The organism is Ruegeria sp. AG7 (assembly GCF_056541545.1).
The window spans coordinates 501,182-558,735 of sequence record NZ_JBQFYP010000001.1 but is presented as its reverse complement, the minus strand read 5'-3'; the positions used below and the strand labels follow the sequence as shown (position 1 = coordinate 558,735).

Genomic DNA, 57,554 nt, shown 5'->3' with positions numbered 1-57,554 from the left:
CGTTGCACGAGCTGACGATGAACAACACATCGACATTGGCTGCTATCAGTTGTGTTGCGGCACCTGTACCGGCAGCCCTGCGTTGCAGCAGGCTGCGCCGGTCCAGAATGTGACGCACGCGGTTTTCGGCGTCGGCAAGGACCCAATCCCCAACGGCATATGAACCGGTCGGATTATCCGGTGTCAGCAAAGGGATATCACCATCCGGGCTCAGCCCGATCAGACGGTCCCGATGTACCGATGCGATACGAAAGGGCGTGTCAGAAGGAAAAACCGCATGCTGCGCGGCAAAGTAAGAGGACCATCCCAGGTCCGAAAGCGTATAAGACATTTATCTGCCTGTTTTCAGAAACAGCAATGCCAACGGATGGCATGCGCGCATCCGCAGGTCGTGTGTTCAGGCAGTCCGGTGATTCCGGTGAATCAGAACCAGTCTGCCCGAAGGGTTTTCACTACAATCATAAAGCCCTCCTGTGGCTGTGGTTCACGAAGTGAGAGGTTGGACATCGACCCAAGCGGGGCTCGTTGTGGCTGCTTCCTTCCGGACCTGACCAGGTTGGCGAGGCGCTCGCCCGCGCCAACCTCTCGAGTCCGGATATAGGGAAGGCAACGGGAAAAGACAACCCGTCAGAGCGTCAGGCGGATGCGTTCAAATCCCCTGCCATCCGAGCCCAGCAACACGGGATCGAACCTGCGCAACTCATCCAAATATTTCGGGGCGCCCGCACCTGTGCGAAGAATTGTTGTCACGCCCCGCTGCGGTATCAGCGAGAACGGGTAGGGCTGCGTGACGATCGGATCGGGCGGAAGGTGCTGCGCCAGGTAATCCCGCACAAGGTCCTTGATGCTCAGCGGTGGCAGGCTGATGAACTCAGACGTTGTCGCATGCGGGAAATGCCCGCCTCCGCTGGCGCGGTAATTGTTCAGCGCCATAACGAACATCTGCTCCGGTCGTACGGGGCGGCCTGCATATGTCAGATCGCTGATCCGCCTGTGGTCTGGATGGATCATTTTCCCCTGCGCATCGTATCGAGGCGGCTGAGTAGGGTCGATCTGATAAGACAGTCCAAACACGATGTCGAAATTGTACCCGGCCCGTTCAGGGTTGATCAGTTCGGGCTCGGAACCGGGCTTTAACTGGTTGAATACGCTGGCCGACATCTCCAACCAGTCCAGCAGATGCGCACCGCTGATCCGGATTGCGCGCAGCTCGTTGGGAAACACATGCAGATCTGCGACATGGCGCAAACATATTTCTCCGGCGGGTACCTCGGTATAATGGCGGGGGCCTGAGCGCCCGCCGGATTTGGCAGGCGAAACAACCGACAGAATCGGCAGATCCGCCAGGTCTGTTCCCTGCAAAAGCGGGCGCAGTGCGGCGGCTTGCGCCGCAGCTACAAGGTTCAGCCCGCGATCCGGCGCACAGCAACTGAAATAGCTGTGCAATGTATCCGGGATATGTGCCACCGGTGCCGCAACGGATTGACGGGTCATAGGATGCGCCACCTCACACAGACCCGCAATTTCACGGTCTTCCCCGACGGCTGTGCCGTTGCTGATAACCGGGCGCAGTTCGACGCGGCTATCCCGGATTCGCACTTTGCCGTCCGGCCCGGCGGTCACGGCCAAATCGATAACCCCCAGGTAAGAGCCCGCTGATCCCGGCATGACAACGGGCGTTCCATGTACCAGCCCCGTCAGGTGATCGACCATCGGGGTATTGGCGTGGCCCTCTCCTGGAAGTGTCAGGTGGGTGTGCCCGGCCACAATGGCATCGATGCCTTTGATCGCGGCCAAGGGTATCACGGCGTTTTCCATCCCCGCTACCGGCTCGCTGCCCCCAAGGCCGGAATGGGCAAGCGCCACGATGATATCACAACACTCGTTGCGCAATGTCTGCGTCAGGGATTTAGCCGCAAGCAGGATATCCTCGACGACGATACCGCCATCCAGATTATGCGCCTCCCAACAGGCCGTTTGCGGAGGAAGAACCGAGAAGATGCCGATGCGAACGGGAATGTCTTCTCCGTTCAAAAGCACGGTGCGGTCCAGAACGGTGTATCGCTGCCAGGGCAGTGGTCCGCGCGTGCGATGCAGGTTGCTGCAAATAACTGGGCAGGGGGCTTGCGTCAGGATGTTGCCCAATGTCGCCAGCCCGAACCCGAGATCATGGTTGCCCAGCCCGATCGCGTCATAATCCAGGGCTTCGAACGCCGTCATCATCGGATGGGCAGTGCCACTTTTGGCGGCCCAATCGCCCATTGGGGTTCCCTGCAACGAATCCCCGTTGTCAAACATCAGCACCAGCGCGTCCTTGGCCTCTTGTCGGGCTGCGTGGATCAGGCTGGCGGTGCGCGTCAATCCAATCGTCTGGTCTGGCGTGTCGGTGTAATAGTCAAAACCGGTCAGGTTCATATGCAGGTCAGTTGTGGCCAGAATGCGAATTTTCCCACTGTCACCAATGGGCTGTACCTGCGTCGAGAAGGGGATCTTCACTTTGAGTATTCTGCTATTGAATGTGGGTATTGATTAAATCCATCAAAATTCACTCTAGATGATTTTTCCGAGGCCACCATGCGGCTTTTCAGCGGCAGGGTGGTGGATTTTCCGTCCCTGAATAGCCATTGCAACACAGGCCGAGACGTGGCAGCCCTGTGCGCAAGATCAAAAGGAAATCCAATGAAAAACGCAGAGCACGTAACCTTCGGGGGGTCGGGCCTTGATCGGGCGGCGCAGTATCGCGGAGATGCGAACAAGCTGGCCGAGGCGATGCACAACCCGGCCGCCCGCTGTGTCTTGCTGTGGCGTGGAAAGCTGCTGGTACAGGGTGAGGGGCTGGACCAGCTTGCCATGATCCCGATGACGCATCCGCTGATCAGCAGTGGTCCCGGTGGCGTCATTGAATCCCCGGTGTTTTTGGGTCTGAGCGCTGACAGCGCCCCCGTGTTTGCCGTTGATATTTCCGCATGGGCAGCCGAGGGGCTGGATCTAACCAGTCTGGGCGCCTTCGTGGACAAGTCCGAACAACAACACCCGGATTTACCGCAAGGCCACGTGTTTGCCGAACTGCGCCGGATCATGACACGGCTGTCGGCACGCGACGCGGAACTGGCGGCCACGTCTAAGGCAATAATCGGCTGGCATGAAACACATCGCTATTGCGCACGATGCGGTGCCGCCAGCGAGGTGTCGCAAGGGGGATGGCAGCGCAGTTGCCCGTCCTGTGGCGGGCAGCACTTTCCGCGCACCGATCCGGTTGTGATCATGTTGATCACGCATGGTGACAGCGTGCTGATGGGCCGGTCTCCGGGCTGGCCTGACGGGATGTTCTCCTTGCTGGCGGGATTTGTTGAGCCCGGCGAAACGCTTGAGGCAGCAGTGCGCCGCGAAGTGATGGAAGAGGCGGGCGTGCCGGTAGGTGCGGTTTCGTACCTGTCCAGCCAGCCCTGGCCGTTTCCGGCCTCATTGATGTTTGGGTGTGCAGGTGAGGCACTGTCACGCGACATCGTGATCGATCCGGTCGAAATAGAAGAGGCGATGTGGGTCAGCAAATCCGAAATGATGCAGGCCTTTGCAGGCGATCATCCTAGGCTATTGCCAGCGCGCAAGGGGGCAGTCGCTCATTTTCTGCTTCAGAACTGGCTTGCAGATACTCTGGACTGAGGAAACATTGGCTCAGTAATTACGACAGCAAAGGTCAGTATGCAGTTTTCAGCGCGCGAAGATATCGAAGCCCCCATCCAATCGGTATTCGACATGGTGTCGGATTTCGAACGGTTCGAGCGTATGGCAATGCGCCGCGGCATCGATGTGCGCCGTTTGGGCGGTGGCGCAGCGGTGACTGCCGGAACCGAGTGGAATACGGAGTTCAAACTGCGCGGAAAGCCGCGTCAGATGTCAGTGGTTATGACAGATTTCGACAGGCCTTCGCAAATGCGATTTGACGCTGCCAGCAAGGGCATTACCGGGTTCACGACCGTGGATTTTCTGGCCCTGTCCCCGCGCCGGACACGCCTGAGCATCGAGATGTCCCTGGCCGCCAAGTCCCTGCCGGCACGGTTGCTGTTGCAATCCATGAAGCTGGGACAGTCGAGGTTTCGCAAACAGTTCCAGGTGCGTCTCAGTGAATTCGCACGCGAGTTGGAGCAGAGGCACCTGCATGGGGGGTAAGACACAAGATCGCGCAGCAGGTGTGAAGGGATCGGACCACCTGAGTTTCAAACCCGCATCCGAAACCGATGCCGAAGGGGTCGCTGGCGTCCTTCACGATCTGGTCCTGGCTGGCAAACGGCGCAAAGCCCACGATGTCGATTTTGCCCTAAGGCACTATATTCGCCATCCAGATCAATTACGATGTACAATCGCCACGGACCCGAATGGTCACGTGCTCGGGTTCCAATCCCTGAAAGATGCGGTCGAAAACAACCCCTACGGCGTGTCAGTGGGGTGGGGCGTGATTGGAACCCATATCCGACCATCAGCCGCCCTGCTTGGGATCGGGCGCGCACTTTTCGCGCACACTCTGGACGCGGCCCTTGCGCGCGGTCTCCCTGCTATCGATGCAACAATTGGCGCAGGCAATACTGAAGGTCTGGCCTATTACGAAGCCATGGGTTTCCGGACGTACCGCACACAAGATGGGTCTGTGTCAAAGGTCTACCGGATTAACCGCTAGAGAGCGACGATTCCAGGCGCAGCGGCACGAGACATGGGGGGCCACCGGCATTGCAAACAGCTTCGAAAAAATGGGCAACAACGAAACAAGCTCAAAGGAATGCCATGGCGAACCGTGATTATCCGCGCGGATGTGCTGCCGGATAGACGCCCAGAACCTCGACATTGGTCGTGAAATGCTCAAGCTCGTCCATGGCCAGCTGCACGTTGCGGTCTTCGGGATGCCCGACAATATCCGCGTAAAACTGCGTCGCGGTGAAGGAGCCGTCGACCATATAGCTTTCCAGCTTGGTCATGTTGATCCCATTGGTGGCAAACCCGCCCATCGCTTTGTAAAGCGCGGCGGGGATGTTGCGGACCTGAAACACAAAGCTGGTGATCATCCCATGATCGCCCCGGCGGGACAAATCCGTTTCGCGCGACATGACAAGAAAGCGGGTCGTGTTGTCGTCATTATCCTCGATATGGCGGGCCAGAACGTTCAGGTTATAGATCTCAGCGGCCAGCTCGCTGGCCAGCGCGGCTGAATGCGGATTGCCTTCCTCAGCCACTTCGCGGGCGGCGCGGGCGTTATCGGGGCTGACGCGGCCGCGAATGCCGTGTTCCTTCAGAAAGCCCGCGCATTGCGGCAGCAGTACCAGATGCGAATGCGCCTCGGTGATGTCTTCCAGTTTTGCACCCGGTACGGCAAGAAGGTTGATGTGCACACGGACAAAGGCCTCATCGATGATATGCAGCCCGCTGTGAGGTAACAGCCGGTGAATATCGGCCACCCGTCCATAGGTCGTGTTCTCGACCGGAAGCATTGCCAGATCCGCAGCACCCGAGCGGACCGATTCGATCACATCCTCGAAAGTGCGGCAGGGCAGGGCTTCCATATCTGGCCGAGCGTTGCGGCAAGCCTCGTGACTGTAGGCGCCGGGTTCCCCCTGAAAGGCAATGCGATTGGTCATTTGGTCGATTCCATGCAACAAGTTCGCGATTTGGTCGTTTCGTCGCGGTGTCTATACCTTGCCTCTCGCAAGGGGAAGCCTTAGACAGCTGCCCAGACAGCTGAAATGGACTCGCGATCAATGTTCGACACGATGACAGTAACCAAGGCCGCCGCAGGCCTGTTCGGCACATTCCTGGTGCTGCTTCTGGCCAAGTGGGGGGCAGATGTCCTCTATTCTTCCGGTGGCCATGGCTCGGCTGAGGCCGCCTACATTATCGAAACCGAAAGCTCGGGCGAAAGCGCCGACGGTGAAGAAGTGGTCTTCGAAGACCTGCTGGCCGCCGCAGACGTCGAGAGCGGCGCAAAAGTGTTCCGCAAATGCACCGCGTGCCACAAGCTGGAAGACGGCGCAAACGGCACCGGCCCCTACCTGTACGGTGTGGTTAATCGCCCGGTCGCCTCGGCCAACGGTTTCACCGGGTACTCGGCCAGTATGCAGGCGCATGGCGGCAACTGGACACCCGAAGCGCTGGATGCCTTCCTGACCAAGCCGGGCAATTATATCTCGGGCACTTCGATGAGCTTTGCCGGCCTGAAAAAGCCGCAGGATCGCGCCGACGTGATTGCCTATCTGCAGACAATCGGCAACTGATTGCCTGAGCGATCAGAACCATTCAAAGCCGCTGCCGCAACGCAGCGGCTTTTTTGTCTGAAGAAACCTTCACAAAGTGCTCACGCATTCTAAACTTGAATCTGCACGTGCTGGCACTTTAGCTAGCGGTTACGACATTGACGGTGACAATGACCGAGAGGATGAGCCACATGAAATCCCTGATGCCTGCTGCACGTGATCTCGAGGTAAGGCCATGGGTTGGCATTTTGGGGCTCTGTGCCGCGCTGATTGCTCCGCATACAGCCCAGGCGCTGGATGAGGGGGTCACCCGCAGCCACGGGTATTCGTATTTCGGAAATCTGGATTACCCGGCGGACTATGCGCATCTGAATTATGTGAATCCCGACGCCCCCAAAGGCGGCGAGCTTTCGCTGGCAGCTTCGGGAACGTTCGATTCCCTCAACCCCTATTCGCGAAAGGGGCGTGCCGGTGCGCTGACCACATTGCAATATGACCGTCTGTTTGAAAGTGCCGAAGACAGTGTCGGGCAGTATTACGGCGTAGTTGCGGAAAGTCTGGAATATGACGAAGGGCGCAATTACGTCATTTTCCATTTGCGCCCCGAAGCAACTTTTTGGGATGGCACGCCTGTCACGGCGGAAGATGTTGTCTACAGCCACCGTTTGTTCATCGAACAGGGCCTGCCATCTTACGCGCAGGCCGTTGGCCGTATGGTGACAGGAGCCGAGGCGTTGGATGACCATACCGTAAAATTTACATTCAATCCCGAAGTCACTCGCCGCAGCCTGATCGAAACCGTCGGCTCAACTCCTGTTTTCTCAAAAGCATGGTTTGAGGCAGATGAGACACGGCGCCTGGATGAACCACGGCTGGAAGTGGCGGTGGGCTCTGGCCCCTACAAGCTCGACAGCTACGACATCAATCGCCGCATCGTTTACAAACGCCGGGACGATTATTGGGGCAAGGACCTGCCTTTCAATGTCGGACGCAACAACTTCGATACAATTCGGGTCGAGTATTTCGCCGATCAGACAGCAGCGTTCGAAGGTTTCAAGGCGGGTGAATATACATTTCGGATTGAAAGTGATCCCAAGCTTTGGGCGACCGGGTATGATTTCCCGAAGCTGGATGAAGGCACCGTTATTCGGGATGAGATCGCAGATGGCAGCCCGCCGACACCTTCGGGCTTTGTCTTCAACCTTGGAAAACCGCAATTCGCCGACAAGAATGTCCGCAAGGGCCTGGCCTTGGCCTTCAATTTCGAATGGACGAACGAGTCATTGTTGTTCGGCCTGAACACGCCGCGGAATTCTTTCACGCAAGGAACCCCGATCGAGGCGCAAGGCCTGCCCGAAGGGGCTGAGCTGGCGTTCCTGCAGGCGTTGGGCGGCGTCGTTCCCGAAGATGTCCTGACGGAACCCGCTGTAGTGGCGCACGAATCAAACCCTGCACGCCTGAATGACCGACAAAACCTGCGCAAAGCTGCCAGGTTATTGGACGAGGCAGGCTGGTCCGTCGGCGAAGGCAATATTCGCCGCAATACCGAAGGGCAGACTTTGAAGGTGAATATTCCATATCCTTCAAACCTGCCGACCTCGACCGCAACGATGATCGAAACCTATGTCCAAAACCTGCAATCCATCGGTGTGGATGCCTCGACCGAGAAAGTTGACCCGGCGCAATACACGTTGCGCAGCCGCGAGCGGGATTATGACATGGTCTATTCCACGCGCTACGGGTCGTTTTTGTCTACCGGGGGCGGTCTGAGCCAGATGTACGGATCGGAAGAAGCGGCTTTTAGCCTGTTCAATCCGGCAGGTCTGGCCAGCCCCTTGGTCGACGCGATCATCGAGGCGTCCTTTGAAACTGACAATCAGGCCGATCAGGACACGGCGTTAATGGCTTTGGATCGCGCCTTGAGGTACGAGTTTTTCGTAATCCCCGTGGGGTACATCGCAGAATACTGGACAGCATATTACGATATGTACGAATACCCGGAAAACCTGCCGCCCTATTCGCTGGGTTATCTGGATTTGTGGTGGATCAATCCGGAAAAACAGGCTGCGTTGAAAGCGAAAGGCACGCTGCGATAACATGGGCGCCTATATTCTAAGACGCTTATTGCTGATCATTCCGACTCTTCTGGGTATCATGATCGTCAACTTCACGCTGGTCCAGTTCGTACCTGGTGGGCCGGTCGAACAGATCATCGCGCAAATCGAAGGTCAAGGTGACGTATTCGCCGGGTTTGCCGGGGGGGGCGACGCCGGAGCGGGTTCCGAACCGGCGGGCGGTGTCTTCGACGACAAATATGTCGGCGCACGCGGCCTTCCGCCCGAGTTTATTGCCGAGCTGGAAAAAGAATTCGGCTTCGACAAGCCCCCGCTGGAACGGTTCCTGAATATGATGGGCAACTATCTGACGTTTGATTTTGGCGAGAGTTATTTCCGCTCGATCAGCGTGATCGATCTGGTGCTTGAAAAGATGCCGGTCTCGATCTCGCTGGGGCTGTGGTCGACCCTGATTGCCTATCTGGTCTCGATCCCGCTGGGTATTCGAAAGGCGGTCAAGGATGGATCGCAATTCGATACCTGGACAAGCGGGGCGATTATTGTGGCCTATGCCATTCCGGGCTTTTTGTTTGCGATCCTGCTGCTGGTGCTCTTCGCTGGCGGATCATATTGGCAAATCTTCCCGCTGCGCGGTCTGACGTCGGACAATTGGGACAGCCTGAGTTTCTTTGGCAAGATCACGGATTATTTCTGGCACATAGCGCTGCCGACGATTGCGTTGACGATCTCGGCCTTTGCGACGCTGACCTTGCTGACCAAGAACTCGTTTCTGGACGAGATCAAGAAACAGTACGTCATGACTGCCCGCGCCAAAGGGTTGAGCGAGCGCAAGGTGCTCTATAATCATGTCTTCCGAAACGCGATGCTGATCGTGATCGCAGGGTTCCCGGCCGTGTTCATCGGTGTGTTCTTCGGGGGGTCGATCATTATCGAGACGATCTTTTCGCTGGATGGTCTGGGCCGATTAGGGTTCGAGGCTGCCGTTGCGCGCGATTATCCGGTGATCTTCGGCACGCTGTTCATCTTCGGTCTGATGGGGCTGGTCGTCGGCATCATCAGCGACCTGATGTATGTGCTGGTCGACCCGCGCATCGATTTCGAAAAGCGGGAGGGGTAAATGGCTTTGTCCCCGCTGAACCAGCGCCGCTGGAGCAACTTCCGCCGCAACAGACGGGCCTTCTGGTCGCTGATCATCTTCTCGATCCTGTTTGGCCTGTCGCTCTTTGCCGAGTTTATCGCCAACGACAAACCCATCCTTGTGAAATATCGGGGAGAGTACTTTACGCCGATCTTCAACTTCTACGCCGAAACCGAATTTGGCGGCGATTTCCAGACCGAAGCGATCTATCGAGACCCCGAAGTTCAGTGCCTGATCGACAGCGGTGGATTGGAAGACTGTTTCGATGATCCCGAAGGCATCATCGAACAGATCGACGCCGGTACATTCCAGGCCGAGGGTTTTGAACGCGGCTGGTCGCTCTGGCCGTTGATCCCCTATTCCTTCAATACCTCGGTGGACCGGCCCGGCGCGGCGCCCCTGCCGCCCAACGGCCAGAACCTGCTGGGTACCGATGATACCAAGCGCGACGTGCTGGCCCGCGTGATTTACGGCTTTCGTTTGTCGATCCTGTTCACGCTGCTTGTGACGGGCGCGGCAAGCCTGATCGGGATTTTCGCCGGGGCCATACAAGGGTTCTTTGGTGGGTGGCTGGACCTGATCTTTCAGCGGATTATCGAAATCTGGTCCGCAACCCCGTCGCTTTACGTCATCATCATCATGTTTGCGGTGCTGGGGCGAAGTTTCTGGTTGCTGGTCGCGCTGATGATCCTGTTCAGTTGGACCGGGCTGGTCGGAGTGGTCCGCGCCGAGTTCCTGCGGGCGCGGAACCTTGAATATGTGCGCGCCGCGCGGGCGCTGGGCGTGGGCAACATGACGATCATGTTCCGTCATATGCTGCCCAATGCGATGGTGGCCACGCTGACCTTCATGCCGTTCATCGTCACCGGAACCATCGGCGGGCTGGCTTCGCTGGATTATCTGGGCTTTGGCCTGCCATCCTCGGCTCCCTCGCTGGGAGAGCTGACCTTGCAGGCCAAGCAGAACCTTCAGGCCCCGTGGCTGGCCTTCACCGCCTTCTTCACCTTTGCCATTATGCTGTCGCTGCTGGTCTTCATCTTCGAAGGCGTTCGCGATGCGTTTGATCCCAGAAAGACCTTCTCATGAGCTTGCTGGATGTGAAAAACCTCAAGGTCTCGTTCCGTCAGGATGGGCAGGTCAACGCGGCGGTCAAAGGCGTGTCCTTCACTGTGGACCGGGGTGAAACCGTCGCGCTGGTGGGCGAATCCGGATCAGGAAAATCCGTGACGGCGTTATCGACCGTTTCCCTGCTGGGCGACAGCGCGTTGGTCGACGGCTCGGTCACCTATGACGGGCAAGAGATGATTGGCGCCTCGGAACAGCGTCTGATGGATGTGCGGGGCAACGACATCAGCTTTATCTTTCAGGAGCCGATGACCTCGCTGAACCCGTTGCACACGATCCAGAAACAGATGGCTGAATCGCTGGCCCTGCATCAGGGTGTGGCGGGCGATGTGGCGCGGGACAGGATTGTCGAGTTGCTGACCAAGGTCGGTATCCGCGATCCTCAAGACCGGCTGGACAGCTATCCGCATCAGTTGTCGGGCGGTCAGCGGCAACGGGTGATGATCGCAATGGCCCTTGCCAACAAACCGGACATCCTGATCGCGGATGAGCCGACAACGGCTCTGGATGTGACCATTCAGGCGCAGATCCTCGAACTGCTGGCTGAATTGCAGAAATCGGAAAACATGGGGATGCTGTTTATCACCCATGATCTGGGCATCGTGCGCCGCATCGCCGACCGGGTCTGTGTGATGAAAGACGGCGAGATTGTCGAAACCGGCGTGACGGCCGAGATATTCGAAAACCCGCAGCACCCCTATACCCGCAAACTTCTGGCGGCGGAGCCGTCGGGTCGGCCTGAACCCGTTGCCTCAGATGCGGAAGAGGTCGCACGCACCGACCACCTTAAGGTCTGGTTTCCGATCCAGCGCGGGTTTCTGAAGCGAACGGTTGGATATGTGAAAGCGGTGAACGACGCGACCCTTAGCGTGCGCGCGGGTGAGACGTTGGGGATTGTTGGCGAAAGCGGGTCAGGCAAGACCACGCTGGCGCTGGCCATGATGCGGCTGATCGCGTCCGAGGGTGGCATCACCTTTCGCGATCAGGACGTGCGCAAATGGTCCACGCGGGAACTGCGCCGGTTGCGCAAGGACATGCAGATCGTGTTTCAGGACCCGTTTGGCAGCCTCAGCCCGCGGATGACCTGCCAGCAGATCATTGCGGAAGGTCTGGCCATTCACAAAGTCGACCCGGACCGCGCGCCACGCGAACTTGTGGCCGAGGTGATGACCGAAGTGGGGCTTGATCCGGCGACGATGGATCGATACCCACACGAGTTTTCTGGCGGTCAGCGTCAGCGCATCGCCATTGCGCGCGCGATGGTTCTGCGTCCCAAACTGCTGGTTCTGGACGAGCCGACCAGTGCGCTGGATATGACCGTTCAGGTTCAGATCGTCGATCTGCTTCGCAATCTGCAACAGAAATACGGGCTGGCCTATCTGTTCATCAGCCATGACCTGAAAGTGGTCCGTGCCATGTCGCACAACGTGATCGTCATGCGAAACGGCGATGTGGTCGAAATGGGCGCGGCAGAGGATTTGTTCGAAAACGCCCAGACCGACTATACCCGCGAATTGATCGCAGCGGCGGGCTGAGAACAGCCCGCCCGGTGTCGCGAGTCAGGCGCTGGCTTTTTCTCGCGCCGATGACTGGGGCACAGGCCCGCGCAGTTCTTCATAGTGATCAAAGCTCAGCTTGACCCACCCAGTTCCACGTGTGGCACTGGCAAGGGTGCGGTGCAGTTCGTCCTCGGCAACGGCGGGCAACTGGGCGTTGAATATCTCCCAGCCCGTTGCATTCGGGTTGCCCTCAAATCCCAGAACCTGCCCCTGAAGGGTGCTGATCGTTGGTACGAGATCGCCCACAAAGGCCGAGGGTAAGTGTATCTCGGCGCTCAGGATCGGTTGCAGGACCACAGGTTTGGCTTGCGGCAATGCCTCGCGCACGGCGTTCTTGCCTGCGGTCCGGAAGGCATAATCCGAACTGTCCACATTGTGGTGTTTGCCATCGCTCAGGGTCACTTTGACATCAACTACGGGAAAGCCTTCGGGGCCTTGTTCCAATGCGTCCTTGGCTCCGTGTTCCACAGACGGGATGTAGTTCTTGGGAACGGCACCGCCCTTGACCACCTCATCGAACTGGAACCCCGATCCGCGCGGCAATGGCGCGACCGATATTACCACATCCGCGAATTGCCCCGCGCCGCCGGATTGCTTGCGATGGCGATGGCGATGCTCAACCGTTGCGCGGATGGTTTCGCGATAGGCGGTTTCCACCTGTTCCGCCTCGATCTCGATCCCGAAATCCTCGGCCAGCTTGGCGGTCACGCGGCGCATATGTTGCGGTCCCTGCGAGCCGAGAATCGAATGGCCGCTCATCTCATCCTGTTGCAGGTGCAGGCCCGGATCGATTTCGGCCAGACGGCTCAGGGCGTTTGACAGGCGCACATCGTCCCGCTCATGCGCGGGCGAGACGACTTGACGATGCGCAACCGGATGAGAAGACGCCCATTCCGGCAACTCTGTCGCGGAGGAACTGTCATAAATGTATCCGGGGTTGAGGTGATCGGATTTGACCGCCAGTCCGATCTGCCCGGCCTCCAGCGCGGCGATCTGGGTCTTGGCGTCCAGTGTTGTCAGGTTGCCGACCGTTTCACCGCCCAACGCCTCATGGGCTTTTACCCCGTCCCCAAGGCCGCGCAGAACGATGATCTTTCCGATATGCTTTTTGACATCCGCAAAGCCCGCGATGGCACGGGCGTTTTCGGCGGCCTCGTCTCGTCCGGCGGCGATATCAAACTCGGGGGCCTCATGACGCAGTGCTTTCATCAGGCGCGTCAGCCCGTTGCCGTGGCTTGCGGCGCCCAGACAGGCTGGGATCAACTGATGATTCTGCAAAACCTGCGCGGCCAGCTCATAAACCTCATCGCTTGGGGGCTGTTTGTCTTCAATCAACTGTTCCAGCAGGTGGTCATCGAAATCGGAAAGTGTCTCAAGCAACTCGGTCCGGGCTTCCTGCTCGCGATCCTCGACAGATTTGGGCAGCTCTATCAGGGCCGACGGCTGGCCCTCCTGATATTTCCACGCCCGTTCCGAGATCAGATCGACCGCGCCGATGATCGTGTCGCCCTCGCGGATCGGAACCTGACGCAGGGCGATGTGGTGCGTGCAGTAGGTTTGCAGCGCCGCGATGATGTCGCGGATGCGGCCATTGGGGTTGTCCATGCGGTTGATGAAAAGAAAACAGGGAATGCCTGCCTCTTCCACCAGCCGAAGATACGGCGCACACAGCACGGCGGCATTTGGATCGGGCGGTACCACGATAACGGCAGCATCCGAGATCGCCATGGCTGGGCCGACATACGCGAGGGAATCGCCACCCCCATCCACGTCGATCGCGCACCAGGGCTCGTCCAGGTAAGAAAAACCGTGCAAGTGCACGGTTCCGGAAACATCGAATGTGGTCGGGCGCCCGTCGAGGCGGCTGATGGCCTCGACCAGGGTAGATTTGCCCGACTGGCTGGGCCCGAGGACGGTGAATACGCGCATGAGTGTTGTCCCTCTTTCAGGTTGCAGAATGGCTGCACGAAAAGGGCCGTCCGACGCAGTCGCGTCAGCTAGGACTGTCTGTAATTTGCCCGCCTCAGGCCGCAGGGCGAAACATCACCCCACAGCTTGAGTGTGGGAAAAACCGCAGGCGTGCGTCAAGCCCCCGATGTGTTTTGTACTCAACGGGCTGAATGTTGCCCGAAAAAAAGGTCAGATCGCCGAGCTGTGCCCGGCTTTGCTGAGGTCGTATGCGTCAAAGCTGCGGGCAACCATCCGGGTCAGCGCCCTCGCCTCGGGGGGGATGAACAGCCCTTCCTCGCTGATTTGCAGCAGCCCGTCGAATGAGGCGTTGGCGGCACGATACATCTCAATCAGCGCTGCGGCCGAGATATCGTGATCGCGCAGGATTTCAGCCGAATCGATCCGGAAATCGCACATCAGCGCTTCGATCAGACGGGCGCGCAGAATATCCTGACCTTTGAACAGGTGCCCGCGGGACGTCGAAAACTGCCCGTTGCGGATGGCTTTTGTATGGGCGGATGTGGCCGGGGCATTCTGCGCATAGCCTTGTGGAAAGCGCGAGATCGAGCTGGCCCCGACACCGATCAACACATCGGCCTGATCGTCGGTATAACCCTGGAAGTTCCGCTTCAGACGACCCGCGCGCAGGGCCTGGGTCAGCCCGTCATCCTGCGTGGCAAAATGATCGATGCCGATCTCGGCGTAGTTGTCCCACAGGAACAGGCGGCGGGCGGTGTCGAACAGTTCCAGCCGTTGTTCGGGCGTTGGCAGTGCGTCCGACGGGATCAGTTGTTGCCGTTTGGCCATCCAAGGCACATGGGCATACCCATAAAGCGCCACGCGATCCGGGCTGAGCGACAAAAGCTTCTGCACGCTTTCCGTCATCCGGGCCTTGGTCTGATGGGGCAGCCCGTAAAGGATATCCGCGTTCAGGCTGGCAATGCCACGTGCGCGGATCATGTCAATCGCGTCGCGCGTGGTATCGTAGCTTTGAATGCGGCCAATGGTTTTCTGGATTTCATCGTCGAAATCCTGCACCCCGATCGAGGCGCGGTTCATGCCTGCCTCTGCCAGCGCATCCAGACGCGCCTCGTCAATCTCGTTCGGATCGATTTCAACCGAAAACTCGGCGTCCGGCCCCATGGGGACGATCCCCAGAATGTGCCGTGCCAGATCACGCATCAGCTGGGCGTTCAGCAACGTTGGCGTACCGCCGCCCCAGTGCAGGCGCGACAGCACCACGCCCGCGGGCAGGCGCGCCGCCAGCAGGTCCAGCTCGGCTTTCAGAACATCCACATATGCAATCACCGGATTGTCGGTTTGTGTGCCTTGCGTCCTGCAGGCGCAGAACCAGCACAGCCTGCGGCAGAACGGGACGTGGATATAAAGGGATATGGCGCTGCCGGGCTCGATTCCCGAAATCCAGTCGCCAAACATGTCCGCCCCCACGTCATTGTTGAAATGGGGCGCTGTGGGATAGCTTGTGTAACGCGGTACTTTCGCGTCAAAAAGTCCAAGCTTTGCCAATTGTGGTTTCACTATCATGACGATACCCTTAGGGGGCAGGCGACTTAGGTGCTTTGACGGAGATCAAGTGGAAACGCAGATGACAAAAAAAGCACAGTTCGATCATTCAAATTGCGCAGACTGCCCGATACGACATCGCGCGGTCTGCGCCCGCTGTGACGCGGACGAGCTGGAAGCGCTTGACGGCATTAAATATTACCGCAGTTTCGAAGCGGGTCAGACCATCATCTGGTCGGGCGACCAGATGAATTTTGTCGGTTCAGTCGTCGCGGGAATCGCGTCGCTGACACAAACGATGGAAGACGGGCGCACCCAGATGGTTGGTCTTCTCTTGCCCAGCGATTTCGTCGGTCGCCCGGGGCGCGACATTGCGCCTTACGATGTGCAGGCGACAACGGATGTCGTGATGTGCTGTTTCCGCAAGAAACCATTTGAAGAGCTGATGGACGAAACGCCACACATCGCGCATCGCCTTCTACAGATGACGTTGGACGAGCTTGATGCTGCCCGTGAATGGATGCTGGTTCTGGGTCGCAAGACAGCGCGCGAAAAAATCGCCAGCCTGATATCGATCATTGCCCGCCGGGATGCGTCGATTGGTCAAAAGGGCCTGTCGGGACCGATCGTGTTCGATCTGCCCCTGACCCGAGAGGCCATGGCGGATTACCTGGGACTTACGCTTGAGACGGTCAGCCGCCAGATCTCAGCTCTGAAGAAGGACGGTTTGATCTTGCTGGAAGGCAAACGTCACGTGACCATCCCCGATCTTGGCCGGCTCATGGAAGAAGCAGGCGACGATTCCGATGGCGGGTTTCTGGTATGACCGGTCTTTCGCTCGGCAGAACTCGCTTACCGCGACCATCCGGTCGGTTCACGAACTAACATAGGAGTGTGGCATGGGGTTCAGCAGTCTGTTGGCAATGCTGTTCATTGGCGCAATCGCCGGATGGCTGTCGGGAAAGATCATGGAGGGCCGTGGGTTCGGCCTGATCGGCAACATTATCGTCGGCATCGTCGGTGCGTTCCTGTCGGGCACGATCTTTCCGGCGCTAGGATTTTCTGTTGGCGGGGGCCTGTTGTCGTCGATCCTTTTCGCAACAATTGGGGCCGTGATCCTTTTGTTCCTGATCGGCCTCATTCGTCGGGGGTGAAAAAAAGCCGCCTGTCGAGGCGGCTTTTAGCTTGTTTAGGTCAGTGCGCCAGGAACACCGGAACCGAGGATTGTTCCAGCATGTTCCGGGTCGCCCCGCCCAGAATGGCTTCGCGAAAGCGGGAGTGGCCATAAGCGCCCATCACAATCATGTCCGATTCGGTATCCGTCGCGTGGCGATTAAGGATATCCGAGACGCGGGTCATGGTCTTGCTGAGCACATCGATCTCGCATTTGACACCATGACGGGCCAGCATCTGGGACAGCATCCCACCCGGGTCCGACCGGTCTGGCCCGTGCTGTGGTGGGTCAATAACCACAATACGGACGATCTCGGCCCGTTTGAGGAAGGGCAGGGCCCGCCGGATGGCGCACATGGCCTCGACGCTTTCGTTCCAGGCGATCATGATGTTGCCCGGCGCTTTCAACGGCGCGCCGCTGTCGGGAACCACAAGAACAGGGCAATGTCCTTCGAACATGGCCGCTTCGATAATGGGCTCGGCCTCGGCCCCCCGACCTTCACCATACGGATGTGGCAGGATCACAAGGTCGGAAAACCGGGCCCGGTGCGCGACGTGGCGCCCGATATCGGCAATTTGTGCAACGCCGTGTTCGGCGGACCAACGCACGCCGGATTTGCCGAGATAGTCATTGGCAAAGGCCAGCAAATCCTGTGCCTCGGCATTGGCCCGGTTCAGCGTTTCCTGAACGATCAAAGCATTGGCACCCGCATAATAGTAACCTGTCTGACTGCGATCGACGCCCAGACACAGGACTTCGGCATGGGCATCCTGAGCCTCGGCCAGGGCCACAATCTGCGCCAAAGCAGCCTGTGCAGTCTGCGTTTCGGTCATGACTGTGAGAAGAGATTTGTACGCCATTTTGACCTCATTTTTCGGGCAATTGGTCTCATGTGACCTGTTAGCCCTTTTCTACTACCATGCGTGTCATAGAAAACGCTGGACTGTCTTGATACAGATCAAAGCAATGAAGGTGGCCGTGCTTCAGAACGGCAGCCAGTCAAATGGGTTTCGCGCGTCATAAGAATCAAAAGCGCGCGGAGCATGGCAAAGGGACGCAATATGTCGAATTACATCAAGCTGATCGTGCTTGGTCTGATCGCGCTGTTTGCAGCGATCGGAACCAATTATGCACGCGATTTGGCGTATCAGGTACATGCGCTGCTGGTGATGCTCATCGCCGGTGGCCTGTTCATCTGGACGCTTCGAAACACTGACGAGCCAGATATTCAGATCGACCGCTCGGGCGAATACATGGATGGCGTGATCCGCTATGGCGTGATCGCAACTGCCTTTTGGGGCGTGATCGGGTTCCTCGCCGGGACGTTTATCGCGTTTCAGCTGGCGTTTCCGGTACTGAACTTCGAATGGGCGCAGGGTTATCTGAATTTTGGTCGTCTGCGTCCGTTGCACACTTCGGCGGTCATTTTTGCCTTTGGCGGTAACGCATTGATCGCAACCTCGTTCTATGTGGTTCAGCGTACCAGCGCAGCGCGGCTTTGGGGCGGCAACCTCGCGTGGTTCGTGTTCTGGGGCTACCAGCTGTTCATCGTTCTGGCCGCAACCGGCTATGTGCTGGGCGGAACGCAGTCCAAGGAATATGCCGAACCTGAATGGTATGTCGATCTGTGGCTGACCATTGTTTGGGTCGCCTATCTGGCGGTCTACCTGGGTACGATCATCAAGCGGAAAGAACCCCACATCTATGTGGCCAACTGGTTCTATCTGGCCTTTATCGTCACCGTCGCCATGCTGCACCTGGTCAACAACATGACCATCCCTGTCAGCATCTGGGGTTCGAAATCGGTCATCGTCTGGTCGGGTGTGCAGGATGCCATGATCCAGTGGTGGTATGGCCACAACGCTGTGGGCTTCTTCCTGACCGCGGGTTTCCTGGGCATGATGTACTATTTCATCCCGAAACAGGCCGAACGCCCGGTGTTTTCGTACAAGCTGTCGATCATCCACTTCTGGGCGCTGATCTTCCTGTATATCTGGGCCGGTCCACACCACCTGCACTATACCGCGCTGCCTGACTGGGCGTCGACGCTGGGTATGGTGTTCTCGGTGATCCTGTGGATGCCGTCCTGGGGCGGTATGATCAACGGTCTGATGACGCTGTCGGGTGCTTGGGACAAGCTGCGCACCGATCCGGTGATCCGCATGATGGTCATCTCGGTCGGCTTCTACGGCATGTCCACCTTTGAAGGTCCGATGATGTCGATCCGTGCTGTGAACAGCCTCAGCCACTACACCGACTGGACCATTGGTCACGTGCATTCAGGCGCGCTGGGCTGGAACGGCATGATTACCTTTGGCGCGCTGTACTTCCTGGTGCCCGTGCTTTGGAAGCGCGAGCGTCTGTACTCGCTGCAGATGGTCAGCTGGCACTTCTGGCTCGCCACGATCGGCATCGTGCTTTATGCCGCGTCGATGTGGGTCACCGGTATCATGGAAGGCCTGATGTGGCGTGAAGTGGATGCAAATGGCTTCCTGGTGAACTCGTTCGCTGACACCGTGGCCGCCAAGTTCCCGATGTATGTGGTGCGTGCTCTGGGTGGCGTTCTGTTCGTCGCTGGCGCCGTGATCATGTGCTACAACCTGTGGATGACTGTGCGGAAAGCGCCGGCCAAAGAGGCCAGCCTGACCGTCGCGGTCCCTGCTGAATAGAGGGAGGGCCGGAGCAATGGCAATTCTCGACAAACATAAGATCCTCGAGACCAACGCGACCCTCCTGCTGATCTTCAGCTTTCTGGTCGTGACCATCGGTGGCCTGGTGCAGATCACCCCGCTGTTCTATCTTGAGAACACCATCGAGAAGGTGGAGGGCATGCGCCCTTACACCCCTCTCGAAATGGCAGGGCGTGAAATTTACATCCGCGAAGGTTGCTATGTCTGCCACAGCCAGATGATCCGCCCGATGCGGGACGAGGTCGAACGTTATGGCCACTACTCGCTGGCGGCTGAATCGATGTATGACCACCCGTTCCAGTGGGGATCAAAGCGTACCGGACCTGATCTGGCGCGTGTCGGTGGCCGCTATTCGGATCAGTGGCAGATGGACCACCTGCGCGACCCTCAGTCTGTGGTGCCTGAATCGGTGATGCCCAAATACGGCTTCCTCGAACATCGCAAGATCGACGGCAAGTATATCGGTGACATCATGGCGACCAATGCGGTTGTCGGCACCCCTTATACCGACGAGATGCTGGAAAACGCGGTTGCCGATTTCAGCGCGCAGGCCGACCCGGACAGTGACTACGACGGTCTGCTGGAGCGGTACGGTGACAAGGTCAACGTACGCAACTTCGATGGTCAGCCTGAACTGACCGAAGCCGACGCGCTGATCGCCTATCTGCAAATGCTGGGTACGCTGGTCGATTTCTCGACCTTTACCCCGGATGCAAGCCGTTAACAGGAGGGTGGGATGGAAGAATACACACTTCTTCGACAGTTCGCGGATAGCTGGATGCTGCTTGTGTTGTTTGCCTTCTTCGTTGGCATCGTGATCTGGGTTTTCCGCCCCGGTGCCAGCAAGGAATACAAGGACACTGCCAACATCCCCTTCCGGCATCAAGACAAACCCGCCACACCCAAGGAGGCGCGGCAATGAGCAAGACACCTGATAAACAGCCGGGCGATCCAAATACAACCGGGCACAGCTGGGACGGGATTGAGGAATTCGACAATCCTATGCCGCGCTGGTGGCTATGGACCTTCTACGCCACCATCTTCTGGGGCGTGATCTATACGATCATGTTTCCGGCCTGGCCCTTGGTCCACGGCGCGACAGCCGGTGTGCTGGGATGGTCAACCCGAGAAAACGTTCAGCAGGACATGGTTGCCTTCGAAGAGGCAAACGCGCCCTGGAACGCCAAGCTGGTGGAAACTTCGCTGGAAGACATCGCCAAGGATGCAGAACTGCAGCAATATGCCGTGAACTCGGGAGGTGCGGTGTTCCGGACCTGGTGCGCACAATGCCATGGTTCGGGTGCGCAGGGTGCGCCGGGTTTCCCGAACCTGTTGGATGATGCCTGGCTGTGGGGCGGAACGCTGGACGATATCGTTTACACCGTCAGCTACGGTATCCGGAACGAAGAAAGCGCCGATGCGCGCTATTCCGAGATGCCGGCATTTGGCGAAATCCTCGAACATGAGGAAATCACGCAGGTGGTCCAGTACGTCATGTCGCTGAGCAATGCCCAGACCGACGATGCGGCAGCGCAGGCAGGTAAAGTTGTCTTCGAAGACAACTGTGCGGCCTGCCACGGCGAGGATGGCACAGGCGATATCTTCCAGGGTGCGCCGAACCTGACTGACGCGATCTGGCTTTACGGTGGCAGTGAAGAAATGCTGACGGAAACCGTAACTTACAGCCGCTTTGGTGTCATGCCGAACTGGGATACCCGCCTGACCGAGGCGCAGATTCGCGCCGTATCTGCCTATGTCCACCAGTTGGGCGGCGGTCAGTAAGATCTAAAGAACACCTTCGGGCGGTTCGCCGCCCGAAGGCTGGGGCACCGGCTGTTCCATCTGTTCGCGCGTTTCCTGAACAGCCGGTGCTTTTTTCCCACAATAAGGCCACTTAAACCTGTGGTCCAGATTCAGGTTTACTGTTACCTGCGTCAAAAGTTGTTCGGATCCACCTCGCGCGGGTTTTTAATCCACCAATGACCTTCCGGCAGCCAACGGCGTTTGTGGCGACCCGGTTTTGGCACATCGCGAATATGCGGCGCATTGATCCGGGTTGCGGTCATGAAAGATCTGGCAAAAACGGTCAGCATGGTTGGTCTCCTCTGCAAGGGTATCTCTGCAATAAAGATTGACCTTTGAAGTGCTGAATGCGACTCAAATACCATTCCATAGTGTAAGTCAGGGTTACATATGAATTGGTTGTCGCTTCCCCCATTGGCCGCGCTGAGGGCGTTTGCGGCATTTGCTGAAAAACGCAATGTCGTCGAAGCTGGTGCTGCGTTGAACGTAAGCCATGCGGCGATTAGCCAGCAGTTGCGCGTACTTGAGAACCATCTGGGTGCTGCCTTGCTGGATCGAACAGGCAAGGCCCTGACCCTGACCGCCGATGGTGAACATCTGGCCCGAGCCCTGCAACTCGGGTTTGGCGCGATCGAGGCGGCAGTGGGGGATTTGGCGCGGTCTGGTCAGGACCGCCCGGTCCACGTGTCGCTGACATCCTCTTTTGCGGCCTCTTGGCTGATGCCGCGTCTACCGGCTTTTCGCGAAACCCATCCCGAGGTGAACCTGATCCTCGATCCCACTGCCGAAGTTGTTGAACTGCGACCGGGTGGGATCGACATTGCCATTCGATACGGCCCCGGCGGTTGGACCGGTGTGCAATCAGAGATGCTGTTGCAGTCGCCGGTGGTCATCGTCGCCGCTCCGAAACTGCTGGGTGAAAAGATGTCATGGACGCCGACCGAGCTGGCCCAACTGCCCTGGCTTGAGGAAATCGGCACCACCGAGGCGACGACCTGGCTGGCCGAACATGGTGCCGGTCCTGAACGCGGTGCAGGCCGGACCGAGCTGCCGGGAAACCTGGTACTGGACGGTCTGCGGGCCGGGCAGGGGGTCACTGTCACGGTGCGACATTTCGTCGAGCCTGACATCAAGGCCGGTCGTATTGTCGAGCTTTATGCAGAGCCGGATACGCGCGGATACCATATTGTGACGCCAAATTCAGCACTTAGACCAGCTGTCAGAACTTTTGTGACGTGGTTGAGGCGTCAGGCACGGGAAATGTGATAAAAGGTGTCTGTACGATGCGCGTTTTGACCCATGTCAAAGTTGCTATGCACGTGATCTGGAAGAACACACACTCAGAAGAGCCAGTACCGGAGCCAGCCTGTGAGCGATTCCAACCCCACCCCCAGCCTATACGCCGCACGAGAACCGATCTTTCCAAGGCGCGTTTCTGGGCCATTTCGGAACCTGAAATGGATCATCCTTATCGTGACACTGGGCATTTACTATGTAACGCCCTGGATCAGATGGGATCGCGGCCCCAGCTTGCCGGATCAGGCCGTCCTGCTGGATTTGGCAAACCGGCGCTTCTATTTCTTCTGGATCGAAATCTGGCCGCACGAGTTCTATTTCGTGGCGGGCCTGCTGATCATGGCGGGGCTGGGTCTGTTTCTATTCACATCTGCGCTGGGGCGGGTCTGGTGCGGGTATGCCTGCCCGCAAACGGTCTGGACTGACCTTTTCATTCTGGTCGAGCGCTGGATCGAAGGCGACAGAAACGCCCGTTTGCGCCTGCATCGTCAGGAAAAGCTGGATTTCCGCAAGGCTCGGCTCCGGTTGACGAAATGGGTGACCTGGTTCCTGATCGGCCTGGCCACCGGCGGTGCCTGGGTGTTTTATTTTGCGGATGCGCCGACGTTGCTCCGCGATCTTGTGACGGGCAACGCGCATCCCGTCGCTTACACGACGATGCTGGTTCTGACTGGCACGACCTTCTTTTTCGGCGGGTTCGCCCGCGAACAGATTTGTATCTACGCGTGTCCTTGGCCGCGCATTCAGGCCGCGATGATGGATGAAGACACGCTGGTCGTGGGATACCGCGAATGGCGTGGTGAGCCGCGCGGCAAAGGCAAGCGGACAGCTGATTCCGAGTTGGGGGATTGCATCGACTGCATGGCCTGCGTGAATGTCTGCCCTGTTGGGATCGATATCCGGGATGGTCAGCAGCTTGAATGTATCACCTGTGCCCTGTGTATCGACGCGTGTGATGACATGATGGCCAAGATCGGCAAACCGCGCGGCCTGATCGACTATATGGCGCTCAGCGACGAGCCACGCGAACGCTCAGGCCAACCGCCCAAGAATGTCTGGAAACACATCTTCCGACCCCGCACGATCCTGTACACCTCGTTGTGGTCACTGGTGGGGTTTGCGCTGCTGTTCGCCCTGTTCATTCGCTCTGACATCGATCTGACCGTAGCGCCCGTGCGCAACCCGACCTTTGTCACCCTGTCAGACGGCACCATTCGGAACACCTATGATGTCAGACTGCGCAACAAGCACGGCGAGGACCGCCTGTTCAAATTGTCTCTGGCGGGCGATCCGTCGATGCGACTGGAAATTGAGGGAACCAAGATCGATACTGTGAATGTCACGGCGGATACGGCACAATTGACCCGTGTATACATCGTGGCATCCCGTGACAGCGGTCCGGCGGCAGCAGAAGCGACACCAGTGCGGATCTGGGTCGAAGACCTCAGCAGCGGCGAACGCGCTTACAAGGACACCACGTTCAACGGACGGGGGAACTGATCATGGCCGAACGTAAATTCACCGGAAAGCACGCTCTGGCGGTGTTTGTCGGTGCCTTTGGCGTGATCATCGCGGTGAACCTCGTGCTGGCTTATAATGCGGTGAAAACGTTTCCGGGACTGGAGGTCAAGAATTCCTACGTTGCCAGTCAGGAGTTCAATGATCGCCTCAAAGAGCAGCAGGCATTGGGCTGGACGGTTCGGGCAGAAACCAAAGGTGGCCTTCTGATCCTGCATATTACGGACGCGACCGGTGCACCGGTTCAGGTCAGCGAATTGCAGGCGGTGGTTGGCCGCGCAACCCATGTGCGGGACGATTTTGCACCGGATTTCACCTTTGACGGCGCGGCCTATGCCACACCTGCCACGCTGGGCAAGGGCAACTGGAATATCCGGTTGGTCGCGCGTGACGGCAGTGGCGCCGAGTTTTCGCAGCGCGTTCCGCTGTATGTGAAAGGGTAGCCGATGACGGCGCAGCTTTCATCCGGTACGGCGGCCTGTCCGGGGTGTCTGGCAGCACCAGCAGAACCCGCGCGCCCGATTCCGGAAGATGTGCAGATTGCCTTGTCCCTGCCGGGCATCCACTGCTCGGCCTGTATCGCGACGGTCGAACGTGAACTGAACGCCCATCCCGGTGTCGAAGACGCGCGGGTCAACCTGACTTTGAAACGGGCGATGATCAAAGCCGCGCCGGAAACCCGCGCGGCCGATTTGATCCCGGTGCTTGAACAGGCAGGTTTCGAAGCCCACGAGCTTGACCCCGGCGCTTTGTCGGCAACACAGGCGGACAAGGCGGGGCGTGACCTGCTGATGCGACTGGCCGTCGCCGGGTTCGCATCCATGAACGTGATGCTGTTGTCGGTGTCGGTCTGGTCCGGCGCAACAGACGCGACGCGCGACATGTTCCACTGGATTTCCGCTGCAATCGCGCTGCCTGCCATTGCCTTCTCGGCTCAACCGTTCTTTGCCAACGCCTGGAGCGCCCTGCGGGTGCGGCGGCTGAACATGGATGTTCCGATCACGCTGGCGATCCTGCTGGCGCTGGTCACCTCCCTGTGGGAGACCGCGCTGAGCGGAGAGCACGCTTATTTCGATGCCGCGCTGACCCTGACATTCTTCCTGCTGGCGGGCCGGTATCTGGACTACCGCACCCGCGCTGCAGCCCGATCCGCCGCAGAAGAGCTCACCGCCCTGGAAGTGCCGCGCGCGATCCGCATCGTGGACGGGGTGGAGGCGGAAGTTGCGGTGGCCGATCTGAAGGTCGGTGATCTGATCCTTGTGCGCCCCGGTGGCCGAATGCCGGTGGACGGTCAGATCGTGTCTGGTCAGTCCGAACTGGACCGTTCGCTGTTGACGGGGGAAACCCTGCCGGTGTTTGCCGAAGCCGGCCAGCTGGTCAGCGCGGGCGAGGTCAACCTGACGGGTCCGCTGACCCTGCGCGCCACAGCTGTGGGGCAGGATACGTCGCTGCACCGGATGGCGGATCTGGTGGCCATCGCTGAATCGGGGCGGTCCCGCTATACCTCGCTAGCCGACAAGGCCGCCAAGCTTTATGCGCCCGGTGTCCACATCCTTTCGGCGCTCAGCTTTGTAGGGTGGTACATCTATTCGGGCGATTTGCGCACCGCTCTGAACATTGCCGCGGCGGTTCTGATCATCACCTGTCCCTGCGCCTTGGGTCTGGCTGTTCCAGCAGTGACCACCGCTGCCTCGGGCCGGTTGTTCCGCAAGGGTATGCTGATCAAGCACGCAACCGCGCTCGAACGGTTGTCCGAGACCGACACCGTGGTGTTCGACAAGACGGGCACACTGACCTCGGGTGCGCCGGAACTGGTCAATCTTGGCGACCACGCCCGCGCACAGGTCGAGGTTGCTCTGGCCCTGGCCGAGGCCTCTGCGCATCCCTTGTCTGTATCATTGGCAAAGGCCGCGCGACAGGCCGGGATCAAACCGGCTAACGTCCGGGACATAACCGAAGTGCCGGGATACGGCACCCAAGGGGAATACCGCGGTCAACGCGTTCGTTTGGGCCGGGCCGCATGGCTCGGCGCACAGCAGGGCGCGGAAACGTCTGCCTGGCTTGCAATTGGCGACGATGCGCCCTTGGCGTTCCGTTTCTCGGACGCGCTGCGCCCGGGCGCGGACGAGGCGGTGGAAGCGTTGCGCGCGTCGGGCAAGCATGTGCTATTGATCTCGGGGGATTCGAAGGGCGCCGTGCAATCTTTGGCCGAGAAGCTGGGAATAACGGATTGGGTCGCCGAGGCTTTGCCGCAGGACAAGGCACAGCGCATTCAGGACCTCAGGGATCAGGGCCGCAAAGTTCTGATGGTGGGGGACGGCCTGAACGACACGGCTGCATTGGCGGCGGCACATGTGTCGATCTCTCCGGCCTCGGCGTTGGATGCGGCGCGGGTTGCCTCGGACATCGTTCTTCTGGGCAATGACCTTCTGCCCATTGCGGATGCCTGCGATACGGCCATCAAGGCCACCCGTCGCATCCGCGAGAACTTCCAGATCGCAACCGTTTACAACGTGATTGCCGTTCCGCTGGCCGTGATCGGACTGGCAACACCGCTGATCGCGGCCTTGGCGATGTCGACCTCGTCAATTACCGTATCGCTGAACGCATTGCGGCTGAGGTAACCCTGATGGAAGTGCTTGCCTATCTGATCCCGATATCCCTGTTTCTGGGGGGCGTTGGTCTGGTCGCCTTTATCTATACCGTTCGTTCCAATCAGTACGAAGACCCCGATGGCGACGCGCGCCGCATCCTGAGTGACGAGTGGGACGACAAACCCAAACCCTGACCAATCGCCCGATATGCGCAGAGTTCATCCAAGCGCCCTTGAAATTGCCGCAATGCCCGGCTATGTCCGGCCCATCCGCAAGCAGAGAGAACACGCCAAATGGCCACCACCAACCCGATCCAGTTCATTCAGCAAGTCCGTGCCGAAGTTTCCAAGGTCGTCTGGCCGACCCGGCGCGAAGTGCTGTTGACCACGGTCATGGTCTTCATCATGGCGGCGCTGACAGCTGTGTTTTTTGCTTTGGTCGATCTGGGTATCCGGGGCGGCCTTCAGCTGGTTCTGGGCGCTTTCGGCTAAGCCGGTTCAGGCGGGGGCAAATACGACTGCCCCTTGCACCTCGCGCGATGTCAGAGTAGGTGACGCATATTCGGAATGGGCGTGTGGCGATTCGGGCCGCGCGCCGCTTTTTATTCCGGATAACGTGACAGGATTTAAATGACGGGTGTGTCTGCTAGATGTGATACCCCGAAGACAAACAAGGACGACAGGTTCATGGCGAAACGGTGGTACTCGGTCAGCGTTCTTTCGAATTTCGAAAAGAAGATCGCAGAGCAGATCCGCACGTCGGTGGCTGAACAGGGCCTTGAGAACGATATCGACGAAGTTCTGGTGCCCACCGAAGAGGTGATCGAAGTGCGCCGGGGCAAGAAGGTCACCACCGAACGCCGCTTTATGCCGGGTTACGTGTTGGTGCATATGGAAATGTCGGATCAGGGCTATCATCTGATCAACTCGATCAACCGCGTCACCGGTTTTCTGGGTCCGCAGGGTCGCCCGATGCCGATGCGCGACGCCGAGGTGAACCAGATCCTCAACCGCGTTCAGGAAGGCGAAGAAGCGCCCAAGCTGATGATCACCTTCGAGATCGGCGAAAAGGTCAAGGTCAACGACGGCCCGTTCGAGGATTTCGACGGCATGGTCGAGGGCGTGGACGACGAGGCGCAAAAGCTGAAGGTTTCGGTGTCGATTTTTGGCCGCGAAACCCCGGTCGAGCTGGACTTCACGCAGGTCACCAAGCAAAGCTAAGCGTTCTGCCAGAGAAATTCGAAACGCCGCGATGTCAAAGCATCGCGGCGTTTTCGCATCTGTGCCGCGGAAAGCACAACGATTTACCTGCGCCAAAGTATCGACACAATTTGTTGATTATTTCCAGATCGGCGACAATTGAGGGATTACTAAAAATGACAGCTTTTGCGCAAGATGTGTTGGCCGTCAAAAGCAAAGAAACATCCAATGTTTCTAGTCTTCTAGTCGAAGTTGCTCGACGGACCGGGAGAAGTCCATTTTCGCTGGCCTTTGATTTTTTCAAGCTTCGCAAGAAACGCGGAAAGCTGAGGTTTTACGAGTACTTTCTTTACGAGCTTTATGATCGGGAGCGTTGGTCAGATATTGAGCGTGAGGAGTTCGTTTCATCTCATATCCACTGGCCGCTTGTAAATGCTTGCAACAACAGTCAATGGCAGGCCCTCACCGAAGATAAATGGTTGTCTGCGTGTTTCCTCGAACACAACAGGCTGCCCGTTCCGAAAACACTGGCTGTCTTTGATCGCAGCGCTCGCCAGTTCGGGGGAACGCCAAAACTGACAAACGCCGAAGACTTGAAGTCTTTCTTTTCGACCCACGGGTCATATTCAGTTTTCGCGAAACCTATCGTCGGGATGTGGAGCGCAGGTGCCATGCGCATTTCAGCGCATACTGATACGCATGTCATTCTGGACGGGCTGGAACCTCAATCCTACGAGGACTTCGCCAATTCGACACTTGGTGAAATACCCTACATCTTTCAGGACTGTCTGAAAACACATGGTTTTTTTGACGGTATTACCGACGCTATCGCGACCGTGCGCAGTTTGAATGTTATCGACGACAATCAGCTTTCCGTTCCGTTTACAATGCTAAAGCTACCCCTTGCGGGGAATGTTGCGGACAACTTCTGGCGTCCCGGCAATCTTCTTTGCAACCTGAACCCGGAAACCGGCGAGGTTAAGAGCATAGCCTCAGTTGAAGACGGTCGCCGAGTTGAACTTAGTTCTCTGCCGGAATGCGACCGCACTCTTATTGGTGAAAAACTGCCATTCTGGGCTGAACTGAAAAAGCTGAACGAAGAAATCGCTTTGCTGCATGCAGAAAATCACTTTGGATCAACGGATATTGCTCTTACGGCGGATGGTCCGGTTGTGGTTGAAGTGAACAATGGCTGCGCTTTTGAGCTTATGCAAATTGCGACGGGTAAAGGATTTCTCGACAAAAAAATGAAAGAGTTCTTTAGAAAGCACAATGTGAAACTCTAGAACTTGGGCGAATGCGTCCTTCAGCGTATTCGGACTAGTTCTACTCGCACGTGATTAAGGGCTTGTATTCTTGTGTCAAATCACCGTGACGAGCCAAGAGGGGCGTACAGTCAGTAATTGTTTGTCCCTAAGACCGCCCAGCAAGTTTTTGACTACCTGAACGCCGTGCTAACTGCCAGCCGGATTTTTTCGATCATGGAAGCGTAACGCCGCGATGCATTCAGCACCGCGGCGTTTTGGTTTAAGATACAGGGTTTGTCGCCGTTTCGCGTTTAGGCTTACTGCGACTGAACCATGGCTGCGCGCAAAAGCTGCGGGCGGTCGGTCTGGGATGGCAGGAAAACCGCCTGCGACCCGGAATCCAGCGCCGAAAGGCTTGCATCATACCACTGCATCGCAAGGTCGCGGCGCGCCTGAACACCAAAGCCTTCGCGCAAGTGGTGACCGACCAGTTCTCCGTATGCGGGTTCACCCATGGCAACCAGCATCAGCGCGGAACCAACCGCGGTATCCATGTTGTCCTGACGATATCCCATCGCAAGGCAGACCTTGCTGGTCGCGGCAAGATCAGCAGGGCTTAGACCCGAATCCAAGGCAAGCTTGCGCACCTGGGTTTCAGCCTCTGATTTCGAGTTGATAGACAGCGCGTCAACTTGCGGTGCCAGCATGTCGCCATAAGCGGCGCACTGGGCTGCGACCTGATCGGGTGTAAGGCCCTGAATGTCCTGCATCAGTTCTTCACCCTGTGCCATCGCATAGCTGCGGGCAAGGCAGAATTGCTCGCTGAGCGCAAAGTCAGGATCGGACATGTTGGACAGGGTCGTATAGCCGCCATTGGTCGACGTTTGCAGCATGACCCCGCTGCACCGATTGGCTAACGATGGGCCTCCGGTACCGCCGGAAAACAGGCTCGGCAGGCTGGCTGTCGTAGCTTCAGCGGCGCTTGTTGCGGGTTCGGCCTGTTGAGGCGTGATAACCGGGATGGCCGGGGCCTGGGTCTGAGGCGCCGCCGCCAACGCAGAGCCGGTTTGCACCTGTTGCCGATAGGCCATCAAAAGCGGTTGACCCGAAAGCTGGGTTGCCGCCTGCCCACCGCTTGTCGCCCAGTAATAGGCCTGCATCAGAAAGTCATACTGATAGGGCTGGAAATCATAGCCATTCACAGGATAGCCCATAGACACCTGATAGCGTTCGATCGCCGACCGGGTCCCATGCCCGACCTGCCCATCGACACGCCCGGCATTATAGCCGAAATAGTTGAGCGCGGTCTGTGTCTGCGCCCCTTGCGAGGTGGACGGAATGCCTGACCGGTAGGTCTGGCTTGAAGACCGGGACTTTTTCTTTTGCTGGTCCTTGCCGATCGCGTATCCGACGACCCCGCCAACGACAGCGCCGCCGATGAAGTCGCCCGCATCGGCCCGTGCGGTCTGGGGAACGGACGCCGCAAAAGACAGTGCGGCGACAAGCATAGTTAATAAACGAATAATCATGACGAACCTCCGAACAAATTTGTTTTCCCCGATTATAGCACAGCCACAGCATGGCGCGGTTATTTATGCGGCGCAAGGAACGAAGCCACAGCAGTCTGTCGGTCGGGCGCCGGGTTCGCTCCGGTTTTTTCAAGCAAAATAAACCCTTAATATAGCGCGAAACCTCGTTTTACAGGCCACCTGGGATTTCCTGGGTTTGACCGGAATGACCAGCAATTTCCCGCCATGGCGCGTCGACGCCGGTGTTTATCGATTTGAAACTCGATTCGGTGATCCCGAATTGAATGGCGGGCCACTTGCCAACCCCCATGATCCCCTGTAAACGCCGCCCCATCGTCTTCGGGCGAGATTCTCTCGTGGGAGGTTACCGGGATCGCGATCCCGGGCCGGACCACGCAACATAATCTGGGTGAGACGCGTTTCACCTTAGTTGAAAGGAAAACCAAATGGCCAAGAAGCTTGCTGGTACAATGAAACTGCAGGTTCCTGCAGGTCAGGCGAACCCGTCGCCGCCGGTTGGTCCGGCGCTGGGTCAGCGCGGCATCAACATCATGGAATTCTGCAAGGCGTTCAACGCCAAGACCGCAGATATGGAGCCCGGCGCGCCGTGCCCGACCGTGATCACCTACTATCAGGACAAGTCCTTCACCATGGACATCAAGACGCCGCCGGCGTCTTATTACCTGAAAAAAGCAGCTGGTCTGAAGCCGGTTGGCAAGCGGAACCGCCCTCGTGGAGCGGAGAATCCCGGTCGTGAAACGATCGCAACCGTGACCTCGAAGCAGGTTCGTGAAATCGCCGAAGCCAAAATGAAAGATCTGAACGCCAACGACATCGAAGGCGCAATGCAGATCATCCTGGGCTCGGCCCGCTCCATGGGCATCGAGGTGAAGTAAGATGGCAAAACTCGGTAAACGTACCCGCGCTGCGCGCGAAGCCGTCGCTGGCAAGGAAAACCTGTCGGTGGACGAAGCTGTTGCTCTGGTCAAAGCCAATGCAACTTCGAAATTCGACGAGACCATCGAAATCGCAATGAACCTGGGCGTTGACACCCGTCACGCAGACCAGATGGTGCGCGGCGTTGTCGGCCTGCCGAACGGCACAGGCAAAGACATGCGCGTTGCTGTGTTCGCACGTGGCGCGAAGGCTGACGAAGCGAAAGAAGCAGGCGCGGATATCGTTGGCGCAGAAGACCTGATGGAAACCATTCAGGGCGGCACCATCGAATTCGATCGTTGCATTGCAACCCCGGACATGATGCCGATCGTCGGTCGTCTGGGTAAGGTTCTGGGCCCCCGTAACCTGATGCCGAACCCCAAGGTTGGCACCGTGACCATGGATGTGAAAGCAGCCGTGGAAGCAGCCAAAGGCGGTGAAGTTCAGTTCAAGGCGGAAAAAGGCGGCGTTGTGCACGCAGGCGTTGGCAAAGCATCGTTCGATGACGCCAAGCTGGCCGAAAACATTCGCGCCTTCGTCTCGGCTGTTGCCCGGGCCAAGCCGTCGGGCGCCAAAGGCACCTACATGAAGAAAATCGCGCTGAGCTCGACCATGGGCCCCGGTGTGACCGTTGATGTGGCAGAAGCTTCGGGCGAATAAGCCTGATCCACGCCAAAGCAATGTTGCGGGCGGTCCAATCGGACCGCCCGTTTTCGATTAGCTGAACGGCAACGCGGTATGGCTGGCTGTTTCGCCGGTCAGGGTAAAGAAACTCCGGTCTTCAATGGGCGTCCATTTTCCTGTGCCCTTGTCCAGAGGTTCGGATGCAATGACCTTGCCGCCGTGGTCCAGCCCTTCCCCGAAATACAGGGACGGGCTGCGCTGGTCGCTGGAATATCGAAACGCATACAGGCTCTGTCCATCCGAAAAGGCGACGGCCATGCGATCCGGTTGCGTCCGATGACTGTCAAGCGCATCGATCTGACGCAGAGTTGCGACAACAGCGTCCTGCGGCGCATCATCCAGCCCGTTGGCCAGTAGCAGCAGAAACAGAAGCTCTGAATCCGTCGACCCGCGCCGCGCCGCATAAAGCTCGTCCGGCAGTGAGGATTCTAGCCGTCTGCGCAAACGCCCGAACTCTCCGATCTGACCATTGTGCATGAAGGACCATTTGCCAAATGTAAAAGGGTGGCAGTTTGCGCGCGACACTTCGCCGAATGTCGACGCGCGGACATGGGCTAGAAACAGCGAGGATTTTATCATCCTGCAAAGATCGACCAGGTTACCATCCGACCACGCGGGCAGGACATCCCTGTACAGGCCGGGACGATCCTGATCCGCGTACCAGGCCATACCGAAGCCATCGCCATTGACGGCAAGCTTTGCCTCGGCCGCATGCTGGCTTTGCTCCAGCAATGAATGCTGGGGCCGGATGACGATGTTTTCAAGCGGAATACTTGGTCCGCAATAGGCGGCAATTCTACACATTTTTTCTGCTTCGTCTTGTTTCTGAGAAAAATTGTCGGGTTATAGTCTTGAAGTTGGAACAATGTCACGAACTATTTTGCGCTCAACCCTGTAATTCGACCTAATCAATTGCTCGTCAGCGCAATGGATCTTGTTGTTTTGGTCATCCCTTGTTGCGTTTGATTTATCACAATTTACCTCTTGGAAACCCCGGCCATCTGTCCTAAGTAGACCTGCGGAATAAAGCGTGCGATTCGTCGTGCGCTTTATTTTGTTTCGTCCAAGACGGTGGGTGGTGCCATATGGCCCCTTAATTCCCTGCCTGAGACGGGTAAGACCAAAGAATTCTGAGGGTCCCACCCTCGGGCGAATTTTGGCCAATCCCGTAACAACGGACCTGAACGCCGGGGCGCAAGCCGCGGCAAATATGAGCCGGGGTGAGATCTCACCCCTAACTTGGAGAGAACTGTGGATAGAGCCCAGAAAGAGAAAGTGGTCGAGGAACTCGGCCAAATCTTCGAAAGCTCTGGCGTCGTAGTGGTTGCTCACTACGCCGGTCTGACAGTTGCCGAGATGCAGGACCTTCGCGCACGTGCCCGTGACGCGGGTGGCTCCGTGCGTGTTGCCAAGAACAGGCTCGCCAAAATCGCCCTCGAGGGTAAGCCGTGTGCAAGCATGGCCGACCTGCTGACAGGGATGACCGTTCTGACCTATTCCGAGGACCCCGTGGCAGCAGCCAAGGTGGCCGAGGACTTCGCCAAGGATAACAAGAAATTTGAAATCCTCGGCGGTGCTATGGGCGAGAACGCTCTGGACCGCAAAGGCGTTGAAGCCGTTTCGAAAATGCCGTCTCGCGAGGAGCTTATTGCTTCGATCGTGGGCTGCATTGGCGCACCTGCTTCGAACATCGCCGGCGCGATTGGCGCACCTGCAAGCAATATCGCAAGCATCCTTTCCACCATCGAAGAGAAGGCGGAAGCTGCGTAAGCGGTTGGCACTGAATGATCTGCGTAGGGTACCTACCCTGACGTTGGAACACACATTGTAAACGGAAAGAGCTGATAAAATGGCTGATCTGAAAGCACTCGCAGAAAGCATCGTGGGTCTGACCCTGCTGGAAGCACAAGAACTGAAAACCATCCTCAAAGACGAATACGGCATCGAGCCCGCAGCTGGCGGCGCCGTAATGGTCGCAGCAGCTGGTGGCGACGCCGGTGGCGCAGCTGAGGAAGAAAAAACCGAATTCGACGTCGTTCTGAAGAACGCCGGCGCTTCGAAAATCAACGTGATCAAAGAAGTTCGCGGCATCACCGGTCTGGGCCTGAAAGAAGCCAAGGAACTGGTCGAAGCCGGCGGCAAGATCAAAGAAGGCGTGTCGAAAGACGAAGCCGAAGACGTCAAAGCCAAGCTGGAAGCAGCTGGCGCCGAAGTCGAGCTGGCCTAAGCCTGGTCTCAGGTGCATCGCTGATGCGCCGAAAATTCTGGCTGGATCCGGAGAAATCCGGGTCCAGCCGAACCTGTCTTAGAAAGGGCCTCACAGAATGGGGCGTTTTCTAAGACACGGTTTTCGGATCGGGAGGCCGCCTTCGGGACGGTGGCCACGAATTGATCCGGACGTGTTGTCTCGATTGTGCAAGATGCCGGGGCCCGACGGTGTCTTTGCCCGCTGAGAACATCGAAAGGTGACATCTGACATGGCTCAAACGTTCCTTGGCCAGAAACGTCTTCGTAAATATTACGGTAAAATCCGCGAAGTGCTGGAGATGCCGAACCTCATTGAGGTACAGAAATCTTCTTATGATCTTTTCCTGCGCTCCGGCGATGCAGAACAGCCCACAGACGGCGAAGGCATCAAAGGCGTGTTCCAGTCGGTTTTCCCGATCAAGGATTTCAACGAAACCTCCGTTCTGGAGTTCGTGAAATACGATCTGGAAAAACCCAAATACGATGTCGAAGAGTGCATGCAGCGCGACATGACCTACAGCGCACCGCTGAAGGTTACCCTGCGTCTGATCGTGTTCGATGTCGATGAGGACACCGGCGCGAAATCGGTAAAAGACATCAAGGAACAGGATGTCTTCATGGGCGACATGCCCCTGATGACCCCGAACGGCACCTTTGTCGTCAACGGCACCGAGCGTGTGATCGTCTCCCAGATGCACCGCTCGCCCGGCGTGTTCTTTGACCACGACAAGGGTAAAACCCATTCCTCGGGCAAGCTGCTGTTTGCCTGCCGCATCATCCCGTATCGCGGCAGCTGGCTGGACTTCGAGTTCGACGCCAAGGATATCGTGTTCGCCCGTATCGACCGCCGTCGCAAACTGCCTGTAACAACCCTGCTTTATGCGCTGGGTATGGATCAGGAAGCGATCATGGACGCGTATTACAACACCGTTTCCTACAAGCTGGAAAAGAAGAAGGGCTGGGTCACGCCGTTCTTCCCCGAGCGTGTTCGCGGCACCCGTCCGACCTATGACCTGATCGACGCAAAATCAGGTGAGGTGATTGCCGAGGCAGGCAAGAAAGTCACCCCGCGCGCGGTCAAAAAGCTGATCGACGAGGGCACCGTCACCGAACTGCTGGTTCCGTTCGATCACATCGTTGGCAAGTTTGTCGCCAAAGACATCATCAACGAAGAAAACGGCGCGATCTATGTCGAAGCCGGTGACGAACTGACGCTGGAATATGACAAGGATGGCGACCTGATCGGCGGTACCGCGAAGGAACTGATCGACGCTGGCATCACCGATATCCCGGTTCTCGACATCGACAACGTCAATGTCGGTCCCTACATGCGCAACACCATGGCCGCAGATAAGAATATGGGCCGTGAAACCGCGCTCATGGATATCTACCGCGTCATGCGTCCAGGTGAGCCGCCCACCGTCGAAGCGGCGTCGGCCCTGTTCGACACCCTGTTCTTCGACAGCGAGCGGTATGACCTGTCCGCTGTTGGCCGCGTGAAGATGAACATGCGCCTGGCACTGGACGCACCGGATACCCTGCGCACCCTGCGCCGCGAAGACATCGTGGCCTGTGTCAAGGCTCTGGTCGAGCTGCGCGATGGCAAAGGCGACGTGGACGATATCGACCACCTCGGCAACCGTCGTGTGCGTTCGGTCGGCGAACTGATGGAAAACCAGTACCGCGTCGGTCTGCTGCGCATGGAGCGCGCGATCAAAGAGCGTATGTCGTCGGTCGAGATCGACACCGTCATGCCGCAGGACCTGATCAACGCGAAACCGGCTGCTGCTGCTGTGCGCGAATTCTTCGGCTCGTCGCAGCTGTCGCAGTTCATGGACCAGACCAACCCGCTGTCGGAAGTCACCCACAAACGCCGTCTCTCGGCGCTTGGCCCCGGTGGTCTGACGCGTGAACGTGCGGGCTTTGAGGTACGCGACGTGCACCCGACCCACTATGGACGGATGTGCCCGATTGAAACGCCGGAAGGCCCGAATATTGGTCTGATCAACTCGCTGGCCACCTTTGCCCGCGTGAACAAGTATGGCTTCATCGAAACACCTTACCGCGTTGTCAAGAACGCCGAGGTGACTGATGAGGTTCACTACATGTCCGCGACCGAGGAAATGCGTCATACCGTGGCGCAGGCGAACGCGACACTGGACAAGAACGGCAAGTTCATCAACGATCTGGTTTCGACCCGTCAGGCAGGCGACTACACCCTTGCTCCGCGCGAGAATGTGGACCTGATCGACGTGTCGCCGAAGCAGCTGGTCTCGGTTGCTGCATCGCTGATCCCGTTCCTTGAAAATGACGACGCCAACCGCGCTCTGATGGGCTCGAACATGCAACGTCAGGCGGTTCCGCTGCTGCGGGCCGAGGCACCGCTGGTCGGGACGGGCATCGAGGAAAAGGTTGCGATCGACTCGGGCGCTGCGATCCAGGCGAAACGCGCCGGTATCATCGACCAGGTCGATGCCCAGCGTATCGTTATCCGCGCCACCGAGGATCTGGAACTGGGCGACGCTGGCGTTGACATCTATCGTCTGCGCAAATTCCAGCGCTCGAACCAGAACACCTGCATCAACCAGCGTCCGCTGATAAAGGTGGGTGACACCGTCCAAAAGGGCGAGGTCATTGCCGACGGTCCGTCGACCGATATGGGTGAACTGGCCCTTGGCAAGAACGTGGTCGTCGCGTTCATGCCGTGGAACGGCTACAACTACGAAGACTCGATCCTGATCTCAGAACGTATCGCGCGTGATGACGTCTTTACCTCGGTCCATATCGAGGAATTCGAAGTCGCCGCCCGTGACACCAAGCTGGGCCCGGAAGAGATCACCCGCGACATTCCGAACGTCGGTGAAGAAGCGCTGCGCAACCTCGACGAGGCGGGCATCGTTTACATCGGTGCGGATGTCGAGCCGGGCGATATTCTGGTCGGCAAGATCACTCCGAAGGGCGAAAGCCCGATGACCCCGGAAGAAAAGCTGCTGCGCGCCATCTTTGGCGAAAAAGCATCTGACGTGCGCGACACCTCGCTGCGCGTGAAGCCGGGCGATTACGGTACGGTCGTCGAGGTGCGCGTCTTCAACCGTCACGGCGTCGAGAAAGACGAGCGTGCGCTGCAGATCGAGCGTGAGGAAGTCGAACGTCTGGCCCGTGACCGGGACGACGAGCTGGCGATCCTTGACCGCAACATCTATGCGCGTCTGCAAGGTCTGATCCTGGGTAAAACTGCGGTCAAAGGCCCGAAAGGTGTCAAGGCAGGGTCGGTGATCACCGAGGAGCTGCTGGACACCCTGACCCGTGGTCAATGGTGGCAGCTGGCTCTGGAAGACGAGCAGGACGCACAGATCGTCGAGGCCCTGAACGAGCAGTACGAAGTGCAAAAGCGCGCTCTGGACGCCCGTTTCGAGGATAAGGTCGAGAAGGTCCGCCGTGGCGACGACCTGCCGCCGGGTGTGATGAAGATGGTCAAAGTCTTCATTGCCGTAAAGCGCAAGTTGCAGCCGGGCGACAAGATGGCCGGTCGTCACGGGAACAAGGGTGTGATTTCCAAGGTTGTTCCGATGGAAGACATGCCGTTCCTGGCCGATGGTACGCCGGTCGACTTCTGTCTGAACCCGCTGGGTGTGCCTTCGCGTATGAACGTTGGTCAGATCCTTGAAACCCACATGGGGTGGGCCGCGCGCGGTCTGGGTCTGAACATCGATGAGGCTCTGGGTGAGTACCGCCGGTCCGGCGACCTGACCCCGGTGCGCGAGGCGATGAAGCTGGCCTATGGCGAAGATGTCTACGAAGAAGGCATTACCGGCATGGACGAGGAGACGCTGGTCGAAGCAGCGGGCAACGTGACCCGCGGTGTTCCGATCGCAACCCCCGTCTTTGACGGTGCCAAAGAGGCTGACGTCAACGACGCGCTGGTGCGTGCGGGCTTCTCGCAAAGCGGTCAGTCGATCCTGTTCGACGGTCGTACGGGTGAGCAATTTGCGCGTCCGGTCACCGTGGGCATCAAGTACCTGCTCAAACTGCACCACCTTGTGGACGACAAGATCCACGCGCGTTCGACCGGGCCCTATAGCCTGGTGACCCAGCAGCCGCTGGGTGGTAAGGCGCAGTTCGGTGGCCAGCGCTTTGGTGAGATGGAAGTCTGGGCGCTGGAAGCTTACGGCGCCGCCTACACCCTACAAGAGATGCTGACGGTGAAATCGGATGACGTCGCCGGTCGGACCAAGGTCTATGAGTCGATCGTCAAGGGCGAGGATAACTTTGAAGCGGGCGTACCGGAATCGTTCAACGTTCTGGTGAAAGAAGTCCGCGGCCTCGGCCTGAATATGGAACTCCTGGATGCGGAGGTTGAGGAGTAAGGGCCTCAGCCCTTCCTCCCGTCCCCCCTTCCGCAAAATTTGAGGTATCAAAATGAACCAGGAAATCACCAACAACCCGTTCAACCCGCTGACGCCCCCGAAGGTCTTTGACGAAATCAAAGTCTCGCTGGCGTCGCCCGAACGGATCCTGTCTTGGTCCTATGGTGAGATCAAGAAACCCGAAACCATCAACTACCGGACGTTCAAGCCTGAACGTGACGGTCTGTTCTGTGCACGTATCTTTGGCCCGATCAAAGATTACGAATGTCTGTGCGGCAAATATAAACGGATGAAGTATCGCGGCGTTGTCTGCGAAAAATGCGGCGTGGAAGTCACCCTGCAAAAAGTCCGCCGCGAGCGTATGGGCCACATCGAACTGGCCGCGCCCGTTGCACACATCTGGTTCCTGAAATCGCTGCCGTCCCGCATCGGTCTGATGCTGGACATGACGCTGCGCGATCTGGAACGCGTTCTGTACTTTGAAAACTACGTCGTTATCGAGCCCGGTCTGACCGACCTGACCTACGGCCAGATGCTGACCGAAGAAGAGTACATGGACGCGCAGGATGCCTTTGGCATGGACGCGTTCACCGCCAATATCGGTGCCGAAGCCATCCGTGAGATGCTGGCCCAGATCGATCTGGAAGCCGAAGCCGAGCAGCTGCGCGCTGATCTGGCCGAAGCCACAGGCGAACTGAAGCCCAAGAAGATCATCAAGCGTCTGAAGGTTGTTGAATCCTTCCTCGAGTCGGGCAACCGACCTGAATGGATGGTCATGACCGTGATCCCGGTCATCCCGCCGGAACTGCGCCCACTGGTTCCGCTGGATGGTGGCCGCTTTGCGACCTCGGATCTGAACGATCTGTATCGTCGCGTGATCAACCGGAACAACCGCCTCAAGCGTCTGATCGAACTGCGTGCGCCTGACATCATCGTCCGCAACGAAAAGCGGATGTTGCAGGAATCCGTGGACGCTCTGTTTGACAACGGCCGTCGTGGCCGCGTGATCACCGGCGCCAACAAGCGCCCGCTGAAATCGCTGTCGGACATGCTGAAAGGCAAGCAGGGCCGCTTCCGTCAGAACCTTCTGGGGAAACGCGTCGACTTCTCGGGCCGTTCGGTCATCGTGACTGGTCCGGAGCTTAAGCTGCACCAGTGTGGCCTGCCCAAGAAGATGGCGCTGGAACTGTTCAAGCCGTTCATCTACTCGCGCCTTGAAGCCAAGGGTCTGTCTTCGACCGTGAAACAGGCGAAGAAGCTGGTCGAGAAAGAGCGTCCCGAAGTGTGGGATATCCTCGACGAGGTGATCCGCGAACACCCTGTCATGCTGAACCGTGCGCCGACGCTGCACCGTCTTGGCATTCAGGCGTTCGAACCGGTTCTGATCGAAGGCAAAGCCATTCAGCTGCACCCGCTGGTCTGTTCGGCCTTCAACGCCGACTTCGACGGCGACCAGATGGCCGTTCACGTCCCGCTGAGCCTTGAGGCACAGCTGGAAGCCCGCGTACTGATGATGTCGACGAACAACGTTCTGTCGCCTGCAAACGGCGCGCCGATTATCGTTCCGTCGCAGGACATGATCCTGGGTCTGTACTATGTGTCGCTGGAACGTGCGGGCATGCCGGGCGAAGGTAAGGTCTTTGGTTCGATCGACGAAGTTCAGCACGCGCTGGACGCGGGTGAGGTGCATCTGCACACCAAAATCACCGCGCGGATCACGCAGATCGACGAAGAAGGCAACGAAGTTCAGAAGCGCTATGAAACCACTCCGGGCCGTCTGCGTCTGGGGGCCCTGCTGCCGATGAACAACAAGGCGCCGTTCGATCTGGTCAACCGCCTGCTGCGGAAGAAAGAAGTGCAGCAGGTGATCGACACCGTCTACCGCTACTGCGGTCAGAAAGAGTCGGTTATCTTCTGTGACCAGATCATGTCGATGGGCTTCAAAGAAGCGTTCAGGGCGGGCATCTCGTTCGGCAAGGACGACATGGTCATTCCTGATGACAAGTGGGGCATCGTTGATGACACCCGCGATCAGGTGAAAGATTTCGAACAGCAGTACATGGACGGCCTGATCACTCAGGGCGAAAAGTACAACAAGGTTGTCGATGCCTGGTCGAAGTGTAACGACCGCGTGACCGAGGCGATGATGAGCACCATCTCGAACGTCGCCAAGGCCGAAGACGGGTCGGACATGGAGCCGAACTCGGTTTACATGATGGCTCACTCCGGTGCGCGGGGCTCGGTCACTCAGATGAAACAGCTGGGCGGTATGCGGGGCCTGATGGCCAAGCCGAACGGTGACATCATCGAGACGCCGATCATCTCGAACTTCAAGGAAGGTCTGACCGTTCTTGAATACTTCAACTCGACCCACGGTGCCCGTAAAGGTCTGTCGGATACCGCTCTGAAAACTGCGAACTCGGGTTACCTGACCCGTCGTCTGGTGGACGTGGCACAGGACTGCATCGTTCGCGAGATCGACTGCGGCACTGAACGCGCGATCACGGCCGAAGCTGCGGTCAACGACGGTGAAGTTGTCGCCTCGCTGGCCGAGCGTATTCTGGGCCGCGTGGCTGCCGATGACATCCTGCGTCCGGGTACGGATGAGGTGCTTGTTGCGGCTGGTCAGCTGATCGACGAACGTATGGCAGACACCATCGACGAAGCGGGCGTTCAGTCGACCCGCATCCGCTCACCTCTGACCTGCGAGTCTGAGGAAGGCGTCTGTGCCACCTGCTACGGTCGTGACCTTGCTCGCGGTACCATGGTGAACACGGGTGAGGCTGTCGGCATCATCGCCGCCCAGTCCATCGGTGAACCCGGTACACAGCTGACGATGCGGACCTTCCACATCGGTGGTGTTGCGCAAGGTGGTCAGCAGTCGTTCCAGGAAGCCAGCCAGGCTGGCGTCGTATCCTTCGAGAACCCGCAGATCCTGGTCAATGCCGCAGGCGAAAGCCTTGTCATGGGCCGCAACATGAAGCTGGTGATCAAGGACGATCACGGCGAAGAGCGCGCCAGCCACAAGCTGGGCTACGGCTCCAAGCTGTTCGTCAAGGAAGGCACCAAGGTGGCCCGCGGCGACAAGCTGTTCGAATGGGATCCCTACACCCTGCCGATCATCGCCGAGAAAGCCGGTACCACCAAATACGTCGATCTGGTTTCGGGCCTTGCCGTCCGTGACGAGACCGACGAAGCAACCGGCATGACCCAGAAGATCGTGATCGACTGGCGCGCCGCCCCCCGTGGCAGCGACCTCAAGCCCGAGATCATTCTGGTCGGTGACGATGGCGAACCGGTCCGCAACGATGCGGGCAACCCGGTTCACTATCCGATGTCGGTGGATGCGATCCTGTCGGTCGAAGATGGCCAGAAGATCGAAGCCGGTGACGTTGTTGCGCGTATTCCGCGTGAAGGTGCCAAGACCAAAGACATCACTGGTGGTCTGCCGCGTGTGGCCGAACTGTTCGAAGCCCGCCGTCCGAAAGATCACGCGATCATCGCAGAAGCCGATGGTTACGTGCGCTTTGGCCGCGACTACAAGAACAAGCGCCGCATCAGCATCGAACCGGCTGACGAGTCACTGGAACCCATCGAGTACATGGTACCCAAGGGCAAGCACATCCCTGTTGTCGAAGGCGACTTCGTACAGAAGGGCGACTACATCATGGACGGTAACCCGGCCCCGCATGACATCCTGTCCATCATGGGTGTCGAGGCGCTGGCGAACTACATGATCGACGAAGTGCAGGATGTGTATCGTCTGCAAGGCGTGAAGATCAACGACAAGCACATCGAAGTCATCGTGCGCCAGATGCTGCAGAAGTGGGAGATCCTGGATTCAGGCGACACCACCCTGCTGAAAGGCGAACATGTCGACAAGCAGGAGTTCGACGCAGCCAACGAAAAGACCATCGCCCGCGGTGGTCGTCCGGCACAGGGCGAGCCGATCCTTCTGGGGATCACCAAGGCCTCGTTGCAGACGCGTTCGTTCATCTCGGCGGCGTCGTTCCAGGAAACCACCCGCGTACTGACCGAAGCGTCCGTGCAGGGCAAAAAGGACAAGCTGGTCGGCCTGAAAGAGAACGTCATCGTTGGTCGCCTGATCCCCGCCGGTACCGGTGGGGCCACGCAGGCCGTCCGCCACATCGCGCAGTCGCGCGACAATGTGGTGATCGAAGCCCGCCGGGAAGAGGCCGAAGCGGCCGCTGCCCTGGCTGCGCCGATCATGGATGATGATCTGGTCGGGGATGAGCTGGACGTTCTGGTGGAAACACCCGAAAGCCGCGAGTAATCGCCCGATTGACAAGTTTAGGAAGGCCCCGCGATTTCGCGGGGCCTTTCGTTTTTGCAGGGCTGAAACGCGCACCACGCTTAAGGCGGTTCCAGACCACTGGAATATCGCGCTCGCCGTATGAGACCTGCAATAACAGTAGGGTTTTTCTGGTTTAGCCTAAACTGTGCTACCATCCGCCATGAGTTCACACAGGTGACGGGGGTGGATGATGAGAGCTGTCACAAAGTTGTCGCGCGTATTTTCGGTTTTCGGTCTGGGCCTGATGGCCGCCTGCACGGACTATGCCTATGTGGGGATGCCACCGGGCCAGCCATCGCGTGAGATCGTGATCCCGAACGGCACGACGCGCCTGATCCCGATATCCGGCTCGATCGTCGGGCTGGCTTATGATGAGCCGCGACGGCGGATCTTCCTGCGTAATCTTCCCGGCACCCAACTACAGGAGTTGGACCGAAATGGCCGTGTCCTGCGTACCTTTGCGGCACAGCGGGTTCCGGCCGGATGCGGTGGCATCACACCTGACGAGTTTCCCATACAGGAGTGCGGGCTGGCCATTCGGGGCAGCGACGGGCATCTGTTCCTCGACCATCCGAACGGGGTGATGATCGCGGAACTGACCCGCGACGGGCAATTCGTGCGCAACATAACCCTTAGCCAGCCACAGGGGCCGATTGGCGGGCTGGCCTTTGACGAAACGACCGGCACGCTTTATGTGCTGTTCATCCGAAATCGCCTGATCGCCGAGGTGGATTTGAACGGCACGGTGCTTAGGACAATCCGGGCGACCAATCCATCGGTCGGCGCAGCGGTGCAGATCGAACGCTTTGGCCTTGGCATCAATTCCAAACGCCGCGAGCTTTATGTTGCGCTTCAGAACGGCAACCAGCTTGGCGTTCTGGACATGTCCGGCGGGTTGATCGCAACGCACATGCTCAGCGCCGGGGTGGCTGTGGAAGGGATCGGAGGTGGTCGGGTCTCTGGTCTCTGATAGGGGCTCAGAAGGCGTTTTCGACCCGCTCCCAACGCGTCGGAGCGTAATTCTTGCGCTGATCTGATTTGATGCGTTGACAGGCGGCTGTCCGATTGGGCCAATGGCCCGATCACTCTGCGCAGGGCCAAATCTGACATGAACCCAAACACCAAAGGTGCCTTGCTGATGATGGGCAGCATGGCGGCCTTCACCCTGAACGACACTTTGGTCAAGGTCGCGCTTCGGGAACTGCCATTGTTCCAACTCGTGGCCATGCGGGGCGTTCTGGCCGTTTTCCTTGTCTATGGTCTTGCCCGCTATCTGGGGGCGCTGCACCTCAATTTCTCAAACCACGACCGGTGGCTGGTTGCGCTGCGCAGTCTGGCCGAACTGTCGGCTACCTTCTTTTTCCTGACAGCGCTCAAGAACATGCCGCTTGCCAATGTGACGGCCATTCTGCAGGCGCTGCCTCTGACCGTGACGCTGGGCGCGGCGCTGGTCTTTTCCGAACAGGTCGGCTGGCGGCGCATATTGGCGATTGCCATTGGTTTTGGCGGCATGGTTCTGATCGTCAGGCCCGGACCTGACGGCTTCAGCCTGTATTCCATCTACGCGCTGATCGCAGTGGCTTCGATCACGGTTCGCGATCTGGTGACGCGACGCATGTCGCCCCAGGTTCCGTCAATGGTGGTGACACTGGCGACGTCTCTTTCCATCACGGTGGCCGCCGCGATTGCTTCGGTGTTCGAAGGATGGGTTCCGGTTTCCGGCGCTGCGGGTTCTTTGGTTGCAGCGGCGGCCGTGTTCGTCCTGATGGGCTATCTGTTCAGCGTCATGGTCATGCGTCAGGGCGATGTCGGGTTCATCGCGCCGTTTCGCTATTCCAGCCTGATCTGGGCCCTGGGGTTGGGCTGGGCCGTATTCGATGAATGGCCCGACGGCCTGACCATGCTGGGTGCGACACTGATCGTGGCCGCCGGACTGTTTACGCTGTTCCGGGAACGCGCGCGTCGGGAAGCGGCGTGAACCTGCGTGACAAAGCTCTGAACACTGGTTATCCGAAGGCGAAACCCGGCCTCCGGTTGCGGGTTCAGCTCAACATTGGCGCTTCTGGTGCAAGGCGGTTTTATGAACCCGGTTGAGCCTGCGCACCCATATCGGCACGGCCCGGATCAGCCAATTGCCGGGCAACCGGTATCGTGCTGTTGACACTCGGGCCGACTCCCCCTATTACGCGCGTCATCTCGGTGCCGGGGGCCGCCCCATAGCCGATTCCAGTAATGAGCTGGTCAAGGCCCGGACAATTTTGCAGTTCGCGCCCTCTGAGAAACAACCGCGACGTTCACCTCGGAATGGGAACGCTCGTGGGTTTTGCGCTTGTGGACGCATCAGCGCAGCGAAGTTAGCCGCACGCCAGTTGCGTGCATGTCATGTGTGTTGCAAACGGGGAAGAAACCGGAATGCCAACTATTCAACAGCTGATCCGCAAACCGCGGCAGCCCAAAGTAAAACGCTCGAAGTCCATGCACCTGGAGCAGTGCCCGCAGAAACGCGGCGTCTGCACACGTGTTTACACCACCACACCGAAGAAACCGAACTCGGCTATGCGTAAGGTTGCCAAAGTGCGCCTGACCAACGGGTTCGAGGTCATCTCGTACATCCCCGGTGAAAGCCACAACCTTCAGGAACACTCGGTTGTTCTGATCCGTGGCGGCCGTGTGAAAGACCTTCCCGGTGTGCGTTACCACATCCTGCGCGGTGTTCTGGATACTCAGGGCGTCAAAGACCGTAAGCAACGCCGTTCGAAATACGGCGCGAAGCGTCCCAAGTAAGAAGGAGAGGCTGATATGTCACGTCGTCACGCCGCCGAAAAACGCGAAGTCCTGCCTGACGCCAAGTTTGGCGATAAGGTTCTGACCAAATTCATGAACAACCTGATGATCGACGGCAAGAAGTCGGTCGCCGAGCGCATCGTCTACAACGCCTTTGACCGCGTCGAAAGCAAGATCAAGCGCGCGCCCGTCGAAGTGTTCCACGAAGCACTCGACAACATCAAACCGTCGGTCGAGGTTCGCTCGCGCCGGGTTGGTGGTGCAACCTATCAGGTTCCGGTCGAAGTCCGCCCCGAGCGCCGCGAAGCACTGGCCATCCGCTGGCTGATCACCGCTGCGCGCGGCCGCAATGAAAACACCATGGAAGAACGCCTCGCCGGTGAGCTGCTGGACGCTGTACAGTCCCGCGGTACCGCCGTGAAGAAGCGCGAAGACACCCACAAGATGGCCGAGGCGAACAAAGCCTTCAGCCATTACCGTTGGTAATCCCAGAGGCTTATCCAAATGGCACGCGAATATCCGCTCGAACTATACCGTAACTTCGGTATCATGGCGCACATCGACGCAGGTAAGACCACCTGCTCGGAGCGTATCCTGTATTACACTGGTAAATCCCACAACATCGGTGAGGTGCACGATGGTGCAGCCACCATGGACTGGATGGAGCAGGAGCAGGAACGCGGCATCACCATCACTTCGGCTGCAACTACCACCTTCTGGGAACGCACCGAAGACGGTCAGAATGCTGACACGCCTAAGCACCGCCTGAACATCATCGACACCCCCGGCCACGTTGACTTCACCATCGAAGTTGAACGCTCGCTGGCGGTTCTCGACGGTGCCGTCTGCGTTCTGGACGCAAACGCCGGTGTTGAACCCCAGACCGAAACCGTGTGGCGTCAGGCTGACCGCTACAAGGTTCCGCGTATGGTTTTCGTCAACAAGATGGACAAGATCGGCGCAGACTTCTTCAACTGCGTTCGCATGATCGAAGACCGCACCGGCGCACGTGCTGTTCCGGTTGGTATTCCGATCGGTGCCGAAACCGAGCTGGAAGGCCTGGTTGACCTCGTCACCATGGAAGAGTGGCTGTGGCAGGGCGAAGACCTTGGTGCAAGCTGGGTCAAAGCTCCGATCCGTGACAGCCTGAAAGACATGGCTGACGAATGGCGCGGCAAGATGATCGAAGCGGCCGTCGAAGAAGACGACGACGCGATGATGGCCTATCTGGAAGGCGAAGAGCCCGACGTTCCGACCCTGCGCAAACTGCTGCGCAAAGGTACGCTGGCGCTGCATTTCGTTCCGGTTCTGGGTGGCTCGGCGTTCAAGAACAAAGGCGTTCAGCCGCTGCTCAACGCTGTGATCGACTACCTGCCCAGCCCGCTGGACGTTGTTGATTACATGGGCTTCAAACCCGGCGACGAGGAAGAAGTTCGTAACATCGCACGTCGTGCCGATGACGACATGGCCTTCTCGGGTCTGGCGTTCAAAATCATGAACGACCCCTTCGTCGGTTCGCTGACCTTCACCCGCGTTTATTCGGGCACCATGCAGAAGGGCGACTCGATCCTGAACTCGACCAAAGGCAAGAAAGAGCGCATCGGTCGTATGATGATGATGCACTCCAACAACCGGGAAGAGATCGAAGAAGCGTTTGCAGGCGACATCATCGCGCTGGCGGGTCTGAAAGACACCACCACCGGTGACACCCTCTGCGATCCGAAGGATCCGGTGGTTCTGGAAACCATGACCTTCCCCGATCCGGTGATCGAGATCGCGGTCGAGCCCAAAACCAAGGGCGACCAGGAAAAGATGTCTCAGGGTCTGGCCCGTCTGGCCGCCGAAGACCCGTCCTTCCGCGTGGAAACCGACCTGGAATCGGGTCAGACCATCATGAAGGGCATGGGCGAACTTCACCTGGACATCCTGGTGGACCGTCTCAAGCGCGAGTTCAAGGTCGAAGCCAACATCGGTGCGCCTCAGGTGGCTTATCGTGAAACCATCTCGATGCCGGTCGAACACACCTACACCCACAAGAAACAGTCGGGTGGTTCGGGTCAGTTCGCTGAAGTCAAGCTGGAGATCCAGCCCACCGAGGCAGGCGAAGGTTACTCGTTCGAAAGCCGCATCGTGGGTGGTGCCGTTCCTAAGGAATACATCCCCGGTGTTGAAAAAGGCATCAACTCGGTCATGGACAGCGGCCCTCTGGCTGGCTTCCCGGTAATCGACTTCAAGGTTGCCCTGCTGGACGGTAAGTTCCACGACGTAGACTCGAGCGTTCTGGCGTTCGAAATCGCGGCCCGTATGTGTATGCGTGAAGGCATGCGCAAAGCTGGCGCGAAGCTGCTGGAACCGATCATGAAGGTCGAAGTGATCACCCCGGAAGAATACACCGGCGGTATCATCGGTGACCTGACTTCGCGTCGGGGCCAGGTGTCGGGTCAGGAATCCCGCGGCAACGCAATCGCGATCGACGCGTTTGTTCCGCTGGCGAACATGTTCGGCTACATCAACACCCTGCGTTCGATGTCGTCGGGCCGTGCCCAGTTCACCATGCAGTTCGACCACTACGATCCGGTTCCGCAAAACATCTCGGACGAGATCCAGGCGAAATACGCATAAGCGACGATTTGAGGGAGCGCCGTTCCGGGGCTCCCTTCATTACAGAAAAAGGAGGCCATCATGGCAAAGGAAAAGTTTGAGCGTACAAAACCGCACGTCAACATCGGCACGATTGGGCATGTTGACCATGGTAAGACGACGCTGACCGCAGCGATCACCAAGTATTTTGGTGACTTCAAGGCGTATGACCAGATTGACGGCGCGCCGGAAGAGAAAGCCCGCGGCATCACCATCTCGACCGCGCATGTGGAATACGAGACCGACGCGCGCCACTATGCGCATGTCGACTGCCCCGGCCACGCCGATTACGTCAAGAACATGATCACCGGTGCTGCTCAGATGGACGGCGCGATCCTGGTTGTGAACGCCGCGGACGGCCCGATGCCGCAGACCCGCGAGCACATCCTGCTGGGCCGCCAGGTTGGCATCCCGAAGATGGTCGTGTTCATGAACAAGGTTGACCAGGTTGACGACGAAGAGCTGCTGGAACTGGTGGAAATGGAAATCCGCGAGCTGCTGTCTTCGTATGAATACCCCGGCGACGATATTCCGATCATCGCAGGTTCGGCTCTGGCCGCGATGGAAGGCCGTGACCCTGAAATCGGCGAGAACAAGATCCGCGAGCTGATGGCGGCTGTTGACGAATATATCGACACGCCCGAGCGTGCTGTTGACCAGCCGTTCCTGATGCCGATCGAAGACGTGTTCTCGATCTCGGGCCGTGGTACCGTTGTGACCGGCCGTATCGAGCGTGGCGTGATCAACGTTGGCGACGAGATTGAAATCGTCGGCATCCGCGACACCAGCAAAACCACCTGCACCGGCGTTGAAATGTTCCGCAAGCTGCTGGACCGCGGTGAAGCGGGCGACAACATCGGCGCCCTGCTGCGTGGTGTGGATCGTGACGGCGTTGAGCGTGGCCAGGTTCTGTGTAAGCCGGGTTCGGTGACACCGCACACCAAGTTCGAAGCCGAAGCCTATATCCTGACCAAGGAAGAAGGCGGCCGTCACACCCCGTTCTTCGCGAACTACCGTCCGCAGTTCTACTTCCGTACGACTGACGTGACCGGCACCGTGACCCTGGCGGAAGGCACCGAGATGGTCATGCCCGGCGACAACGTGTCGTTCGGCGTTGAACTGATCGCACCGATCGCGATGGAGCAGGGCCTGCGCTTCGCCATCCGCGAAGGCGGCCGCACCGTCGGCGCCGGCGTCGTGTCGAAGATTACTGAATAATTCGCACAAGCGAATGAACCAACGAAAAGGGCTTCCCTCGGGACGCCCTTTTTTCGTTTTTGCCTAAGCTGATTGTAATGCTACTTCTCTCATATTGAGGCATCACAATTAGAAAGAGGTCACAGCATGCACTTATTGGCGCGTTCAGTTGGTCTAGTTGCTGCACTTGTTTATTTATCCACATCAGCGTCCGCACAGCAGATCGCGGACAGGATTTATCTCGGAGGGCCTGTGTTAACGATGAACGATAAGGCTCCGTCCGCTGAAGCGGTCGCAGTCAAAGACGGACGCGTTCTTGCTGTGGGGTCGTTGTCTGATTTGTCGATGCATCGCGGTGAAGAAACCGAAACGTTTGACCTGGAAGGCCGCGCGATGCTTCCGGGTTTTGTAGATAGCCACGGTCATGTGGTCATGGGGGGGTTGCAGGCATTGTCCGCCAACCTTCTTGCGCCGCCTGATGGGAAAGTCGTTGATATCGCCAGTCTGCAAGCCACGTTGACTGACTGGGCCGACGAAAATGCGCAAGCCGTTGAACAGGTCAAAATGATCATCGGCTTTGGTTACGACAATGCTCAATTAAAGGAACTGCGCCACCCTACGCGGCAAGAACTGGACATTGTGTCTGAGGACTTGCCGGTCGTTATCGTTCATCAGTCCGGGCATTTGGGAGTAGCAAACTCGAAAGCTCTAGAGTTGGCAGGCATCACAGCCGCTTCAAAAGCCCCTCCGGGCGGAGTGATTCAACGCGATGACGCCGGTGAGCCAAACGGTGTTCTGGAAGAGTATGCGTTCTTTTCGGTCCTTGTGCCCATGTTGGGAAATCTGGGTGAAGAAGGCCTGGCGGCATTTGCCAAAGCTGGAACCGAACTTTGGGCACAGTTTGGATACACGACCGGACAAGAAGGCCGAACCTCAGGAGAAATTGTTGACGTTCTCAAGAAAGTTGCCGCCGAAGATGGGCTCCCAATTGACGTGGTAGCCTTCCCGGATGTTCTTGAGGCTAGGGAATATATAGGTGCAAACACCTCCAAGAACTACGACGACCGGGTTCGGGTCGGGGGCTGCAAGCTAACGATTGACGGCTCGCCTCAGGGTTTCACGGCTTTGAGGGATCGGCCCTATTATGATCCAGTCGGAAGCTACTCCGCCGGTTATTCAGGGTATGCTGCTATTACGATGGAGCAGCTACAGGACGCCGTTAATTGGTGTTACGAAAATGGGTTCCAAATCCTTGTGCACTCTAACGGGGAAGGGGCTTCTGACATGCTGATAGCAGCTCTCGAAGAGGCACAGATGAAGTATGGCGACCCGGGGAATCGTCCGGTTCTGATCCACGGTCAGTTTCTAAGAGAGGATCAGGTTGCGAGTTTTAAACGCCTCGGCGTATTCCCATCGCTTTTCCCGATGCACACGTTTTACTGGGGGGATTGGCATCGTGATCACACCGTTGGGCCGGTCAATGCAGACAATATCTCACCCACAGGATGGCTGCTCGAGCGGGACATGATGTTTGGCACACACCACGATGCCCCGGTGGCCTTTCCAGATAGCATGCGTGTTCTTGCTGCGACGGTTACTCGACGCACACGCTCTGGAGATATTTTGGGGCCGCATCAAAGGGTCGATGTTATGACTGCCTTGAAAGCCATGACAATCTGGCCCGCTTGGCAGCATTTCGAGGAAGATGAAAAGGGGTCCATTGAGGTTGGCAAAGTTGCGGATTTCGTGATCCTGTCAGACGACCCCACATCCGTTGACCCAGAAACACTGGCGGAACTAGAAGTGCTTGTAACCGTGAAGGGCGACGAGATTGTTTATGAAGCCGAAGTGGGTGTCCGAGAGGGCAAATTGGATTACTCGCCGTTCTCAAATGATCCTGTGATTGCCCATCTGTATCTGCATGCGGTTTACCAAGGGATGAAGGTAGAAGACGCATGGCTAACCAATGGCGTGTCTGGCGGCGAATAAAACGGTGTTCTTTGTGACGTTTGCCCCTTGTCAAACCCCGCCAACCCCACTAATACGCGCAGGTTCTCAACAAGAACATCAAGGCGGGATGATTCCCGCCTTTTGGGTTCGATGAGGGTTGGCGATGCGCGTCTGTCCTCCTCTCAACCTCAACGCCTGATAAAAGGCTGTTACTATGCAAAGCCAAAATATCCGTATTCGGCTGAAGGCATTTGACTATCGCGTTCTGGATGCCAGCACGCAAGAGATCGTCAACACTGCCAAGCGGACCGGCGCGAACGTGCGTGGCCCGATCCCGCTGCCGAACAAGATCGAGAAGTTCACGGTTCTCCGTGGCCCTCACGTTGACAAGAAATCCCGCGACCAGTTCGAGATCCGCACGCACAAGCGTCTGCTCGACATCGTTGATCCGACCCCCCAGACCGTGGACGCGCTGATGAAGCTCGACCTGGCTGCTGGTGTGGATGTCGAGATCAAGCTGCAGTCGTAAGATCGGAGGGTATAGATTATGCGCTCTGGTATTATCGCAAAAAAAGTTGGCATGACCCGCCTGTTCATGGAAGACGGCAAGCAGATCCCTGTGACCGTTCTTCACCTGGACAACCTGCAGGTTGTTGCACAGCGGACCGCTGAAAAAGACGGCTACACCGCCGTTCAGCTGGGCGCTGGTGCTGCCAAGGCAAAACGCACCTCGAAGGCCATGCGCGGCCACTACGCCGCTGCCAAGGTCGAGCCCAAGCGCAAGCTGGCCGAGTTCCGCGTCTCCGAAGATGGCCTGATCGAAGTAGGTGCCGAAATCTCGGCCGAGCACTTCCTGGCTGGTCAGAAGGTTGACGTGTCGGGCACCTCGATCGGTAAAGGCTTTGCCGGTGCGATGAAGCGCCACAACTTCGGTGGTCTGCGCGCCTCGCACGGTGTGTCGATCAGCCACCGTTCGCACGGCTCAACGGGTCAGTGTCAGGATCCGGGCAAGGTGTTCAAAGGCAAGAAGATGGCCGGTCACATGGGTGCTGCCCGTGTTACCACCCAGAACCTCGAGGTTGTCAAAACCGACGCCGACCGTGGTCTGGTCTTCATCAAAGGCGCCGTTCCCGGACCGAAATCGGGCTGGGTCACCGTCAAGGACGCCGTGAAGAAGAAAGCACCGGAAGGCCTGCCTTTCCCGGCTGCTGTGAAATCGGCTGCAACCGAAGCACCTGCGGAAGAAGTATCCGCGGAAGGTGGTGAAGCATGAAACTTGATGTAATCAAACTGGACGGCGGCAAGGCCGGCGACATCGAGCTGGATGCAGACCTGTTCGGCCTCGAGCCGCGCGCGGACATCCTGCACCGTGTGGTCCGTTGGCAGCGCAACAATGCGCAGGCCGGCACCCACAAGGTCAAGACCCGCTCGGAAACCAGCTACTCGACCAAGAAGATCTATCGCCAGAAGGGCACCGGTGGCGCACGCCATGGTGACCGTAACGCACCGATCTTCCGCAAGGGTGGTGTTTACAAGGGCCCGACCCCTCGTTCGCACGGCCACGACCTGCCGAAGAAGTTCCGCAAGCTTGGCCTGCGCCATGCTCTGTCGGCAAAAGCCAAAGCAGGTGAACTGGTTGTGATCGAGAACGCCGAAGCAGAAGGCAAGACCGCCGCACTGGCCAAACAGGTTGCAAACCTGGGCTGGAAACGCGCTCTGGTCATCGACGGCGCGACCGTGAACGAAGGGTTCCTGAAGGCGTCGCGCAACATCGAAGGTCTGGATATCCTGCCGTCGATGGGTGCAAACGTTTATGACATCCTCAAGCGTGACACCCTGGTGCTCACCAAAGCGGCTGTCGAAGCACTGGAGGCTCGTCTGAAATGAGCGCGAAGGCAGAACACTACGACGTGATCCGCAAGCCGATCATCACCGAAAAGTCGACCATGGCGTCCGAAAATGGCGCGGTTGTCTTTGAAGTGGCGATCGAAAGCAACAAGCCGCAGATCAAAGAGGCCGTTGAGGCGCTGTTTGGTGTGAAGGTCAAGGCGGTGAACACCACCGTGACCAAAGGCAAGGTCAAGCGGTTCCGCGGCCAGCTGGGCCGTCGGAAGGACGTCAAGAAAGCATATGTGACCCTGGAAGAGGGTAACACAATCGACGTAAGCACCGGTCTCTGATCCGAAGCTTTTAGCGACACTTTACGGCCCCGGTGGATCACTCCGCCGGGGCCGATTTCGTTTCAGGCGTCGAAGCTGGGGACGCGCGTCAGGGCAGGGCGGTCACACGCCCTCCAGCGGTCGCCTCAGGGCGGTTCTGACGTTTCGGGCTCATTGGCCGCCTCAACAGCCATCGCACCCTCTGGCGGCCTCTGAGCGGCCTGCAAGCGGGGCAGAGCCTGCAACGGATATAGAAAAGGCGCCGTTAAGGCGCCTTTGGGTCGTTTTAATTGTGTGCGTGGTTATGAGCAATATACGTGCCGGTGCGCGATATCTGCGATGTCGCAGCGGCGGATGCCGATATCGTCCAGCTCACGGTTGCTCAGACGCTGCAACTCGGTATAGGTGCGCTGATACTCAGCAGCACGAGCGCGGGCTGTTTTGATCCGTGTGATCATGTCAGCGATCCGGGTGCCGAAGTTGAAGCCGGTATGGGTCAGTGTCGCAGTTGTCATCTCTGTATTCCTTTCTCGTATCAGGGCGTATTCCCTGACGTTTCCTTTTGAGTTCCTTCATTGGACAAGGCAGAGATAGGAGCGTTTGCTATCGCTAACAACGCAGATTTTGGTCTAGCCGGTATGCATGCGGCGAATAACTTTCGCTGGTTGGATTGCTCGTAGCCTGGTTCCTGTTCCTATTGGCATGAATTTTGCAGTTGAACTGCAGGTCGACGCGATGGCCATCTGCGGTTTGCAGCGACTTTCAGTTTGCTCCTAAAACCGGACCGACCTGATGAAATGCAAAATAAAGTCCCGTCGGATCACGAAACACACGCGGTGCATGCTGCGCGCTTTGCCGTGATCGAACACGCACTTCGGACGCTCCAAGCGTCAAAGCATCACGTACCGCATCCTCGATAGCGGTGACCTTAATTCCGGGTAGCCAGGCGCATCTTTCACGTATCTTTATATCTGGTGAAGCAACCACAGGAATATGTGTAAGCCACGGACCTGGCCCGGCCGCGCCTGGGCCATCCGTTTTCGAAGTTGTTCGATCAAACAACGATTGGTAGAATTCAACTGGAAACTCTGGGCCTTCGCTCAGATAAACCTCTGTTGTGAACTGTTGTGTAGGTATCGGGTAATCGTGTTGTGAAACGGAAATGCCAAACCTGGCTCCCAAGGGGTCCAACAATAGGCAGTTTCGACCGACGCCGGGCACATCAAAGGGGCGCCGAATGATATGTGCGCCCAGCTTCTCGGCACGCTTTGAATACTTGTCAACATCGGGAACCTCGAAATAGGGAAGCCAGCCGGCATCAAAGCCCGCTGGAGTCTTGGTAAATCCACTTCCGGCTTCCCCATTCAAAAGAGCAAGAGTGAATTCCCCCTTTCCCCGGCCCCAGACATAGTCTTCTGTGCTTTCCTTAATGAAATCCCACGATGCTACACGGCCATAGAAAGCCTCGGAAGCGTTCAGATCAGGCGTAAAGAGGTCATGCCAAACGATCCGTCCTGTCTTATCCGCACTCACTTCAAGAACCTCCTGCGTGAAACACGCTGGATAGCCCATCATAATCCAATTGGTCATTGATACAGATCAATCTGAACATGGCGCTCCAGAAATCCGGGTTGGAGGAAGGAATCCCCAAGAAGCTGAAGTGCCAACAATAAACGCCCCCGAATTTACCGGAGGCGTTTTTGTTCTTTCCGATGAAGGCGGGCTTAGCCGCGTTCTTCGATGATCTCTACCAGATGCGGGATCTTGCGGATCATGCCGCGCACCGAAGGAGTATCCTCCAGCTCACGGGTTCTGTGCATCTTGTTCAGGCCCAGGCCGATCAGGGTTGCGCGCTGTTCGGCGGGGCGACGGATCGGCGAACCGACCTGTTTGACGACGATGGTTTTTGCCATGACGTGCTCTCCTTATGCTTCTGCTTCTGCTTCAGCAGCAGCCGGTGCTTCGTCCCGCTTGGGCAGGATGTCAGCAACCTTTTTGCCACGACGTGCGGCAACCGAACGCGGGCTCTGCTCTTTCTGCAGGCCGTCGATGGTGGCGCGGATCATGTTGTACGGGTTCTGCGAGCCCAGCGACTTGGACACAACGTCCTTGACGCCCAGCATTTCGAACACGGCACGCATCGGACCACCGGCGATGATACCGGTACCTTCAGGCGCGGCGCGCATAACCACTTTACCGGCGCCGTGACGGCCCTCGATGTCGTGGTGCAGGGTCCGACCTTCGCGCAGCTGCACGCGGATCATCTGACGCTTGGCTTGCTCAGTCGCCTTGCGGATGGCCTCAGGTACTTCTTTCGCTTTACCCTTGCCAAAGCCGACGCGGCCTTTCTGATCGCCGACAACCACCAGAGCGGCGAAGCCAAAGCGCTTACCACCTTTTACGGTTTTCGACACGCGGTTGATTGCGACCAGGCGATCTGCAAATTCCGGTGTTTCTTCACGGTCGCGGCCACGGCCCCGACGGTTTTCACGTTCTGCCATTTGGCATCCCTTTTCCTCTAGAGGCGCTTGCGGCGCCAATTACTCAATCGAAGTGAACCCGTGAATGACATTCTGGGGCTCCCCGATCATCGAGGCGGGCGGACCCGCCTTCAAAGTGCCGGTGCCGGGCTGAAGCCCGGCCTACGGCGTCGTATCCGGTAGGCCGGGCTTCAGCCCGGCACACCATCAGATCTTCAGGCCACCTTCACGCGCAGCGTCGGCGACAGCCTTCACTTTGCCGTGGAACAGGAAGCCGCCACGATCGAAATAGGCCTCTTCGACGCCTGCCTTCTTGGCACGCTCGGCGATGGCCGCGCCGACTTTCGTCGCCGCTTCGACGTTGTTCTTGCCAACAACACCCAGATCTTTTTCCAGGGTCGAGGCCGAGGCCAGGGTCACGCCACGTACGTCGTCGATCAGCTGAACAGAGATGTTCTTGTTCGAACGGTGTACGGACAGGCGCGGACGACCCGCGTTGACCTTGCGAAGTTTGTTCCGAACGCGCAGGCGGCGCTTCAGAAACAGGGTTCTTTTGCTGTTTGCCATTGTCTGCGTCCTTACTTCTTCTTGCCTTCCTTGCGGAAGATGAACTCGCCCTTATAGCGGATGCCCTTGCCTTTGTACGGCTCGGGGCGGCGCCACTCGCGGATTTTGGCCGCGGTTTCGCCCACCAGCTGCTGGTCGATACCTTCCACAACGATTTCGGTCTGCTTCGGTGCGGTGATGGTGACACCTTCCGGAGCCGTGAAATCAACATCGTGGCTATAGCCCAGGTTCAGCTTCAGGGTGTTGCCCTGCATCTGCGCCCGGTAACCAACACCCTGGATCTCCAGCTCTTTTTTGAAGCCTTCAGTCACACCGGTTACCAGGTTGGCAACCATGGTGCGGCTCATGCCCCACTGCTGGCGGGCACGCTTGGACATGCCGCGAGGGTCGATCTTGACCACGTTGTCCTCAACCGACAGCGTTACGTCGTCGGTGGCGGTGAAGCTGCGGGTGCCTTTCGGACCTTTGACTTCGATGGTCTGACCCGACACAGAGGCGGTTACGCCGCTGGGCAGCTCGACCGGTTTTTTACCAATACGAGACATTGCAGACCTCCTTAGAAGACGGT

55 protein-coding genes and 1 other RNA gene (2 of these 56 running past the window's edge) are annotated in these 57,554 nt (G+C 58.1%); 39 read left to right on the top strand and 17 right to left on the bottom strand.

The window, feature by feature from the left end; translation table 11 throughout:
- From rsgA to ACR0BF_RS02900, 3 genes are all read right to left on the bottom strand, one after another.
- On the bottom strand, positions 1-331 hold the 5' end (the start) of the coding sequence (rsgA, locus tag ACR0BF_RS02910; RefSeq protein ID WP_480520944.1) for a ribosome small subunit-dependent GTPase A. Its footprint begins 698 nt before the window's first position; the window shows 331 of its 1,029 coding nt (coding positions 1-331); the start codon lies at positions 329-331; the stop codon falls past the left edge of the window.
- Positions 332-489: 158 nt separating this feature from the next.
- Positions 490-588, bottom strand: an RNA gene (gene ffs / locus ACR0BF_RS02905) — signal recognition particle sRNA small type.
- A 39-nt stretch (positions 589-627) separates the two neighbouring features.
- Entirely contained in the window at positions 628-2,496 is a 1,869-nt protein-coding gene (locus tag ACR0BF_RS02900) for a bifunctional 2',3'-cyclic-nucleotide 2'-phosphodiesterase/3'-nucleotidase (RefSeq protein ID WP_480624221.1), read from the bottom strand.
- A 183-nt stretch (positions 2,497-2,679) separates the two neighbouring features.
- Here ACR0BF_RS02900 and nudC point away from each other — a divergent pair, with 183 nt between their 5' ends.
- From nudC to ACR0BF_RS02885, 3 genes are read left to right on the top strand one after another with little or no spacing between them, the layout of a single operon-like run.
- Complete coding sequence (nudC, locus tag ACR0BF_RS02895) at positions 2,680-3,663, top strand: NAD(+) diphosphatase (protein WP_480624220.1); 984 nt, start codon at positions 2,680-2,682, stop codon at positions 3,661-3,663.
- 39 nt (positions 3,664-3,702) lie between these two features.
- Positions 3,703-4,170 carry an SRPBCC family protein gene (locus ACR0BF_RS02890; RefSeq protein WP_480474091.1) on the top strand — a complete coding sequence of 156 codons (468 nt, stop codon included), beginning with the start codon at positions 3,703-3,705 and terminating at the stop codon, positions 4,168-4,170.
- The gene (locus ACR0BF_RS02885) at positions 4,160-4,675 is read left to right on the top strand and encodes an N-acetyltransferase family protein (protein ID WP_480624219.1); all 516 of its coding nucleotides are present in this window, start codon (positions 4,160-4,162) and stop codon (positions 4,673-4,675) included. Before ACR0BF_RS02890 ends, ACR0BF_RS02885 begins: the two co-directional genes overlap by 11 nt.
- Positions 4,676-4,793: 118 nt before the next feature.
- Here the strand turns inward: ACR0BF_RS02885 and ACR0BF_RS02880 are convergent, their stop codons facing one another.
- Positions 4,794-5,627, bottom strand: a complete 834-nt coding sequence (locus tag ACR0BF_RS02880; RefSeq protein ID WP_480495966.1) for a prephenate dehydratase — start codon at positions 5,625-5,627, stop codon at positions 4,794-4,796.
- Between the two features lie 120 nt (positions 5,628-5,747).
- Between ACR0BF_RS02880 and ACR0BF_RS02875 the strand changes: the two genes are divergently transcribed.
- From ACR0BF_RS02875 to ACR0BF_RS02855, 5 genes are all read left to right on the top strand, one after another.
- On the top strand, positions 5,748-6,260 hold the full coding sequence (locus tag ACR0BF_RS02875) for a c-type cytochrome (RefSeq protein WP_480555832.1): 513 nt from the start codon (positions 5,748-5,750) through the stop codon (positions 6,258-6,260).
- Positions 6,261-6,430: 170 nt separating this feature from the next.
- Complete coding sequence (locus tag ACR0BF_RS02870; RefSeq protein ID WP_480624218.1) at positions 6,431-8,335, top strand: extracellular solute-binding protein; 1,905 nt, start codon at positions 6,431-6,433, stop codon at positions 8,333-8,335.
- 1 nt (position 8,336) lies between these two features.
- Positions 8,337-9,431 carry a microcin C ABC transporter permease YejB gene (locus ACR0BF_RS02865; protein WP_480495962.1) on the top strand — a complete coding sequence of 365 codons (1,095 nt, stop codon included), beginning with the start codon at positions 8,337-8,339 and terminating at the stop codon, positions 9,429-9,431.
- Positions 9,432-10,538, top strand: a complete 1,107-nt coding sequence (locus ACR0BF_RS02860) for an ABC transporter permease (protein WP_480520930.1) — start codon at positions 9,432-9,434, stop codon at positions 10,536-10,538. It abuts the gene before it with no gap.
- A complete protein-coding gene (locus ACR0BF_RS02855; RefSeq protein ID WP_480474085.1) occupies positions 10,535-12,112 on the top strand; it encodes an ABC transporter ATP-binding protein in 1,578 nt (525 codons plus the stop codon). The genes ACR0BF_RS02860 and ACR0BF_RS02855 overlap by 4 nt, the downstream gene beginning before the upstream one ends.
- Before the next feature lie 24 nt (positions 12,113-12,136).
- Here the strand turns inward: ACR0BF_RS02855 and ACR0BF_RS02850 are convergent, their stop codons facing one another.
- Positions 12,137-14,065, bottom strand: coding sequence for an elongation factor G (locus ACR0BF_RS02850; RefSeq protein WP_480474084.1), 1,929 nt, complete (start codon positions 14,063-14,065; stop codon positions 12,137-12,139).
- A 210-nt stretch (positions 14,066-14,275) separates the two neighbouring features.
- Entirely contained in the window at positions 14,276-15,631 is a 1,356-nt protein-coding gene (hemN, locus tag ACR0BF_RS02845; protein WP_480624217.1) for an oxygen-independent coproporphyrinogen III oxidase, read from the bottom strand.
- 61 nt (positions 15,632-15,692) lie between these two features.
- Here hemN and fnrL point away from each other — a divergent pair, with 61 nt between their 5' ends.
- Entirely contained in the window at positions 15,693-16,436 is a 744-nt protein-coding gene (gene fnrL / locus ACR0BF_RS02840) for a transcriptional regulator FnrL (RefSeq protein ID WP_480624216.1), read from the top strand.
- Positions 16,437-16,509: 73 nt separating this feature from the next.
- Entirely contained in the window at positions 16,510-16,764 is a 255-nt protein-coding gene (locus ACR0BF_RS02835) for a GlsB/YeaQ/YmgE family stress response membrane protein (protein WP_480624215.1), read from the top strand.
- Between the two features lie 40 nt (positions 16,765-16,804).
- Here ACR0BF_RS02835 and ACR0BF_RS02830 read toward each other — a convergent pair whose 3' ends face one another.
- Positions 16,805-17,644 (bottom strand): universal stress protein, encoded by an 840-nt coding sequence (locus tag ACR0BF_RS02830; RefSeq protein WP_480495960.1) that lies wholly within the window; start codon positions 17,642-17,644, stop codon positions 16,805-16,807.
- A gap of 201 nt (positions 17,645-17,845) precedes the next feature.
- Between ACR0BF_RS02830 and ccoN the strand changes: the two genes are divergently transcribed.
- From ccoN to ccoP, 4 genes are read left to right on the top strand one after another with little or no spacing between them, the layout of a single operon-like run.
- The gene (ccoN, locus tag ACR0BF_RS02825; RefSeq protein WP_480520922.1) at positions 17,846-19,453 is read left to right on the top strand and encodes a cytochrome-c oxidase, cbb3-type subunit I; all 1,608 of its coding nucleotides are present in this window, start codon (positions 17,846-17,848) and stop codon (positions 19,451-19,453) included.
- Between the two features lie 16 nt (positions 19,454-19,469).
- A complete protein-coding gene (ccoO, locus tag ACR0BF_RS02820; RefSeq protein WP_480474079.1) occupies positions 19,470-20,198 on the top strand; it encodes a cytochrome-c oxidase, cbb3-type subunit II in 729 nt (242 codons plus the stop codon).
- A gap of 12 nt (positions 20,199-20,210) precedes the next feature.
- Positions 20,211-20,396, top strand: coding sequence for a cbb3-type cytochrome c oxidase subunit 3 (locus ACR0BF_RS02815; protein ID WP_209507756.1), 186 nt, complete (start codon positions 20,211-20,213; stop codon positions 20,394-20,396).
- Entirely contained in the window at positions 20,393-21,256 is an 864-nt protein-coding gene (gene ccoP / locus ACR0BF_RS02810; protein ID WP_480474078.1) for a cytochrome-c oxidase, cbb3-type subunit III, read from the top strand. Before ACR0BF_RS02815 ends, ccoP begins: the two co-directional genes overlap by 4 nt.
- A gap of 152 nt (positions 21,257-21,408) precedes the next feature.
- Here ccoP and ACR0BF_RS02805 read toward each other — a convergent pair whose 3' ends face one another.
- Positions 21,409-21,567: a hypothetical protein gene (locus ACR0BF_RS02805; RefSeq protein WP_480474077.1), complete on the bottom strand. Its 159-nt coding sequence runs from the start codon at positions 21,565-21,567 to the stop codon at positions 21,409-21,411.
- A gap of 100 nt (positions 21,568-21,667) precedes the next feature.
- On the opposite strand from ACR0BF_RS02805, the gene ACR0BF_RS02800 reads away from it, so the two are divergent.
- From ACR0BF_RS02800 to ACR0BF_RS02765, 8 genes are all read left to right on the top strand, one after another.
- The gene (locus tag ACR0BF_RS02800; RefSeq protein ID WP_480624214.1) at positions 21,668-22,543 is read left to right on the top strand and encodes a LysR family transcriptional regulator; all 876 of its coding nucleotides are present in this window, start codon (positions 21,668-21,670) and stop codon (positions 22,541-22,543) included.
- Positions 22,544-22,645: 102 nt separating this feature from the next.
- Positions 22,646-24,073 carry a cytochrome c oxidase accessory protein CcoG gene (gene ccoG, locus ACR0BF_RS02795; protein ID WP_480624213.1) on the top strand — a complete coding sequence of 476 codons (1,428 nt, stop codon included), beginning with the start codon at positions 22,646-22,648 and terminating at the stop codon, positions 24,071-24,073.
- 2 nt (positions 24,074-24,075) lie between these two features.
- Complete coding sequence (locus ACR0BF_RS02790) at positions 24,076-24,534, top strand: FixH family protein (RefSeq protein WP_209507766.1); 459 nt, start codon at positions 24,076-24,078, stop codon at positions 24,532-24,534.
- Between the two features lie 3 nt (positions 24,535-24,537).
- The gene (locus ACR0BF_RS02785; RefSeq protein ID WP_480624212.1) at positions 24,538-26,715 is read left to right on the top strand and encodes a heavy metal translocating P-type ATPase; all 2,178 of its coding nucleotides are present in this window, start codon (positions 24,538-24,540) and stop codon (positions 26,713-26,715) included.
- 5 nt (positions 26,716-26,720) lie between these two features.
- Positions 26,721-26,879 (top strand): cbb3-type cytochrome oxidase assembly protein CcoS, encoded by a 159-nt coding sequence (gene ccoS, locus ACR0BF_RS02780; RefSeq protein ID WP_209507770.1) that lies wholly within the window; start codon positions 26,721-26,723, stop codon positions 26,877-26,879.
- Positions 26,880-26,978: 99 nt separating this feature from the next.
- On the top strand, positions 26,979-27,176 hold the full coding sequence (secE, locus tag ACR0BF_RS02775) for a preprotein translocase subunit SecE (protein WP_480474071.1): 198 nt from the start codon (positions 26,979-26,981) through the stop codon (positions 27,174-27,176).
- 195 nt (positions 27,177-27,371) lie between these two features.
- A complete protein-coding gene (gene nusG, locus ACR0BF_RS02770) occupies positions 27,372-27,905 on the top strand; it encodes a transcription termination/antitermination protein NusG (protein WP_209507773.1) in 534 nt (177 codons plus the stop codon).
- A 155-nt stretch (positions 27,906-28,060) separates the two neighbouring features.
- On the top strand, positions 28,061-29,170 hold the full coding sequence (locus tag ACR0BF_RS02765) for a sugar-transfer associated ATP-grasp domain-containing protein (RefSeq protein WP_480624211.1): 1,110 nt from the start codon (positions 28,061-28,063) through the stop codon (positions 29,168-29,170).
- A 278-nt stretch (positions 29,171-29,448) separates the two neighbouring features.
- Here ACR0BF_RS02765 and ACR0BF_RS02760 read toward each other — a convergent pair whose 3' ends face one another.
- Positions 29,449-30,660, bottom strand: a complete 1,212-nt coding sequence (locus ACR0BF_RS02760; RefSeq protein ID WP_480474070.1) for a peptidoglycan-binding domain-containing protein — start codon at positions 30,658-30,660, stop codon at positions 29,449-29,451.
- 446 nt (positions 30,661-31,106) lie between these two features.
- Between ACR0BF_RS02760 and rplK the strand changes: the two genes are divergently transcribed.
- Together rplK and rplA are read left to right on the top strand one after the other, a co-directional pair.
- Positions 31,107-31,556: a 50S ribosomal protein L11 gene (gene rplK / locus ACR0BF_RS02755; protein ID WP_480474069.1), complete on the top strand. Its 450-nt coding sequence runs from the start codon at positions 31,107-31,109 to the stop codon at positions 31,554-31,556.
- 1 nt (position 31,557) lies between these two features.
- On the top strand, positions 31,558-32,256 hold the full coding sequence (rplA, locus tag ACR0BF_RS02750) for a 50S ribosomal protein L1 (RefSeq protein WP_480474068.1): 699 nt from the start codon (positions 31,558-31,560) through the stop codon (positions 32,254-32,256).
- A 57-nt stretch (positions 32,257-32,313) separates the two neighbouring features.
- Here rplA and ACR0BF_RS02745 read toward each other — a convergent pair whose 3' ends face one another.
- Entirely contained in the window at positions 32,314-33,084 is a 771-nt protein-coding gene (locus ACR0BF_RS02745; protein WP_480520914.1) for a class II glutamine amidotransferase, read from the bottom strand.
- 447 nt (positions 33,085-33,531) lie between these two features.
- Between ACR0BF_RS02745 and rplJ the strand changes: the two genes are divergently transcribed.
- From rplJ to ACR0BF_RS02670, 15 genes are all read left to right on the top strand, one after another.
- On the top strand, positions 33,532-34,050 hold the full coding sequence (gene rplJ, locus ACR0BF_RS02740) for a 50S ribosomal protein L10 (protein WP_209507785.1): 519 nt from the start codon (positions 33,532-33,534) through the stop codon (positions 34,048-34,050).
- A 79-nt stretch (positions 34,051-34,129) separates the two neighbouring features.
- The gene (rplL, locus tag ACR0BF_RS02735) at positions 34,130-34,507 is read left to right on the top strand and encodes a 50S ribosomal protein L7/L12 (RefSeq protein ID WP_209507787.1); all 378 of its coding nucleotides are present in this window, start codon (positions 34,130-34,132) and stop codon (positions 34,505-34,507) included.
- Positions 34,508-34,757: 250 nt separating this feature from the next.
- Entirely contained in the window at positions 34,758-38,894 is a 4,137-nt protein-coding gene (gene rpoB, locus ACR0BF_RS02730) for a DNA-directed RNA polymerase subunit beta (protein WP_480520912.1), read from the top strand.
- Between the two features lie 52 nt (positions 38,895-38,946).
- On the top strand, positions 38,947-43,188 hold the full coding sequence (rpoC, locus tag ACR0BF_RS02725; RefSeq protein ID WP_480488900.1) for a DNA-directed RNA polymerase subunit beta': 4,242 nt from the start codon (positions 38,947-38,949) through the stop codon (positions 43,186-43,188).
- A gap of 211 nt (positions 43,189-43,399) precedes the next feature.
- Positions 43,400-44,179, top strand: coding sequence for an SdiA-regulated/phytase-like domain-containing protein (locus tag ACR0BF_RS02720; RefSeq protein WP_480624210.1), 780 nt, complete (start codon positions 43,400-43,402; stop codon positions 44,177-44,179).
- 138 nt (positions 44,180-44,317) lie between these two features.
- Positions 44,318-45,187, top strand: a complete 870-nt coding sequence (locus ACR0BF_RS02715) for a DMT family transporter (RefSeq protein WP_480624209.1) — start codon at positions 44,318-44,320, stop codon at positions 45,185-45,187.
- Between the two features lie 434 nt (positions 45,188-45,621).
- Complete coding sequence (gene rpsL, locus ACR0BF_RS02710; protein ID WP_005621086.1) at positions 45,622-45,993, top strand: 30S ribosomal protein S12; 372 nt, start codon at positions 45,622-45,624, stop codon at positions 45,991-45,993.
- Positions 45,994-46,008: 15 nt separating this feature from the next.
- Positions 46,009-46,479, top strand: coding sequence for a 30S ribosomal protein S7 (rpsG, locus tag ACR0BF_RS02705; RefSeq protein WP_093964348.1), 471 nt, complete (start codon positions 46,009-46,011; stop codon positions 46,477-46,479).
- Positions 46,480-46,497: 18 nt separating this feature from the next.
- Complete coding sequence (gene fusA, locus ACR0BF_RS02700) at positions 46,498-48,615, top strand: elongation factor G (RefSeq protein WP_480474062.1); 2,118 nt, start codon at positions 46,498-46,500, stop codon at positions 48,613-48,615.
- A gap of 60 nt (positions 48,616-48,675) precedes the next feature.
- The gene (gene tuf / locus ACR0BF_RS02695; protein WP_480474060.1) at positions 48,676-49,851 is read left to right on the top strand and encodes an elongation factor Tu; all 1,176 of its coding nucleotides are present in this window, start codon (positions 48,676-48,678) and stop codon (positions 49,849-49,851) included.
- A 240-nt stretch (positions 49,852-50,091) separates the two neighbouring features.
- On the top strand, positions 50,092-51,819 hold the full coding sequence (locus tag ACR0BF_RS02690; protein ID WP_480484782.1) for an amidohydrolase: 1,728 nt from the start codon (positions 50,092-50,094) through the stop codon (positions 51,817-51,819).
- Between the two features lie 175 nt (positions 51,820-51,994).
- Positions 51,995-52,309 carry a 30S ribosomal protein S10 gene (gene rpsJ, locus ACR0BF_RS02685; RefSeq protein WP_008756422.1) on the top strand — a complete coding sequence of 105 codons (315 nt, stop codon included), beginning with the start codon at positions 51,995-51,997 and terminating at the stop codon, positions 52,307-52,309.
- Between the two features lie 18 nt (positions 52,310-52,327).
- A complete protein-coding gene (gene rplC / locus ACR0BF_RS02680; RefSeq protein WP_171638102.1) occupies positions 52,328-53,053 on the top strand; it encodes a 50S ribosomal protein L3 in 726 nt (241 codons plus the stop codon).
- A complete protein-coding gene (gene rplD, locus ACR0BF_RS02675) occupies positions 53,050-53,667 on the top strand; it encodes a 50S ribosomal protein L4 (protein WP_480474058.1) in 618 nt (205 codons plus the stop codon). Before rplC ends, rplD begins: the two co-directional genes overlap by 4 nt.
- Positions 53,664-53,960: a 50S ribosomal protein L23 gene (locus tag ACR0BF_RS02670; protein ID WP_170609990.1), complete on the top strand. Its 297-nt coding sequence runs from the start codon at positions 53,664-53,666 to the stop codon at positions 53,958-53,960. Before rplD ends, ACR0BF_RS02670 begins: the two co-directional genes overlap by 4 nt.
- Positions 53,961-54,241: 281 nt before the next feature.
- On the opposite strand, the gene ACR0BF_RS02665 is transcribed toward ACR0BF_RS02670, so the two are convergent.
- The 7 genes from ACR0BF_RS02665 to rpsH form a co-directional block, all read right to left on the bottom strand.
- Positions 54,242-54,454, bottom strand: coding sequence for a DUF1127 domain-containing protein (locus tag ACR0BF_RS02665; RefSeq protein ID WP_209505835.1), 213 nt, complete (start codon positions 54,452-54,454; stop codon positions 54,242-54,244).
- Between the two features lie 247 nt (positions 54,455-54,701).
- On the bottom strand, positions 54,702-55,529 hold the full coding sequence (locus tag ACR0BF_RS02660; RefSeq protein ID WP_480624208.1) for a VOC family protein: 828 nt from the start codon (positions 55,527-55,529) through the stop codon (positions 54,702-54,704).
- Between the two features lie 134 nt (positions 55,530-55,663).
- The gene (gene rpmD / locus ACR0BF_RS02655) at positions 55,664-55,852 is read right to left on the bottom strand and encodes a 50S ribosomal protein L30 (RefSeq protein ID WP_267364815.1); all 189 of its coding nucleotides are present in this window, start codon (positions 55,850-55,852) and stop codon (positions 55,664-55,666) included.
- A 12-nt stretch (positions 55,853-55,864) separates the two neighbouring features.
- A complete protein-coding gene (rpsE, locus tag ACR0BF_RS02650; protein WP_480554841.1) occupies positions 55,865-56,440 on the bottom strand; it encodes a 30S ribosomal protein S5 in 576 nt (191 codons plus the stop codon).
- 186 nt (positions 56,441-56,626) lie between these two features.
- Entirely contained in the window at positions 56,627-56,986 is a 360-nt protein-coding gene (gene rplR, locus ACR0BF_RS02645; RefSeq protein ID WP_010437103.1) for a 50S ribosomal protein L18, read from the bottom strand.
- 11 nt (positions 56,987-56,997) lie between these two features.
- Entirely contained in the window at positions 56,998-57,531 is a 534-nt protein-coding gene (gene rplF, locus ACR0BF_RS02640) for a 50S ribosomal protein L6 (RefSeq protein ID WP_039523384.1), read from the bottom strand.
- An 11-nt stretch (positions 57,532-57,542) separates the two neighbouring features.
- On the bottom strand, positions 57,543-57,554 hold the 3' end of the coding sequence (rpsH, locus tag ACR0BF_RS02635) for a 30S ribosomal protein S8 (RefSeq protein ID WP_209505841.1). 381 nt of this gene lie beyond the right edge of the window; 12 of the gene's 393 nt are visible here — the last part of the coding sequence; its start codon lies off the right edge, out of view; the stop codon is at positions 57,543-57,545.

Coding starts and splice junctions, on each gene's coding strand:
- rplA (WP_480474068.1), top strand. CDS start 31,558: ATGGCAAAACTCGGTAAACGTACCCGCGCTGCGCGCGAAGCCGTCGCT.
- hemN (WP_480624217.1), bottom strand. CDS start 15,631: ATGATAGTGAAACCACAATTGGCAAAGCTTGGACTTTTTGACGCGAAA.
- ACR0BF_RS02760 (WP_480474070.1), bottom strand. CDS start 30,660: ATGATTATTCGTTTATTAACTATGCTTGTCGCCGCACTGTCTTTTGCG.
- ACR0BF_RS02830 (WP_480495960.1), bottom strand. CDS start 17,644: ATGGCGTACAAATCTCTTCTCACAGTCATGACCGAAACGCAGACTGCA.
- ACR0BF_RS02880 (WP_480495966.1), bottom strand. CDS start 5,627: ATGACCAATCGCATTGCCTTTCAGGGGGAACCCGGCGCCTACAGTCAC.
- ACR0BF_RS02805 (WP_480474077.1), bottom strand. CDS start 21,567: ATGCTGACCGTTTTTGCCAGATCTTTCATGACCGCAACCCGGATCAAT.
- ACR0BF_RS02835 (WP_480624215.1), top strand. CDS start 16,510: ATGGGGTTCAGCAGTCTGTTGGCAATGCTGTTCATTGGCGCAATCGCC.
- fusA (WP_480474062.1), top strand. CDS start 46,498: ATGGCACGCGAATATCCGCTCGAACTATACCGTAACTTCGGTATCATG.
- fnrL (WP_480624216.1), top strand. CDS start 15,693: ATGACAAAAAAAGCACAGTTCGATCATTCAAATTGCGCAGACTGCCCG.
- ccoP (WP_480474078.1), top strand. CDS start 20,393: ATGAGCAAGACACCTGATAAACAGCCGGGCGATCCAAATACAACCGGG.
- ACR0BF_RS02720 (WP_480624210.1), top strand. CDS start 43,400: ATGAGAGCTGTCACAAAGTTGTCGCGCGTATTTTCGGTTTTCGGTCTG.
- ACR0BF_RS02865 (WP_480495962.1), top strand. CDS start 8,337: ATGGGCGCCTATATTCTAAGACGCTTATTGCTGATCATTCCGACTCTT.
- ACR0BF_RS02800 (WP_480624214.1), top strand. CDS start 21,668: ATGAATTGGTTGTCGCTTCCCCCATTGGCCGCGCTGAGGGCGTTTGCG.
- tuf (WP_480474060.1), top strand. CDS start 48,676: ATGGCAAAGGAAAAGTTTGAGCGTACAAAACCGCACGTCAACATCGGC.
- rplF (WP_039523384.1), bottom strand. CDS start 57,531: ATGTCTCGTATTGGTAAAAAACCGGTCGAGCTGCCCAGCGGCGTAACC.
- ACR0BF_RS02815 (WP_209507756.1), top strand. CDS start 20,211: ATGGAAGAATACACACTTCTTCGACAGTTCGCGGATAGCTGGATGCTG.
- rplR (WP_010437103.1), bottom strand. CDS start 56,986: ATGGCAAACAGCAAAAGAACCCTGTTTCTGAAGCGCCGCCTGCGCGTT.
- ACR0BF_RS02765 (WP_480624211.1), top strand. CDS start 28,061: ATGACAGCTTTTGCGCAAGATGTGTTGGCCGTCAAAAGCAAAGAAACA.
- ccoN (WP_480520922.1), top strand. CDS start 17,846: ATGTCGAATTACATCAAGCTGATCGTGCTTGGTCTGATCGCGCTGTTT.
- ACR0BF_RS02860 (WP_480520930.1), top strand. CDS start 9,432: ATGGCTTTGTCCCCGCTGAACCAGCGCCGCTGGAGCAACTTCCGCCGC.
- ACR0BF_RS02690 (WP_480484782.1), top strand. CDS start 50,092: ATGAACGATAAGGCTCCGTCCGCTGAAGCGGTCGCAGTCAAAGACGGA.
- secE (WP_480474071.1), top strand. CDS start 26,979: ATGGCCACCACCAACCCGATCCAGTTCATTCAGCAAGTCCGTGCCGAA.
- ccoO (WP_480474079.1), top strand. CDS start 19,470: ATGGCAATTCTCGACAAACATAAGATCCTCGAGACCAACGCGACCCTC.
- rpoB (WP_480520912.1), top strand. CDS start 34,758: ATGGCTCAAACGTTCCTTGGCCAGAAACGTCTTCGTAAATATTACGGT.
- rpsJ (WP_008756422.1), top strand. CDS start 51,995: ATGCAAAGCCAAAATATCCGTATTCGGCTGAAGGCATTTGACTATCGC.
- ACR0BF_RS02715 (WP_480624209.1), top strand. CDS start 44,318: ATGAACCCAAACACCAAAGGTGCCTTGCTGATGATGGGCAGCATGGCG.
- ACR0BF_RS02670 (WP_170609990.1), top strand. CDS start 53,664: ATGAGCGCGAAGGCAGAACACTACGACGTGATCCGCAAGCCGATCATC.
- ACR0BF_RS02885 (WP_480624219.1), top strand. CDS start 4,160: ATGGGGGGTAAGACACAAGATCGCGCAGCAGGTGTGAAGGGATCGGAC.
- rplL (WP_209507787.1), top strand. CDS start 34,130: ATGGCTGATCTGAAAGCACTCGCAGAAAGCATCGTGGGTCTGACCCTG.
- ccoS (WP_209507770.1), top strand. CDS start 26,721: ATGGAAGTGCTTGCCTATCTGATCCCGATATCCCTGTTTCTGGGGGGC.
- nusG (WP_209507773.1), top strand. CDS start 27,372: ATGGCGAAACGGTGGTACTCGGTCAGCGTTCTTTCGAATTTCGAAAAG.
- ACR0BF_RS02870 (WP_480624218.1), top strand. CDS start 6,431: ATGAAATCCCTGATGCCTGCTGCACGTGATCTCGAGGTAAGGCCATGG.
- ACR0BF_RS02785 (WP_480624212.1), top strand. CDS start 24,538: ATGACGGCGCAGCTTTCATCCGGTACGGCGGCCTGTCCGGGGTGTCTG.
- ACR0BF_RS02660 (WP_480624208.1), bottom strand. CDS start 55,529: ATGACCAATTGGATTATGATGGGCTATCCAGCGTGTTTCACGCAGGAG.
- rplK (WP_480474069.1), top strand. CDS start 31,107: ATGGCCAAGAAGCTTGCTGGTACAATGAAACTGCAGGTTCCTGCAGGT.
- nudC (WP_480624220.1), top strand. CDS start 2,680: ATGAAAAACGCAGAGCACGTAACCTTCGGGGGGTCGGGCCTTGATCGG.
- rpmD (WP_267364815.1), bottom strand. CDS start 55,852: ATGGCAAAAACCATCGTCGTCAAACAGGTCGGTTCGCCGATCCGTCGC.
- rplC (WP_171638102.1), top strand. CDS start 52,328: ATGCGCTCTGGTATTATCGCAAAAAAAGTTGGCATGACCCGCCTGTTC.
- ACR0BF_RS02875 (WP_480555832.1), top strand. CDS start 5,748: ATGTTCGACACGATGACAGTAACCAAGGCCGCCGCAGGCCTGTTCGGC.
- ACR0BF_RS02665 (WP_209505835.1), bottom strand. CDS start 54,454: ATGACAACTGCGACACTGACCCATACCGGCTTCAACTTCGGCACCCGG.
- rpsL (WP_005621086.1), top strand. CDS start 45,622: ATGCCAACTATTCAACAGCTGATCCGCAAACCGCGGCAGCCCAAAGTA.
- rpoC (WP_480488900.1), top strand. CDS start 38,947: ATGAACCAGGAAATCACCAACAACCCGTTCAACCCGCTGACGCCCCCG.
- ACR0BF_RS02790 (WP_209507766.1), top strand. CDS start 24,076: ATGGCCGAACGTAAATTCACCGGAAAGCACGCTCTGGCGGTGTTTGTC.
- ACR0BF_RS02855 (WP_480474085.1), top strand. CDS start 10,535: ATGAGCTTGCTGGATGTGAAAAACCTCAAGGTCTCGTTCCGTCAGGAT.
- ACR0BF_RS02745 (WP_480520914.1), bottom strand. CDS start 33,084: ATGTGTAGAATTGCCGCCTATTGCGGACCAAGTATTCCGCTTGAAAAC.
- ACR0BF_RS02850 (WP_480474084.1), bottom strand. CDS start 14,065: ATGCGCGTATTCACCGTCCTCGGGCCCAGCCAGTCGGGCAAATCTACC.
- rpsG (WP_093964348.1), top strand. CDS start 46,009: ATGTCACGTCGTCACGCCGCCGAAAAACGCGAAGTCCTGCCTGACGCC.
- ACR0BF_RS02890 (WP_480474091.1), top strand. CDS start 3,703: ATGCAGTTTTCAGCGCGCGAAGATATCGAAGCCCCCATCCAATCGGTA.
- rpsE (WP_480554841.1), bottom strand. CDS start 56,440: ATGGCAGAACGTGAAAACCGTCGGGGCCGTGGCCGCGACCGTGAAGAA.
- rplD (WP_480474058.1), top strand. CDS start 53,050: ATGAAACTTGATGTAATCAAACTGGACGGCGGCAAGGCCGGCGACATC.